The 56741-nt window shown below is 35.3% G+C and carries 47 protein-coding genes (1 of these 47 running past the window's edge); 26 read left to right on the top strand and 21 right to left on the bottom strand.

Annotated elements, in window-relative coordinates; genetic code table 11:
• The 5 genes from ACGH6R_RS07980 to ACGH6R_RS08000 form a co-directional block, all read left to right on the top strand.
• A protein-coding gene (locus ACGH6R_RS07980) for an SUMF1/EgtB/PvdO family nonheme iron enzyme (RefSeq protein WP_411599341.1) crosses the window boundary here: on the top strand, positions 1–1068 show its 3' portion. It extends 540 nt beyond the left edge of the window; the window shows 1068 of its 1608 coding nt (coding positions 541–1608); the start codon falls outside the window, past its left edge; its stop codon occupies positions 1066–1068.
• Positions 1068–1754: a hypothetical protein gene (locus ACGH6R_RS07985; protein WP_267350403.1), complete on the top strand. Its 687-nt coding sequence runs from the start codon at positions 1068–1070 to the stop codon at positions 1752–1754. The genes ACGH6R_RS07980 and ACGH6R_RS07985 overlap by 1 nt, the downstream gene beginning before the upstream one ends.
• On the top strand, positions 1754–2239 hold the full coding sequence (locus ACGH6R_RS07990; RefSeq protein ID WP_411599343.1) for a hypothetical protein: 486 nt from the start codon (positions 1754–1756) through the stop codon (positions 2237–2239). The genes ACGH6R_RS07985 and ACGH6R_RS07990 overlap by 1 nt, the downstream gene beginning before the upstream one ends.
• 65 nt (positions 2240–2304) lie before the next feature.
• Positions 2305–3618, top strand: coding sequence for a vWA domain-containing protein (locus ACGH6R_RS07995; protein WP_411599345.1), 1314 nt, complete (start codon positions 2305–2307; stop codon positions 3616–3618).
• A gap of 104 nt (positions 3619–3722) precedes the next feature.
• Positions 3723–5195: a VWA domain-containing protein gene (locus ACGH6R_RS08000; RefSeq protein ID WP_267379789.1), complete on the top strand. Its 1473-nt coding sequence runs from the start codon at positions 3723–3725 to the stop codon at positions 5193–5195.
• Between the two features lie 103 nt (positions 5196–5298).
• Here the strand turns inward: ACGH6R_RS08000 and gyrB are convergent, their stop codons facing one another.
• The 7 genes from gyrB to ACGH6R_RS08035 form a co-directional block, all read right to left on the bottom strand.
• Positions 5299–7710, bottom strand: coding sequence for a DNA topoisomerase (ATP-hydrolyzing) subunit B (gene gyrB, locus ACGH6R_RS08005; protein WP_220216396.1), 2412 nt, complete (start codon positions 7708–7710; stop codon positions 5299–5301).
• A 43-nt stretch (positions 7711–7753) separates the two neighbouring features.
• A complete protein-coding gene (gene recF, locus ACGH6R_RS08010; RefSeq protein ID WP_411599347.1) occupies positions 7754–8827 on the bottom strand; it encodes a DNA replication/repair protein RecF in 1074 nt (357 codons plus the stop codon).
• A gap of 44 nt (positions 8828–8871) precedes the next feature.
• The gene (dnaN, locus tag ACGH6R_RS08015) at positions 8872–9975 is read right to left on the bottom strand and encodes a DNA polymerase III subunit beta (RefSeq protein WP_267350413.1); all 1104 of its coding nucleotides are present in this window, start codon (positions 9973–9975) and stop codon (positions 8872–8874) included.
• Between the two features lie 16 nt (positions 9976–9991).
• Positions 9992–11350, bottom strand: coding sequence for a chromosomal replication initiator protein DnaA (gene dnaA / locus ACGH6R_RS08020; protein ID WP_267350415.1), 1359 nt, complete (start codon positions 11348–11350; stop codon positions 9992–9994).
• A 151-nt stretch (positions 11351–11501) separates the two neighbouring features.
• Positions 11502–12599, bottom strand: coding sequence for a porin OmpA (ompA, locus tag ACGH6R_RS08025; protein ID WP_411599349.1), 1098 nt, complete (start codon positions 12597–12599; stop codon positions 11502–11504).
• A 191-nt stretch (positions 12600–12790) separates the two neighbouring features.
• A complete protein-coding gene (locus tag ACGH6R_RS08030; protein WP_267350418.1) occupies positions 12791–13699 on the bottom strand; it encodes a recombination-associated protein RdgC in 909 nt (302 codons plus the stop codon).
• A gap of 105 nt (positions 13700–13804) precedes the next feature.
• A complete protein-coding gene (locus ACGH6R_RS08035) occupies positions 13805–14554 on the bottom strand; it encodes a MipA/OmpV family protein (protein WP_411596715.1) in 750 nt (249 codons plus the stop codon).
• 171 nt (positions 14555–14725) lie between these two features.
• Here ACGH6R_RS08035 and ACGH6R_RS08040 point away from each other — a divergent pair, with 171 nt between their 5' ends.
• Genes ACGH6R_RS08040 through ACGH6R_RS08050 form a run of 3 tightly spaced genes read left to right on the top strand, consistent with a single transcriptional unit; the run spans position 14726 to position 18128 of the window.
• On the top strand, positions 14726–16135 hold the full coding sequence (locus tag ACGH6R_RS08040) for an aspartate aminotransferase family protein (RefSeq protein WP_143425959.1): 1410 nt from the start codon (positions 14726–14728) through the stop codon (positions 16133–16135).
• Between the two features lie 47 nt (positions 16136–16182).
• Positions 16183–17259: a GNAT family N-acetyltransferase gene (locus ACGH6R_RS08045; protein WP_411599350.1), complete on the top strand. Its 1077-nt coding sequence runs from the start codon at positions 16183–16185 to the stop codon at positions 17257–17259.
• On the top strand, positions 17256–18128 hold the full coding sequence (locus tag ACGH6R_RS08050) for an arginase family protein (protein ID WP_411599352.1): 873 nt from the start codon (positions 17256–17258) through the stop codon (positions 18126–18128). Before ACGH6R_RS08045 ends, ACGH6R_RS08050 begins: the two co-directional genes overlap by 4 nt.
• Positions 18129–18188: 60 nt before the next feature.
• Here ACGH6R_RS08050 and ACGH6R_RS08055 read toward each other — a convergent pair whose 3' ends face one another.
• From ACGH6R_RS08055 to ACGH6R_RS08070, 4 genes are read right to left on the bottom strand one after another with little or no spacing between them, the layout of a single operon-like run.
• On the bottom strand, positions 18189–18587 hold the full coding sequence (locus ACGH6R_RS08055) for a DMT family transporter (protein ID WP_267350424.1): 399 nt from the start codon (positions 18585–18587) through the stop codon (positions 18189–18191).
• Between the two features lies 1 nt (position 18588).
• Entirely contained in the window at positions 18589–18945 is a 357-nt protein-coding gene (locus tag ACGH6R_RS08060) for an EamA family transporter (RefSeq protein WP_411599355.1), read from the bottom strand.
• Positions 18945–19778, bottom strand: coding sequence for an alpha/beta hydrolase (locus ACGH6R_RS08065; RefSeq protein WP_411599357.1), 834 nt, complete (start codon positions 19776–19778; stop codon positions 18945–18947). Before ACGH6R_RS08065 ends, ACGH6R_RS08060 begins: the two co-directional genes overlap by 1 nt.
• A gap of 12 nt (positions 19779–19790) precedes the next feature.
• The gene (locus ACGH6R_RS08070; protein WP_411599358.1) at positions 19791–20519 is read right to left on the bottom strand and encodes an MtnX-like HAD-IB family phosphatase; all 729 of its coding nucleotides are present in this window, start codon (positions 20517–20519) and stop codon (positions 19791–19793) included.
• A gap of 157 nt (positions 20520–20676) precedes the next feature.
• On the opposite strand from ACGH6R_RS08070, the gene ACGH6R_RS08075 reads away from it, so the two are divergent.
• The 3 genes from ACGH6R_RS08075 (at position 20677) to glnS (ending at position 24590) form a co-directional block, all read left to right on the top strand.
• Positions 20677–21405: a winged helix-turn-helix domain-containing protein gene (locus ACGH6R_RS08075; protein WP_411599360.1), complete on the top strand. Its 729-nt coding sequence runs from the start codon at positions 20677–20679 to the stop codon at positions 21403–21405.
• Entirely contained in the window at positions 21402–22745 is a 1344-nt protein-coding gene (locus ACGH6R_RS08080; protein ID WP_411599361.1) for an ATP-binding protein, read from the top strand. The genes ACGH6R_RS08075 and ACGH6R_RS08080 overlap by 4 nt, the downstream gene beginning before the upstream one ends.
• A 168-nt stretch (positions 22746–22913) precedes the next feature.
• The gene (glnS, locus tag ACGH6R_RS08085; protein ID WP_411599362.1) at positions 22914–24590 is read left to right on the top strand and encodes a glutamine--tRNA ligase; all 1677 of its coding nucleotides are present in this window, start codon (positions 22914–22916) and stop codon (positions 24588–24590) included.
• Between the two features lie 49 nt (positions 24591–24639).
• Here the strand turns inward: glnS and ACGH6R_RS08090 are convergent, their stop codons facing one another.
• Complete coding sequence (locus ACGH6R_RS08090; protein WP_411599363.1) at positions 24640–25158, bottom strand: endonuclease V; 519 nt, start codon at positions 25156–25158, stop codon at positions 24640–24642.
• Positions 25159–25401: 243 nt separating this feature from the next.
• Positions 25402–27813 carry a DUF2339 domain-containing protein gene (locus ACGH6R_RS08095; RefSeq protein WP_411599364.1) on the bottom strand — a complete coding sequence of 804 codons (2412 nt, stop codon included), beginning with the start codon at positions 27811–27813 and terminating at the stop codon, positions 25402–25404.
• A gap of 521 nt (positions 27814–28334) precedes the next feature.
• On the opposite strand from ACGH6R_RS08095, the gene purL reads away from it, so the two are divergent.
• Complete coding sequence (purL, locus tag ACGH6R_RS08100; protein ID WP_411599365.1) at positions 28335–32237, top strand: phosphoribosylformylglycinamidine synthase; 3903 nt, start codon at positions 28335–28337, stop codon at positions 32235–32237.
• 51 nt (positions 32238–32288) lie between these two features.
• Here the strand turns inward: purL and ACGH6R_RS08105 are convergent, their stop codons facing one another.
• Both ACGH6R_RS08105 and aroB read right to left on the bottom strand, forming a co-directional pair.
• On the bottom strand, positions 32289–33374 hold the full coding sequence (locus ACGH6R_RS08105) for a 3-deoxy-7-phosphoheptulonate synthase (protein WP_411599367.1): 1086 nt from the start codon (positions 33372–33374) through the stop codon (positions 32289–32291).
• 471 nt (positions 33375–33845) lie between these two features.
• Positions 33846–34925 carry a 3-dehydroquinate synthase gene (gene aroB, locus ACGH6R_RS08110; protein ID WP_411599368.1) on the bottom strand — a complete coding sequence of 360 codons (1080 nt, stop codon included), beginning with the start codon at positions 34923–34925 and terminating at the stop codon, positions 33846–33848.
• A gap of 120 nt (positions 34926–35045) precedes the next feature.
• Between aroB and ACGH6R_RS08115 the strand changes: the two genes are divergently transcribed.
• Both ACGH6R_RS08115 and glnB read left to right on the top strand, forming a co-directional pair.
• The gene (locus ACGH6R_RS08115; protein WP_411599370.1) at positions 35046–36647 is read left to right on the top strand and encodes an NAD+ synthase; all 1602 of its coding nucleotides are present in this window, start codon (positions 35046–35048) and stop codon (positions 36645–36647) included.
• Positions 36648–36670: 23 nt separating this feature from the next.
• Positions 36671–37009: a nitrogen regulatory protein P-II gene (gene glnB, locus ACGH6R_RS08120; RefSeq protein WP_065558663.1), complete on the top strand. Its 339-nt coding sequence runs from the start codon at positions 36671–36673 to the stop codon at positions 37007–37009.
• 11 nt (positions 37010–37020) lie between these two features.
• Here the strand turns inward: glnB and ACGH6R_RS08125 are convergent, their stop codons facing one another.
• The gene (locus ACGH6R_RS08125; RefSeq protein WP_267350443.1) at positions 37021–37644 is read right to left on the bottom strand and encodes a hypothetical protein; all 624 of its coding nucleotides are present in this window, start codon (positions 37642–37644) and stop codon (positions 37021–37023) included.
• A gap of 342 nt (positions 37645–37986) precedes the next feature.
• On the opposite strand from ACGH6R_RS08125, the gene ACGH6R_RS08130 reads away from it, so the two are divergent.
• Positions 37987–38601 carry a TfoX/Sxy family protein gene (locus tag ACGH6R_RS08130; protein ID WP_267350444.1) on the top strand — a complete coding sequence of 205 codons (615 nt, stop codon included), beginning with the start codon at positions 37987–37989 and terminating at the stop codon, positions 38599–38601.
• A gap of 122 nt (positions 38602–38723) precedes the next feature.
• Here ACGH6R_RS08130 and rhlB read toward each other — a convergent pair whose 3' ends face one another.
• A complete protein-coding gene (rhlB, locus tag ACGH6R_RS08135; RefSeq protein ID WP_267350474.1) occupies positions 38724–39953 on the bottom strand; it encodes an ATP-dependent RNA helicase RhlB in 1230 nt (409 codons plus the stop codon).
• Positions 39954–40107: 154 nt separating this feature from the next.
• On the opposite strand from rhlB, the gene trxA reads away from it, so the two are divergent.
• The 5 genes from trxA (at position 40108) to nrdG (ending at position 46685) form a co-directional block, all read left to right on the top strand.
• Complete coding sequence (gene trxA / locus ACGH6R_RS08140) at positions 40108–40434, top strand: thioredoxin TrxA (protein ID WP_267350445.1); 327 nt, start codon at positions 40108–40110, stop codon at positions 40432–40434.
• Positions 40435–40832: 398 nt separating this feature from the next.
• On the top strand, positions 40833–42095 hold the full coding sequence (gene rho / locus ACGH6R_RS08145) for a transcription termination factor Rho (protein WP_025314498.1): 1263 nt from the start codon (positions 40833–40835) through the stop codon (positions 42093–42095).
• A 178-nt stretch (positions 42096–42273) separates the two neighbouring features.
• Positions 42274–43689, top strand: coding sequence for an NADP-dependent phosphogluconate dehydrogenase (gndA, locus tag ACGH6R_RS08150; RefSeq protein WP_411599371.1), 1416 nt, complete (start codon positions 42274–42276; stop codon positions 43687–43689).
• A 378-nt stretch (positions 43690–44067) separates the two neighbouring features.
• Positions 44068–46203, top strand: a complete 2136-nt coding sequence (gene nrdD / locus ACGH6R_RS08155) for an anaerobic ribonucleoside-triphosphate reductase (protein ID WP_411599372.1) — start codon at positions 44068–44070, stop codon at positions 46201–46203.
• A gap of 17 nt (positions 46204–46220) precedes the next feature.
• Positions 46221–46685 (top strand): anaerobic ribonucleoside-triphosphate reductase-activating protein, encoded by a 465-nt coding sequence (gene nrdG / locus ACGH6R_RS08160; RefSeq protein WP_267350452.1) that lies wholly within the window; start codon positions 46221–46223, stop codon positions 46683–46685.
• Between the two features lie 14 nt (positions 46686–46699).
• Here the strand turns inward: nrdG and can are convergent, their stop codons facing one another.
• The 4 genes from can to ACGH6R_RS08180 form a co-directional block, all read right to left on the bottom strand.
• Positions 46700–47359 (bottom strand): carbonate dehydratase, encoded by a 660-nt coding sequence (can, locus tag ACGH6R_RS08165; RefSeq protein ID WP_065558670.1) that lies wholly within the window; start codon positions 47357–47359, stop codon positions 46700–46702.
• A gap of 80 nt (positions 47360–47439) precedes the next feature.
• Positions 47440–48498 (bottom strand): FAD-binding protein, encoded by a 1059-nt coding sequence (locus ACGH6R_RS08170; RefSeq protein WP_411599374.1) that lies wholly within the window; start codon positions 48496–48498, stop codon positions 47440–47442.
• 378 nt (positions 48499–48876) lie between these two features.
• On the bottom strand, positions 48877–49917 hold the full coding sequence (locus tag ACGH6R_RS08175) for a CobW family GTP-binding protein (protein WP_411599375.1): 1041 nt from the start codon (positions 49915–49917) through the stop codon (positions 48877–48879).
• Between the two features lie 16 nt (positions 49918–49933).
• Positions 49934–50131 carry a YbdD/YjiX family protein gene (locus ACGH6R_RS08180; protein WP_065558673.1) on the bottom strand — a complete coding sequence of 66 codons (198 nt, stop codon included), beginning with the start codon at positions 50129–50131 and terminating at the stop codon, positions 49934–49936.
• Positions 50132–50428: 297 nt separating this feature from the next.
• Between ACGH6R_RS08180 and murA the strand changes: the two genes are divergently transcribed.
• From murA to ACGH6R_RS08210, 6 genes are all read left to right on the top strand, one after another.
• A complete protein-coding gene (gene murA / locus ACGH6R_RS08185; protein WP_267379844.1) occupies positions 50429–51688 on the top strand; it encodes a UDP-N-acetylglucosamine 1-carboxyvinyltransferase in 1260 nt (419 codons plus the stop codon).
• A 50-nt stretch (positions 51689–51738) separates the two neighbouring features.
• Complete coding sequence (locus tag ACGH6R_RS08190) at positions 51739–52314, top strand: DJ-1 family glyoxalase III (protein WP_411599377.1); 576 nt, start codon at positions 51739–51741, stop codon at positions 52312–52314.
• 11 nt (positions 52315–52325) lie between these two features.
• Entirely contained in the window at positions 52326–53231 is a 906-nt protein-coding gene (locus tag ACGH6R_RS08195; RefSeq protein WP_411599378.1) for a cation diffusion facilitator family transporter, read from the top strand.
• An 87-nt stretch (positions 53232–53318) separates the two neighbouring features.
• Entirely contained in the window at positions 53319–54281 is a 963-nt protein-coding gene (gene pfkA, locus ACGH6R_RS08200; RefSeq protein WP_220216427.1) for a 6-phosphofructokinase, read from the top strand.
• Between the two features lie 365 nt (positions 54282–54646).
• Entirely contained in the window at positions 54647–54901 is a 255-nt protein-coding gene (locus ACGH6R_RS08205; RefSeq protein WP_267350462.1) for a GNAT family N-acetyltransferase, read from the top strand.
• A 118-nt stretch (positions 54902–55019) separates the two neighbouring features.
• A complete protein-coding gene (locus ACGH6R_RS08210; protein WP_411599380.1) occupies positions 55020–56093 on the top strand; it encodes an acyltransferase family protein in 1074 nt (357 codons plus the stop codon).
• The last annotated feature ends 648 nt before the right edge of the window (positions 56094–56741 follow it).

A 56741-nucleotide genomic window follows, 5' to 3' on the forward strand; every position in this document is an offset into this window, starting at 1 on the left:
CCAACGAATACCGAATGGGAGTACGCTGCACGGGGTGGCATGAAAGTCACTGAATCTGAATTTCGCGAGACAGTTTTTCCTATTACGAGTGGTTTGGAAAACTATGCATGGTTTTCAGGGGCAAAGTCAGCCAATGGAAAATTACAACTTATTGGTCGGTTAGCTCCTAATCCACTGGATCTTTATGATATTTTAGGTAATGCCAGTGAAATGATGTTTGATTCATTTAGAATGAATAAATTAGATCGTTATCATGGACAACCAGGAGGCATGATTATTCGGGGCGGTAGTTATTTGACTCCTGAATCTTCAATAACAACTGCCTTTCGTAGTGAAAAGCCTTACTATGATAATAAAGGTGCTTATCAAAGCAAAGATGTTGGATTTCGTTTAGTGTATACCACTGAAGTTATGCACTCTAAAGTTTCGATTAAAGAATTAGAAAAACAGTGGAACGAACTTGGTAATGAAGTCGAATCGTCAAATGATAACAATGTGGTGAATGAACTGGAAAAAATTACTAAACAAGTTGAAGATGAAAAAACTAAAAAAGAGTTAAATCAACTTAATCTACTTTTACGAAGTGCGAACCAGTCACGGGATGAGCAGCGAGATCGTTCCATTCAATCTGCCTTACAATTGGGGGCTTTTTTATGTGCGAATGTCTCTGATCTTAATGATAAATATGAATATAATAATAATTTATATAATACAATGATTAATGAAATTTGTGATGCAAGTGACTCAAGTGAGCTAGAGAGTACAGATATGTGTTCTAAAACAAAGTTAAATAATTTAAATCAAGTTGTCATTGATTCAAGAAATGCACGCAATTTTATATTAAAATATTATGCTGATACTATTGTTAGCACTGCATCAAATTACGAAAAAAACACAATTAATGAACAAGCTAAAGCAACACAATTTATTTTACAAAGTAGTGGAAAGGCAAATATGAGCGATTATTTAAAGCTCTATTTAAAACATATCAATCAATACATTGTATCGGGTAAAATAGAACAATCAGTTTGGTTACAAACCTGCAATGAAATTAAAGGAAGGAAATAATGAAAAAAATAGTTGTCATAATAACATTATGTTTATCTGTTGTCTTAACTGGATGTCAATCATCAGGGTGGAGAACTAAAGACGTTGATCCTGCATTAACCAATAGTAATACATCTCAATTTTTTAGTAAATCAGCCTGGCAATCGTGTGTCGTTGGTGCAGGATTTTCTGGTCTTAGCTGTATTTTAGTTGGCGGAAAACCGGGTGTTTGTCTGGCTACAGCAGCGGTAGGGTGTGGTGTATTAATGGGCGCTAATTATTATCTTGATTCTAAGCGTGCTGAGTATGCAGATGAAGAAATGCGCATTGATGCTTATATTTATGACATTCAGCAAAATAATATGGAAGTACAAGCTGTTACTCAAAATGCACAAGCCGTATTGGATAAAAATTTAGCAACTTTGAAAGTGTTAAATAGTCAGATTGAAAATAAAACGTTGAGTAAAAGACAGATTAAAAATGAGTTGAAGCAAATCGATGCAAATATTGCTTACTTAACTGACAAATTAGATCGTATGAAAGGCATTGAAAGTGATTGGGTTATGCTTTCAGCAAGGGAAAAACAATCAGGGATTAATATGTCAAAATTAGATAAACAAATTAATCAGCTTCATAAACAGATAGCATTACTTGAAAAACAAATTAATGTGGTAAGTCAACAACGTTCAGCAGTACAGGTGAGCTAATGATGAAAAAAAGATACCTTATATTATTCAGCCCTATTTTGTTGTTAATGGGCTGTTCAACCACAACCGAACAGTGTGATCCAACGAATACGAATATCGGTTTTTTTGATAAGATAAGTTGTCATTATTCTGGCAACTATCAAGCCCGAATTGATAAAAAACAGCAAATTTTAGAAGATGAAAAAAAGGCAAATCAACAATTTAAAGCGATCTATGCCAATATCGAACGACAGAAAAATGACACTGCCTTAAGTATTAAGCAAAAGCAAGCACAACAACAAAAATTGAAAGATGATTTAACGAGTTTAACCAACGAAATTAAAGAAAAAGCGAAAGATCGCGCAGACTTGCAAGCACAAGTCGATGATATTGAAAAACAACTTAAGCAAGTGAATAATTCAAATTCTTCAGAAATTGAAAAGAAAGTTGAGTTAGATAAATTAAATAAAAAACTTCAACAATTACAGAAAGCTTTGAATATCTAAATTTGCGTATTCATTATACCAATAGTTAGTAAAAGCGATGTTTAACATAAGGAAACAAATTAGCAATGCAACGTATAACCAGAATGTTATTTGATCCAAATGATTTAGATAAAATCACGTTATTTGATCAATATAATTCAGTTTTACAATTGTTAAAGCCTAATGTTAGCGAACGTAGTTTTTCGATTTTAGCAATACCGAGATTGATTGAAGGCGATCATTATCTCGGTTGGTATACGCATCTTGAAGGTCAACCCGTTGCCATTGAAGATATTATTAATGAAGCAGATAAAAAGCAGATTGAAAAAACACTTCAAACACGTTTAAATGATATTGAAAATACTATTAAAATCAAATCATTAACGGAAGATCAACAAACGCTGATTTCGGCTTGGTTACCGAGAATGAGAAGTTTAGGTAATGTGATTTATGTCATTAATAATGAACCTGTGATTGTTCATCATTTTGATGAGCCAATCCTGACTAATGAAGTGGCTCCAGCCTTTCCTGTCAAGACAACAAAATCATTTTGGCGTAGGTGGTGGTTTTTGACCTTAGCACTTGCTTTTGTCGGGTTACTTGGATATCTATATTATTTATATATAAAAGATAAAGCACCCGTACCTATTGCTGAACTATTACCACCAACGACCTCAAACAATCCCACTTCTGAAGTAATTAGCTGTATTTCACAGGAAGAAATCCAAAAAAACGAGCAAACCTCTAAAATGGTGATGATATTTGATAACTCCGCTTCGATGTATTTAACGCTTACTGAACCTCAAGCAGAAATTGAAAAATATTTGTCAAATGGGATTGATCATCTTACTTTCGAAGAAGCCAAACAATACGAAGAAAGAATGACCCGATTACCGAATCGACTATCGAGTAGTAAGCAAGTTGCGTTATCCAGTATTGATAAAATACAACCTAATATCAATATTGCTCTTGTCACGTTAAATAGTTGTCCTGTCGCAAAGGCATCGGCATTTTATCATTTTGAAAATAGAGAAAAATTGAAGAATGAAATTAATCGTTTAACGCCATTAGAATACGATAGTGCTACTCCGTTATATAGTGGTGTAAAGCAAGCCAGTTCAATGCTTGATGGCGTAAATCATGATGATTATATTTTAATTATCAGTGATGGTGACGATAATTGTTCGGAAGATAATATTTGTACCTTAGCCAATGTAATTGCCAACCAACAACCACGTTTAAAAATAAATATAGTGGACATTGTGGGACAGCATAAGATTGATTGTTTAGCGGATAAAACGGGTGGAAAGGTTTATATAGCTAACAATGTCCCCGAGCTTGTTGAACAGATGAATAATGCGGTTTCTGATATGAATATCAGTAAACCTTTGTGTGAATAAGTAGCATTCGAATAGGATATTATTCAGTGATGATCTTTAATATTTGGATGTTCATGTTGAAGCTGAGGTAAAATTAGAATGATCTGTAAGGAAGTTAATTTATCATGCAGCGAATAACACGGCATTGTTTTGATAGCAGTGATTCACAAAAAATCAATTTATTAGAACAATATAATTCATTACTATCGTTATTAAAATCACATCTGACTGAGCGGACTTTTTCTGTCTTCGCCATTCCAAAATTGATAGAAGATGATCATTACATTGCATGGTCTACCAATCTGGAAGGACAACCCATATTATTAAGCGATATTAATAATGAACTATATCGACAAACGGTAACGACAACGTTACAAACACGTATTATAGATATTGAAAATACCGTTAAATTGATGTCGTTAACCCCTGAACAACAAACACTGATTTCATCTTGGATACCAAGAATTAAAAGTTTAGGTAATTCGATTTTTGTCATTAATGATGAACCTGTTATTGTTCATACGTTTGAAGATCCTGTTTTACCGCCTAAAGTATCCGAACCCAAGCTTCCAACCAAATCGGCTTGGCGTTGGTGGTCTATATTCCTTTTAGCATTGCTAATATTGGCATTAATTGGTGGGCTTTGGTATGTCTTTTATCCATTTAATAAAGATAGTGTGGCTGAAACGAGTCATGTTTCAGCACCAGTAATAATACCTGCTGATGAAGAGAAAAAACCTCAATTAGAGCCAGTTGATGTTCCTATCCAACCTGATCCAGAAGTTAAGCCGGATCCCCAACCTGTTGAGCACACAGAAACAGTGGTTGAAGAGAAAAAACCGGAACCTGAAGAAAAGCCTAAACCAAAAGTTAAAAATCCTGCTAATTGTATTACCAAAGAAGAATTGGTCAGTAATCCCAATCCTTCTAAAATGGTGATGGTATTTGATAATTCGTTGTCGATGATAGTGACATTAGCAGAGTCACCCGCTGAGGTTGAACAGTATTTTCAGTATTTGGGTTATGGTTTTCCACGCTATATGTCGGAACAAGACAAGCTAAACTACGAAAAACGTATGACTCGATTACCAAGCCGTTTATCAAGTAGCAAAAAGGTTGCTTTAACTAGCATTGATAAAATACAACAAAATATCAATATTTCACTAGTGACCCTAACGGGCTGTCCATCGGCCGAGGTTTCACCTTTTTATAGTTATAAAAATCGTGGAACATTGAAAAATAAAATTAATAAACTGACGCCAACCGCTGCTGGTGGTGGGGGAACACCACTTTATAATGGATTAGAAAAAGCCAGTAATATGCTTGATGGGGTAAAACGAGATGATTATATTTTAATTATCAGTGACGGTGAAGATACCTGTACTCATAAAAATATCTGTACATTAGCTCATCATATTTCAGTCTCAAAACCTCGTTTAAAAATCAATATTGTCGATATTGCTGGTGAACATAAGATTGATTGTGTTGCAAATGCGACAGGGGGCAAGGTATATATAGCTCAGACACCAAAAGATATGATTAAACAGATGAATAAAGCCGTTTCAGATATGAAAATTAATCGCCCTGTATGCCAATAAAGAATATGACAGATGAATATTCATCGTAGGCTATTTTAGCGGTGAGTATTAATAAAAAAACCAGACTATTTTGAGTCTGGTTTTTGATTCCAATTTGAGCTAATTAAAAATCTAAGTTAGCTGCTTTAAGAGCATTTTCTTCGATAAATAATCGACGAGGTTCAACTTCATCCCCCATTAGTGTGGTAAATAGTTGATCCGCTTCAATAGCATCTTTAATGGTCACTTGTAACATTCGACGACTGGTTGGATCCATTGTGGTTTCCCATAATTGTTCTGGATTCATTTCACCCAACCCTTTATAACGTTGGATAGTCAGACCACGGCGTGATTCTTTAATTAACCAATCAACGGCTTCTTCAAAAGAACTAACCGGTTGTTTTCGTTCTCCTCTTTGGATATAAGCACTCTCTTCTAAGAGTTCTCTTAACTGTTTACCCAAATGACAAATGTTACGATACTCATTACTGTGAATAAATACCTGATCTAATGCATAGTTATTATCTACTCCATGCGTTCTCACTTTGATGACAGGTACATAAAGTTGTGTTTTTTCATTATATTCAGCTGAATAACGGTAACTACTACCATGTTGTTCTTTATTCGATAAATTGTCGACAATGGTTTTTGCCCAATTTTCGACTAATTGCTTATCTTTAAGTATATTTTCATCTAATACATCATGGTAAACCAGCTCAGACAGTAATGCTTTAGGATAACGGCGTTCCATTTTCGCGATGAGCTTTTCAACTTTTTGATACTCAGCAATCAATCTTTCTAAGGCTTCGCCAGCCAGTGCAGGCGCATGATCGTTAACATGCAATGAAGCATCTTCAAGCGCTAATGCTATTTGGAATTGCGTCATCGCTTCATCATCTTTGATGTATTGTTCTTGTTTCCCTTTTTTCACTTTATAGAGTGGTGGTTGCGCAATATAAACATAACCACGTTCGATAATTTCGGGCATTTGACGATAGAAAAAGGTTAATAGCAATGTTCGAATATGTGAGCCGTCGACGTCAGCATCGGTCATGATAATAATGCTGTGATATCGCATTTTATCTGGGTTGTATTCATCACGACCAATTCCACAACCCAATGCTGTAATCAATGTAGCAACTTCTTGTGAAGAAAGCATTTTATCAAAGCGAGCTTTTTCGACATTCAAGATTTTACCTTTGAGCGGTAAAATGGCTTGGTTTTTGCGGTTTCGTCCCTGTTTTGCAGAACCGCCCGCAGAGTCCCCTTCCACTAAGTAAAGTTCAGATAGAGCAGGGTCTTTTTCTTGGCAATCAGCCAGTTTACCCGGCAAGCCACCTAAATCTAATGCACCTTTACGCCGTGTCATTTCACGCGCTTTACGAGCGGCTTCACGTGCTCTTGCTGCATCAATAATTTTACCTACCACGATTTTTGCATCAGATGGGTTTTCAAGCAGATATTCCGCTAATTTTTCACCCATTACCGATTCAACAGCCGATTTTACTTCTGACGAAACTAGCTTATCTTTAGTTTGAGATGAGAATTTTGGATCAGGTACTTTGACCGATACAACCGCGATGAGTCCTTCACGAGCATCATCACCGGTCGCACTAATTTTCGCTTTTTTGCTGTATCCTTCCGCTTCCATATAATTGTTTAGGGTGCGGGTCATTGCTCCACGAAAACCGGCTAAATGGGTACCGCCGTCTCGTTGAGGAATATTATTGGTGAAACAATAAATATTTTCTTGGTAACCGTCATTCCACTGTAAAGCGATTTCAACACCTATACCGTCTTTTTCCGTACTGAAGTAAAAGATTTTTGGATGAATCGGGTTTTTATTTTTATTCAAGTATTCAACAAAAGCTTGTATCCCACCTTCGTAGTGGTAATGTTCGCTTTTACCGGTACGTTCATCAAGCAATCTGATTGAAACACCTGAATTTAAGAATGATAGCTCACGTAAGCGTTTAGCTAAAACTTCATAAACAAATTCAATATTAGTAAAAGTTTCTGGGCTTGGCCAAAAACGCACATAAGTACCCGACTCACTAGTCTCGCCAATGATTTTTAACGGCTCTTGAGGGACACCTAAATGGTAAACTTGTTGGTGAATTTTTCCTTCACGATAAATGACCAATTCTAATTTATCAGATAGGGCATTAACGACGGAAACACCCACACCATGTAAACCACCAGATACTTTATATGAATTATCATCAAATTTTCCGCCAGCATGTAATACCGTCATAATGACTTCAGCTGCTGAAACTCCTTCTTCTTCATGGATACCGGTTGGAATACCACGACCATCATCTCGTACTGAGACTGAATTATCAGGGTGAATGGTCACTTCAATGTGATGACAATAGCCAGCTAATGCTTCGTCAATGGCATTATCAACAACTTCAAAAACCATATGGTGAAGTCCTGTTCCATCATCAGTGTCACCAATATACATACCTGGACGTTTTCGGACAGCATCAAGTCCTTTAAGTACTTTAATGCTAGAAGAATCATAAGAATTTGACATGGATCTCTCGACTTGTTTGATTTATTTATATCATTCTGTATATTTAGGAAATTATACCAGATTTTATGTGAAAAATCTTATCATTTTCGTCAATCATATGGGTTACTTGGTCTTGGCTAACCGCTGTGATAAACACTTGTGAATTCGCCATTTTTAACCGTTTTGCTAATAATGCTCGTTTATGATGATCTAATTCTGACGCAAAATCATCAATTAAATAGACACAAGGTTGTGCGCTTTGTTTTGAATAATATTCACCTTGCGCAAGACGTAGTGCACACATCAATAATTTTAATTGTCCCCGTGATAAGAAATCTTCAACAGGTATATTGTCGATACGCAAACGGATATCGGCTTTATGTGGGCCTAATGAAGTATAGTTGAGTAATCTATCTCGTTCATACTGTTTGTGTAATGTGTCGCTATAATTAATGTTTTGTTCCCACCCTTGATAATATTGACAATTAAGCAGATATTCAGGCAAAAAGTCATGGCAGGTTTGTATGATTTCGGGGAAAATATGCTGTGAATACTCCGAGCGAATTTGACTTATTTTTTCAGCAATGGGAGCCAGCTCTTTATCCCAAGGTAACAGTTGATTATAACTCGTGGATTGTTTTAATAAGGCATTACGTTGCTTAAATAACCGCTTTAAATTGTTCCATAAATGGATAAATTCAGGATAATGATGAAAACACCCCCAATCAATAAAAGCTCGTCGATATTTTGGTCCACCAATAAGTAAATCAAATCCTTCTGGTGTAATTAATTGAATGGGTAAGAGTTTAGCAAGATCGGTTAATCGAAATCCCTCATCACCATCAATTTTAATTCTATTATCATTATTACGTGCTTTGACTAACCCAATGGTTCGGGTTTGTTGATTAGATGATTCAATTTGGCTAAATAACGTTAATTCAGATTGTTCATGCTGAATAATACGATTGGATTGAATATGTCTAAATGCTCGTCCATGACCAAGCATATAGATAGCCTCAAGTAAGCTAGTTTTACCACTACCATTATCGCCAACAATAAAGTTGAAATGGGGGGATAAACACAGCTCGGTATAAGATATATTACGAAAATGATGGATTTTGATCTGTGAAAGAATCATATAAGCTAAGTTATTCCGGCCTAAGCCGGAAAGGTTAAATTTGATTATAAGCGCATTGGCATCACAACATAAATGGCTGACTGATCATTAATGTCTTCAATTTGTACACTTGATGTGGCATCAGTTAAAAGTAGTTGTACACTATCGCACTTCAACGTATTTAATATATCTAATAAATAGGTCACATTAAAGCCAATTTCAAGTTCTGCTGAAGAGTATTTTACATCAACCACTTCTTCTGCTTCTTCTTGTTCTGGGTTATTTGCTGTAATTTTTAATTGGTTGTTGTGAACATGAAGTCGGATACCGCGAAATTTTTCATTGGATAAAATGGCGACACGTGATAACGAATTTCTAAACTCTTCGCACGAAACTTCTAACGGTTTATCGGGATTACGTGGCAATACTCGTTTGTAGTCAGGGAATCTGCCGTCAATCAGTTTTGAGGTGAAGGTAAAATCACCGAGATTAACTCGTAAATTATTATTACCAATTTGTATATTGATAATATCATCATTATCACTCACCAATTTTGCCAGTTCAATAACACCTTTTCTTGGTAAAATTACAGAACAAGACGTTGCAATATTTTGACCAATCGGTTGCGAACAAAGAGCAAGTCGATGTCCATCGGTTGCAACAGATTTTAAAAGTCCATCTTCGATTTCAAATAACATACCATTAAGGTAGTATCTTACATCTTGGTTAGCCATCGAAAACTGGACGGCATCGATAAGACGTTTGATTGTTTTTTGTGGTACAGAAAGTTCGACATCGCTTTGCCAATTTTCTAAGTTAGGAAAATCACTGGCAGGTAGTGTAGATAAGGAAAATTTACTTCGACCAGATTGAATCATCAATCGATTGTCATCAACAGTTATTGAAATCTGAGCATTGTTGGGTAAATTTCGACAAATATCAAGAAACTTTCTCGCTGGGACTGTGGTTGCACCGGGTTCGTTTGCTTCCGTAAGCGGGATATGAGCAATCATCTCTATTTCAAGATCGGTTCCCGTCATGGATAGTGTACTATCACTTACTTGTAACAATAAATTGCCTAAAATTGGTAGCGTCGGGCGACTGCTTAAAGGCGCACTAACAAGTTGCAATGGTTTGATAAGTTTTTCTCGATCAATAATAAATTTCATAATGTTGATTCTTTTATTAAGTTGATAATGTTCGAATTAAATTGGAATAATCCTCTTTAATATCATTGCTTTCTTCTTTTAATTCAGCGATCTTTCTGCATGCATGTAATACAGTCGTATGATCTCTTCCGCCAAAGCCATCACCAATTTCAGGAAGGCTTTTATTTGTTAATTCTTTTGCTAATGCCATGGCAACTTGCCGCGGTCTTGCAACAGAACGGGAACGACGTTTGGAAAGTAGATCTGAGACTTTAATTTTATAATACTCTGCAACCGTTTTTTGGATATTATCAATAGTAATTAATTTTTCTTGTAAGGCAAGTAAATCTTTCAGAGCATCTTTAACAAAATCAATCGTAATGGATTTACCCGTGAAATTTGCATTGGCAATTACCCGATTTAATGCGCCTTCTAGTTCTCGCACATTAGAACGTAATCGTTTAGCAATAAAAAAAGCGACCTCTTCAGGTAATTTTATATTATTTTCTTCGGCTTTTTTCATCAAAATTGCGACTCGTGTTTCAAGTTCTGGTGGTTCAATCGCAATCGTTAAGCCCCAGCCAAAACGTGATTTTAAGCGATCTTCAACGCCATCAATTTCTTTGGGATAACGGTCTGAAGTTAAAATAATTTGTTGGTTACCTTCTAATAATGAATTAAAGGTATGGAAGAATTCTTCTTGTGATCGCTCTTTATTGGCAAAGAATTGGATATCATCAATCAGTAATGCATCAACAGAACGATAGTAAATTTTGAACTCTTCTATCGCATTATTTTGTAGTGCCTTTACCATATCTTGAACAAATCGTTCCGAATGCATATAGACCACTTTGGCATTACTTTTGACTTCCATGATTTGATTGCCTACAGCATGTAATAAATGGGTCTTACCTAAACCTGTTGAACCGTATAAAAATAGTGGGTTATAAGCTTTTCCTGGATTTTGAGCAACCTGTTTGGCAGCAGCTACTGCGAGTTGGTTGGATTTACCTTCAACAAAGCTATTAAATGTATGTTTATGGTTTATTCCCGAGTGATAGGTATGATTATTATTACTTTCTTTGGTTGTTTTCCAAGCCGGCATTACGTCCGTTTTAGGCTGATTATTTTTAGTTTTTTTTTCCATTGACAATGTTGATCCCACCTCAAGGTATAGCTTTAGGGAATCATCATTGAAAAGTGTATTGATCAATTGAGATATGTTGTTAAGGTATTTATTTTTTACCCAATCTAATACAAATCTGTTTGGTGCATAAATATAGAGTTTGTTATCAATCATTTCCGCTTGCAATGGGCGAATCCATAAATTGAATTCCGTTGTAGGAAGTTCTTCTTGTAGTTGAGAAAGACATTCTTGCCAGATAGCGGTAGGCACAAATCACTCCTTTAATTTTTATTATTAACAGCACATCGTTAATTATAAACTTTTTTGTGGATAATTTATAGAGTTTTAATGTTTATTCACTAACTTATTAGCAATAAAAAACCCGGATTAACCGGGTTTTTATTGTTTTGGAAATCGAAAATTAGTGAGTTGTTTCTCTAACTTGTTGAAGGTTAGTTGCTTTCACTTCGATTTGTACACGACGATCTGGTGCTAAACATGCTTTTAATGTAGCGCCACGTTTGCCATTACATTCGCTGCCAGTTACTGGTTGAGATTTACCTACACCACGAGCACTGATGATCTCAGATGGAACACCTTTAGATACTAAGTATTTCATCACAGATTGAGCGCGTTGTTCTGAAAGTTTTTGGTTATAGTTTTCTGAACCGATACGGTCAGTATGACCAATTACTACGATCGCAGTTTGAGTAGGGCTAAGTTTGATAAGATCTTGTAATAATCTATCTAACTCTTCACGACCTTTTTCTTTTAAGTCAGCTTTTGCATAGGCAAATAGAACGTCAGCGTTTAAATCGTAAACTCGTTCAGAAGTTTTAACAACAACTGGAGCTTCAACAGCTGGAGAACCTAAACGGTAAGTGATACCTAAGCTTAAAGTTCCTGCATCTGGAGATGCGTCAGTTTTAGTATGGATGTGGTTAACATATTGATACTCTAAACGAGTAGAGAAGTCTTCTGCAAAACGGTAGTCTAAACCTAATGCATAAACTGGAGAAACGTCAGTTTTTGTTCCGCCTTTGCCATAACTTTCTTTAACGTATCCACCGTTTTTCCATTTAGCGATAGTGATCATTGCACCTGCACGACCATAAACATCTAAATCATCAGAGATGAAAGATAATGGATAGCTTAATTTACCAGTTAAAGAAACACCTTGAGCAGAAACTTTACTATGACCTACGTCATAAGTTTTACCTGCATTGTGGTAAGATCTTTTATATTTAGCAGAACCTAACCAATCATAACCTAATTCGAATGCTAAATATGGGTTAGCTTGGAAGCCAAGGAATGCACCACCAGCAACATTACTTTTGTCAGTTGTGCTGATTTTAACATCACGACTAAATGCACGTACTTTATTTTGATCTAAACTATAAAGTTCTGACCAGCCTAATTTACCACCAACGTAAAAAGTGTTGTCTTCATATGCTGCATTTGCCGCAGTAGCTGTTAAGCTCGCAACTGCGATTGCTAGAGCTAATGTTGTTTTTTTCATTTTGTTGCCTCAACTTGAATGTTGTTATAGACGTTGTTTGCTTTCCTTTTAATTAAATTTTACTTTAAATAAAGGATCGATTACTTATTGTTTTTAATTATGATGCACATAATTTGATTTCAATTATAGCATATATTATACGCAGATCTATAATTAATGACACTTTATGTAAAAAAAGTTTACACAATCTTTTAAGTAATTTTATTGATGACGATATAAAAGTCATTGATTGTTGTTGATAATAAGTTCGCCATGATGAAAAAATCGGCTTCTAATTTTTTATCAAATTCATCAGCGCCAATATCCTCATTCTCATCTAAAACACTCGAATCAAATTTTATTCGCTTCAATGTTAAATCATTATTGACGATAAAATTCACACCTCTTTCGTCGATAATTTTCACTTTTGTTATCCATTTTCCCGAATCAAAATGTATCATCATTTCATCACTGGTGATATCTTGATTTTTGCAGCTAATAATCCCGTTTCCTTCAAGTGGATCTTTTAATTCGGCTTGATCACCTAATATAAAAGGTGCAAAGTTCAGTTTTTCTTTGACCCAAGTTGTCATGATTTGCTCAACTGGTTTTTCAATGGAGAGCGGTGTTAATGCAAGAACTCCCAATTCCTTACGTAGAATAGCCAAAATATCTTCTGCTTGCTTAAAACTGCTGGTATCAAGAATAATACGTTTATTTATGGTGTCTATCCATAACCAGTAATGATTGTATTTACTAAATGCTCTAGGCATAAGGTCGATCATGACTTCATCTTTTAACGTTGCCTTTTCATTTTTAGTTAACTTTCTACTCAGTGCTTGTTCTTGTTTATCAATTTTTTCAAGTAGAGCTTGTTTGATAACAGGAGCCGGTAAAAGTTTTGTTTCTTTTTTTATACGTAATAAAAGGTGACCTTGCATATCAACAATAAAATCATCGTGATAATTATCATTATAAGGTGAAACCCAACCCATTTTCATGGTATCTATATTTCCACATGGGGTAAAAGGTACCGATTTGATAGCTTTTTCAATAGCGTTTTTGTCAAGTAAAGTGTCATTATTAAGTTGGTAAATAATGGCATTTTTAAACCAAAGCATAATTTTGATTTCCTAAATTTATTTTAATGATATCCAAACTGTATCAGGATTAATTTGATTAAATCGTTTATCTATATTGTATGGGGTAAATAAAAAGTATTGAAATTAAAATTTATAAGAGACTCCCATATAAAATGAGGTTACAGTGCTTTTGTTAACCATTGGGCTATTAGCTGCATCACCGGTTAATTTGTCGACATGCATGCCACCGAACAGATTAAGATGTTCGGTTAATGCATATTGTGCACCTATTTCGATATAGGGTGTGAAAGATCCGTTAGCATGATAATAGCGTAAACCAGAACGAGAAGATTCTTTATGTGATATCCCATAGTAATAATTATTGTGTTTGTTATTTGCCCAGTTGATACCTATTGTTGGAACAATAATTAAATTACCTAGCATAAATGGTACGCTGTAATCGGCATTGACTAAGATGCTATTACTTTTATTTAGCATGTCTGCTCCAATGCTGCTTGAAAAACTGCCCCAATTGGTATCAATAGAGTACTCAAATTCTGCTAATAATGTTGCATGACGGCTATCAAGCCGTTTTAATTGGCGATTATTTGAGTCGTGTGGTTTGAATTCATTATCAAGATAACGAGCACCGATAGATAAACTTTGATTATCGTTATTAAAAACATACACACCAGCCGATAGATCATCGATAAAAAATGTATCATTATCGTAATCGATATGGGGAACTGGATAATAACTGGAACTATAACCTTTGTAAGGTGAATTTGACCAACCGCCACCAACACCGATAAAAGTAGGATCTGCTAATGCGGTTTCACCAAATCCTAATGCAGATAACGCTAAAATAGGAATTATGCAGTGTGATTTTTTCATAGGGTTTATATCCATTTGGGTAACAATGCTATCCTCTAGCAGAAAATTATTTCGCTGAGTTTGATACTATCGTCACACAATCTATACAGTAATTGTACATTGTAACAAACAATTTTCTTGAATAATAATGCCACATTTTATCGTGTTTGAATATGGATTAGTGAGATAATTATGAGTAAACCAACTTTAGAAATGATTAATAGTCGTCCTGACGATGCAACATTATTAGCTGATGAAGCTAAATATTGCTCTTTTGGTGATACTGTTCATTATGTTGAACCACCAAAGATTTTTGATGGTTGCGAAGGTAGCTACATGTATGATAAAGAAGGTAAAGCTTTCCTTGATTTACAAATGTGGTATTCAGCATGTAATTTTGGCTATGCTAATGAGCGATTAAACAACGTACTTAAAAAGCAAATTGATACTTTACCACAATGTGCTAGCCAATATTTGCATCCAACCAAAATTGAATTAGCTAAAACCATTGCACAAGGTATGGAACAGCGTTTTGGTTACCAAGGACGAGTTCATTTTAACGTTGGTGGATCACAATGTATTGAAGATTCTTTAAAAGTAGTACGTAATGCTACTGGTGGTAAATCATTAATGTTTGCGTTCCAAGGTGGTTATCATGGTCGTACACTTGGCGCATCTTCAATTACTTCTAGTTATCGTTACCGTCGTCGTTATGGTCATTTCGGTGATCGTGCTATGTTTGTTCCTTTCCCATATCCGTTCCGTCGTCCAAAAGGCATGACCGCAGAAGAGTATGGTGAACACTTAGTTGCTGAGTTTGCACGTCTATTTGAAACAGAATACCACGGTGTATGGGATCCAAAAGTAGGACAAGCTGAATATGCTGCATTTTATGCAGAACCATTACAAGCTACAGGTGGTTATATTGTTCCACCTCGTAACTACTTTAAAGGTTTGAAAAAAGTATTAGATCAATATGGAATTTTATTGGTTGTTGATGAAATCCAAATGGGCTTTTATCGTACTGGTAAACTTTGGTCAATTGAGCATTTTGATGTTAAACCTGATGTGGTTGTTTTTGCCAAAGCGTTAACCAATGGTCTTAATCCACTAGGTGGTTTATGGGCACGTGAAGAGTTGATTAACCCTGAGGTGTTCCCTGTCGGCTCAACGCATTCAACGTTTGCTTCTAATCCATTAGGTACAGCAGTTGGTCTTGAAGTGTTAAAAATGACGTCAGAAACTGATTACGAAACCATGGTTATGGAAAGTGGTGCTTACTTCCTTGAAGGTTTAAAAACACTTGAGAAGAAACATAAAGAGATTGGTGAAGTTGATGGTTTAGGTCTTGCGCTTCGTGCCGAAATCTGTACCGAAGATGGTTTTACCGCTAACAAAGCGTTAGTAGATAAAATGGTGGATATCGGTATGTCAGGTGATCTTGATTGGAAAGGTAATAAAATGGGCTTGGTGCTTGATATCGGTGGTTATTATAAAAACGTGATCACTTTTGCTCCATCGCTACATATTACTCGTCAAGAGATTGATCAAGGTATCGAACTACTTGATCAGTTAATTACCCGAGCGAAAAAAGAACTTTAATTGTTAATTTCTAACCTTCCCGTCAACTCATGTTGGCGGGACTGCACATGATAGCCAATCGTTTAAATATATTTATGAAATACATCAATCAGCTAGAACCAAATGAATTAGTCGACAATTTTTTGACTTATCCACCGCAAGATTTTACGGCGTGGCTGAGTGAAAATGGTGTGCCTGCTTTTGCTGCAAAGTTTGATTTATTAACTACTGCTGATGATGATTTTAAGCATAAGATCCAAAAACTCCCTTTTTTTAAAAAATGGCGACATTGGTTACAGCCGAAAACTTGTTTTATAGGAACAACCGTTTCTGAATATGCTCTATTGACCGATCTGGTAGAAGCAGAACAGTTAGCGGATAACATTAAAACCTCATATACAAAAAAGTCTCCTTTTGTTATTGTCAAAGATTTGCCTTTATCCTCGCCTTTACTTAGCGAACAAGACAATCATTATTCAAACCAGCTTATTTCGGCATTAAAAACAAGAGGATTTATTGAAGTTGAAGGACAAGCATTAGCTTGGTTACCGATTGATTTTAGTGATTTAAATGATGTGTTTTCACGATTTTCGTCCAGCCGTCGCAAGAATTTTAGACGTAAATTAAAAGCTCGCGAAAAATTAGAGATTAAGGTTTTGCATAGTGGTGATGAGTGCTTTTTTGATGATGAGGTGTTAGATCATTATTACCAACTTTACCTCAATGTTTATCAACAGAGCGAGGTTCATTTTGATCTACTGACCAAACCGTTTTTTATTCAATTGCTGCAAAGTAAATCTATCCAAGCACGCATTTTTACCTATTATCACGATAATGAACTTATTGGCTACAATATCTGTTTTGTCGTAAATAATATGTTGGTCGATAAATATATTGGCCTGGTTTATCCTCAAGCTCGTGACTTTAATCTTTATTTTGTTAGTTGGTTTTTTAATCTGGAATATGCTATTGAGCAAGGATTTAGTCACTATATTGCGGGTTGGACAGATCCTGAGGTTAAACGATCGTTAGGTGCGCAATTTACTTTAACCAAACATTTGGTTTACATCCGTAACCCATTATTAAGATTTATTTTAAGCAAATTGATTGGTCATTTTGAAAGTGACAAGGAGAAAGTAGCATGACATATCCTATTATACTCAATTTCGATCAGAGTGTAGGCGAGATTAATAATGCTAAAATAATTAATGTAACTCAGTGGCAAGATACGATTCGCTTTGGTTGCTCTGAAAAAAAATTCTGCCAATTTAAAGCTGAATTGCAACAATCCTTACCTGAACATTATGGTACAGTCTTTATGGGAAGTGGTGATTATCACCATATTTCATTGTTGCTTATTGAACGGTTGGCTAAACACTATTCCGCCGATAATCCAATCCAAGTAATTGTGTTTGATAATCATCCTGATAATATGCGCTATTTATTTGGTATTCATTGTGGTTCATGGGTTAGCTATGTGGCAAGTTTACCTTTTGTCAGTCATGTTCATGTGTTAGGTATCACATCTCATGATATTGGACTTTCCCATTTTTGGGAAAATAGATGGAACCCCCTTTTTCAGAAAAAACTGACGTATTGGAGTTTGGATGTCAATGTGTCGTGGGCAAAAAAAATAGGTTTGGGGCAAGCTTTTCGCCATTTTTCTACTCCAGATGATCTGATTGCTAGTTTCTTATCCGAACAATACCATAGCGCCGAACCTGTGTATTTATCGATAGATAAAGATGTATTAAGTGAAAAGGTCATTCACACTAATTGGGATCAAGGTCAATTACAAACTTATCATCTGCTTGATACCATTACTTCGTTAAAGCAACGTATTGTGGCAAGTGATATCACTGGTGAATTGTCAATATGGCAACCCTCTAATTGGTTCAAACGGTTGCTGAGTTCATTAGATAAACAACCCACAATTGATGCAGACAACTTACACAATTGGCAACAAGCACAACATCAGCTTAATTTAACATTATTAAAAGCTTTATCAGTATAACGACAAGTTTAGAAGCTGTAGCTGATTATTTAAGAAATCAACTACAGTTTGAATTAACTTTTATTGATGATTATCAGCGTTTTGCTTAGCCAATTGGCTTTCCGCTAAAGCTAAAAACAAGATACCTGATACAATAAGAATGGTGCCAATTAACTTATATAATGTGATTGGTTCATGAAACAGCCATATCGAAGCTATCATGACCGTGACAACTTCAAAGTGAGAGGCAGCAAAAGCTGGCCCAACAGGGGCTTTTTTTAATAAAGTCATCCAAGTAAAAAAAGTTAAAACATAACCAGCGATAGAGATGTATATCCATGGATTAGTAAATACCCTGACTAACCAATCAACACTCATTGCTAGTGGTTCGGCATGGATGGCAGTTAATTTAAAGCTACATTGTGCAATAGTATCGAAAAAAAGTAATACCGTAAAACCGATTAAATAGAATCTAGCCATATTAAGACATCCCTACAAAGATTACGCCAGCAGTAATGAGTAACATACCAATGAGTCGGTAAACAGTTAATAGTTCTTTGAAAAGCACTCGACCAACTAACATAATGGTGATGATATTAAATGATGCCAGCAACACCCCTTGAGAAAGCGGAACCAATGTTAAAAATGCTAACCATAATAAAAATTCTGCAACGTAAGAAATTATACCAATCCAGATCCAATGATTTTTAGCCAAATCAACCCAGTAATACCAGCCATCTCGATTATTAGGGGCGGTTGCTGCGTATTTAAAAGCAACTTGCCCTAATGTATCAAAGCAGATATTACTAACCCAAAGTATAATCACTACTAGCGACATTATGAATTGGTTCCTTCTGCTATTTCATTGAAGAATGATGCGCACTCTTTAATGACTTCACGACGTTGGCTATCAATTGTAATTAAATGATAACTATCATTAAGTACCACTAATTTTTTTGATCCCGAAACGTGTTTCTCAACTAATTTAGCGTTGGTTTCAATATCAGCTATGTCATCATGACCGGAATGCATAATCAAACACGGTGAAGTCACCTTAGGTAGTACTTGGCGAACGTGTTTAGCTAACAATTGCATTTCGGCCAGTGCAGGAAAAGGATTTCCAGCAAGTCCGGCAGATGCCGCATCACCACTCAGCATACTTTCCGATACAACGGCTCGGATCCGCTCATCTTTAAGCCCATAAGGTGGCTTTTCGATGAAAGAAACCTTTTGGAAAAGCCCCAGTTTTTTCAAATACACCAGCAAGAAAAAGAATTTTTTAGCCCAAAATGGCATGCTCCAACCATCATAATAAAAAGTTGGTGCTAAAACACCCACACCTTTAATTTGCTCTGGTCTATCTGATGCAAGTTTAAGCGCAAGGAGTGCGCCCATGGATAAACCGGCAACAAAAACATTATCAACATGTTTTGCTAAAAAATCAGCACCATCTTTTACACTTTGATACCAATCTTGCCAAGTGGTTTTACAAAGATCCTCTTCCGTACCACAGTGACCCGCTAATTGTATAGCATAGACGGTAAATCCGGCTTTATGTAAACCATTAGCTAAAATACGCATTTCGTTGGGTGTACCTGTTAAGCCATGTATCAAAAGTACACCATTTTTGTTACCCGGTAAAAAATAAGATAAATCTTCAATTGTACTCATTATTATTCCTAATTATTTTACCATCATGACAGGGATAAGAGCATCTTGAGTCTTTTTCAGTGCTGTCGTGACATCGGCAAAACGTTGAATAGCACAGTGTTCAATCTTGTTGGTTTCACAATATTGAATCAATTTGTCTTTTGCAAATACAAAATCCACATTATGAGATACACAATAATCGGATGTGCCATCACCTACATACAGTATTTGTGGAAAGAATTGTTGTTTTTTAACATGATTACATTTGCAATTTCCACTTTGTTTAATACAGTTTTTATTCGCATAAGGAAATTCAAGACGCCAACTACGCCCATTATCATGCATTAATTTATTGGCATATATCGGGATATGTGTTATACCGTGTCGTTTTAAAACAAATTGAATTGCGTAATCTAACCCATCACTCACAATATGAACTGGGATATTATTCTGTTCAGTATAATCAATGAATGATTTAAACGTTGAATCAATTTCGATTTGTGATAAAACGTGATTGAGTTCATCTAAACTGGCATCCATTAAGGCAATTTGTTTACTCATGCACTCTTGGGAGCCAATTTTACCGTTAACCCATAACTCTTCAAGCTCATCACAACCATCTTGACCAAAATGACTCAGCAATGTATCTGTCACATCTTTGACACTTATGGTGCCATCGAAGTCACACAAAACAATAGGAGTTTGATGTTGTGTATAAGATGGTGTATATAGATGACTAGTAATTGATGAAAAAGTACTCATATTTGAAATAAAAATAGTCTATTTATATATTGGCGCAAATTTTCTCACAGAGACGCTTTGAACATTGTAGGCTCTTTGTATATATTTTGTAACGAAGTTAAAATTGCCTGTATAATAAAGATTCTTTTAGCACAAGTTACGGTAATGAGAACCTAAGATGAGTGAACGTATTTTAATCATTGAAGATGATCAAAGGTTAGCTAATTTAATAAAAGTTTATCTGGTTCGCCAGGGATATCTTGTTGATTGGCATAATAGTGGTGAAGGTGCAGAAGAAAAAATTCAAGAAATAAATCCCGATTTGGTTATTTTAGATGTGATGCTTCCCGAAAAATCTGGTTTTGATATCTGTCGAGATATACGGACATGGTTTACAAACTATATTCTTATCATGACGGCGAGTGAAGATAATATTGACGAAATTGTCGGTTTGGAATTGGGAGCAGATGACTATCTGGCAAAACCAGTCGAGCCAAGGTTATTATTGGCACGCATTCGAGCTTTATTAAGACGAAAGCAAATTGAATTCGATAAAGAAGTAAATAAAGATCCCGTCACGGCAACGAATAATAAAACGTTGATTTTTGATAATCTGATTATCGATGATGAAAATCGAAAAGTATTACTCGAAGGTCAAGAAATCGATCTCACCACAGCAGAGTTCGATCTGCTTTGGTTGTTGGCAAATAATGCAGGTAAAATTTTATCTCGTGATGATATTTTTTCTCAAGTTCGTGGTATAGATTTTGATGGAACGGATCGTTCTATCGATGCTCGTATTTCTCGATTACGACGCAAGTTACTTGATGATCCTGATAACCCTTCACGTATTAAAACGGTTCGTGGGAAAGGTTATCTATTTATGAGAGAAGGGGATAATCATTGAGACAATTATTAGCAAAACCGCTGTTTTTTAATCGTCGGATTGTTTTTTATCTGGTTATCTTACTTTCACTACAATGTATTATTGCCTATGGTGCACTACTCGTTTTTGATTCTTTGCCTTCTTCATTAACGGATATTCCTGATGACCACATTGTCTTTCGTGAATCACAACGAGGTACGGTCAATCTGATTCGAATGCAAATTAATGAGAATAAAGATCGTCCTCTGCAAGAAGTGGTAGATGAACTGCAACCCTATTTTGGGTATCCGATTAAAGTTTTACCGAGTCATACTTCGTTACCCCATTCCATCAATAAAGAGCTAGCAGAACTTGGATTTGCCTATGATGGTGACAAAGAAGTGGTCTATATTGATTTAAAAGAGGGGCATCTTCTTCAGTTAGGCCCTATTATGATGCGGGATATTCTAGAATCAAACACGATGTCTTTAAGTGTTTTTCTCGTTATTTGGGCGCTTTTTAGTGCAATTGTCTTTTTTATTTTAATCTATTTTGCGTTTAGTGCTGTTTGGAAGGATTTGGTTAGCATTAGACAGACAGCCGAACAGCTTGGTCAAGGAAACCTTAAAGCGCGCACTGAAAATGTTAAAGGCTGGTTATTTAAACCGTTAGCAAATGTGTTAAATAATATGGGAACACACATTGAGCATTTAGTTAGCACTAATCAAACCATTTCGCATGCAATGGCGCATGAACTTCGTACGCCACTGGCTCGTATGCGTTTTGAGCTCAGTATGCTTGAAGAATGTGATGATGTACAAGAAAAGTTATTGCTGCAAAAAGGAATGAGCGATGATATTAATGAACTTGAAACGCTCATTAATGCCAGTTTAAGTTACTTTAAAATGCAGCAAAGTAATATTGAGTTAAATTTAACGTCGGTATCACTCAAGCAGTGGGCGGAAAAAGTTTGTCAATCACTCGAATTATTCAAACCTAAAGGATTTGAGTTAGTTTGTCACAGTCAAGACGTAAAAGCGCTTATTGATACTAATCTGGTTGAAACCATTGTTAAGAATTTATTACTTAATGCGTTCAAATATGCAACGCATAAAGCGGTTTTAAATATTACAAAACAGAACAATCGAGTTATTATAGAGATTGATGACGATGGTCCCGGTATCCCGTTTGATGCACGTGAAAAAATTTTTATGCCTTTTGCAAGGCTTGATACCAGTCGAACTCGTTCAACAGGTGGATATGGTCTTGGATTAGCTTATGTAAAATTAATGGCAGAGTTTCATAATGGGAAAGCATTTGTTGTCACTAGCCCTTTAGGCGGTGCAAGATTTGTTGTTTCAATAAAGTCTGGTGAAGAATAATTTTATTGGGAATTCGTTTTTAGAAAACAGAAAAGCATATCAATTCAAATCATGCTGTTTTTTCATTTCAGAAAAACAAAAAATTTGTTATATTCTCAAGTCAAATGAGATAAGTAACCAAACTAATAGTTAAAATTTTGTATTAGTTAACAACAATCAGAGGTTTTTATGAGCGGTTCACTACCGACCGAGACAGAGACACGTCCAACTAACTTTATACGTCAAATTATCGATGCAGATCTTGCAGCAGGAAAATATAAAACGACGCATACACGTTTTCCTCCAGAACCAAATGGTTATTTGCATATTGGTCATGCCAAATCAATTTGCTTAAATTTTGGGATTGCTCAGGATTATCGAGGTAAATGTAATTTACGTTTTGATGATACTAATCCTGTTAAAGAAGATGTCGAATATGTTGAATCGATAAAAGAAGATGTTCGTTGGTTAGGGTTTGAGTGGGATGGTGAAATTTGTTACTCATCTGATTATTTTGACCGATTATATGAATATGCGATTGAGTTAATCAATAAAGGATTAGCCTATGTTGATGAGCTTTCGCCTGATGAAATTCGTGAATATCGTGGCACGTTGAAAGAACCGGGTAAAAATAGTCCTTATCGTGATCGTAGCATTGATGAAAATTTAGCATTATTTATTCAAATGAAAGAAGGTAAATTTGCTGAAGGTAAAGCATGTTTAAGAGCAAAAATTGATATGGCTTCACCTTTCATTGTTATGCGTGACCCGGTGTTATATCGTATTAAATTTGCAGAACATCACCAAACAGGCAATAAATGGTGTATTTATCCAATGTACGATTTTACCCACTGTATATCTGATGCGATTGAAAATATTACTCACTCACTCTGTACGCTTGAATTTCAAGACAATCGTCGTTTATATGACTGGGTATTAGATAACATAACGATTGAAGCTCGCCCACATCAATATGAGTTTTCTCGATTAAATTTAGAGTATGCTATTACCTCTAAACGGAAATTAAATTTACTCGTATCAGAAAAAATTGTTGATGGTTGGAATGATCCTCGTATGCCAACTATTTCGGGTCTCCGTCGTCGAGGTTATACGCCTGCTTCAATTCGAGAGTTTTGCCGTCGAATTGGTGTGACGAAACAAGAAAACACGGTAGAGATGAGTACGCTTGAATTTTGTATCCGTGAAGATCTTAACGAAAACGCGCCGCGAGCGATGGCTGTTCTTGATCCTGTTAAAGTGGTAATTGAAAACTATTCTGAAACAATTGATGAAGTTCTCAACGTGCCTAATCACCCAAATCGTCCTGAACTTGGTCATCGTGAAGTGCCATTCACTCGTGAGCTCTATATCGATCGTGCTGATTTTAGAGAAGAAGCTAACAAAAATTACAAACGCTTAGTATTGGGTAAAGAAGTACGCTTACGAAATGCTTATGTCATTCGTGCTGATCGGGTTGAAAAGGATTCACAAGGCAATATTCAAACGATTTATTGTAGTTATAACCCTGCCACTTTAAATAAAAATCCGGAAGATGGACGTAAAATTAAAGGCGTTATTCATTGGGTTTCAGCCAAATTTGCTAAACCAGCAGAAATTCGTCTTTATGATCGTTTATTTAATACCCCTAATCCTGGGGCAGCAGACGATTTTTTATCAACCATTAACCCAAGCTCTTTAATCGTTAAACAGGGTTTTGTTGAGCCAAGTTTACAAAATGCTGAAGTTGGACATGCTTATCAATTTGAACGTGAAGGATACTTCTGTTTAGATAGTAAATATGCAACCGATGACAATTTAGTATTCAACCGAACGGTTGGGTTAAGAGATAGTTGGAACGAAGCTTAAATTAACCAGATTTGCCGACATCATGTCGGCAAATCACTTTTTAAATGAATTACTCCCCAGTTTTGAATAATTTTGTTTGTTGATCTAAATAACTGAGGATATCTGGCATTCGGTATTTACCTGCCATTGATTGTATATTTTTAGCAGCACTCGTTAGCGTTACCCCAACTGAGGTTACATAAAGCGGATGTTTACTATGACCTCGGACAACTTCCATTAAATATTCACTATTTCCAGCAAAAGGTTTTTTAGCCACGCCGATAATAGGTACTTTTTTATTTAAAGCATTATATAAATGCCCACCCAAACCTATTTTACCCCCATTTAAATGCACATAACCATCAATGACAATTGTTGAAATTTTATTAAGATCAACTTTATTGAGCAGGGATAAAATGCAAGGTAATTCACGTTCATAAAATTGACCAGATTGATAAGGAGCAACATTATCTTGATAGTCAGTGATTATATTTTGAATGTCAGATTTTGAATCGCACCAATGATTAAATAACACCCCCACTGTTTTTGCTCGAGTATCGATATAATAAACATCAATTGCAAGTATCATATTAAATTCCGTTTCGATAAAACTTATTGATCATTAAATCAATATACTGAGATTAATTTAGTAAAACAAGTCAGTATTTTTAATAATTGGAGTGATTAAATTGATTAAATTTTGTTTTTTTAACATTATAAATAACTTAATTTTTATACTTCATTTTATATTCATAATGAGAAATAGCTATGTAAATAGAAATAATAATCTAACATATAGGGTTAGTTAACCCTATGTTAAATATGTAATTTACTATTTATTAGCCTCATTATTTTTAACCTTTATTTTTGGCGGTAATGGTGCTAAATAACCGATGATTAGCATCAGTATTGCTATAGCAATAAATGCAAATGCTTTCAATAATCCCTCAAGTTCAACGCTATCAATCAAAATTAACTTGATTACGACAATAGTTTGGAGTGTTACTCCTGTAAACCATGTAATACGTTGTTGATAACGATGACCAATAGTGACTAAGACAACGGCAACAAGCGTCCATAAAAGTGAAATTGTTGCTTGAATGATTTTGGAATTCCATAATTGATAAAACGACCAAGGTATATCAAGCCATTGACTTAAGCATCTCAAAATCATACTGTTAGTCCATAAACAAGCCATGACAATTAATAGTATGGTAGCAAAATTAGGCAATTTTTGTTTAATGTTAGACAGACTAATTTTCTGATCATCAAATTGTATGAAATAAGCGCTGAATTTTATCCAAATTCGAATCATGAGTAAGGCAAAAATTGCACTCAATTCAAGCGGATTGAATATTGGTATATAAGGCCAATTGATTATTTGACCACTATAAAAGATAAATGTGAATAATTTCACAAATAAAGAAATTATGATAGGGGCTAAACCTATTAACCAATAAGTTTTACTAATCGCAAAATGAGTTAATAATCTTTTTTTAACAAGAAGATAAAATAATAATACAATACCGCTATCCAGGAAGAATAATGTACCGTATTCAATAGTCTCTAAGCCTAGTGGTAATAAACTTAAACAATTCTTAATTTCAAAGAATAACCAATCTAAAGTCATCAAAAACAAACTAATATGCAGGATTAAATAAAAATAATTTTTAGCCTTAATTAATCTGTCTTTGATGATATACAAATAAAAATAGCAACTCAAAAAGGCGACTGCCCAAACCATGTTCCAGTTAGTCGTCAATAAATTCGTATTAAACAAGAACGTTTCATTGATTAATAGTAAAAATAACATGATCGGCCAGAGCAGTAAAACAGCAAATTTGAGCATAGTCCATTTTAGTTTTTGACCGATGTAATACCAGACCCATGTAGCAATTAGGAAAGCTAAGAGTAAAATTGGTAGTTTATGTGTTATTTGGTCAATTCTTATAATACTATATAGAATCCAGATTACCCAAGCGTGGCTAGCCAATACAAAAAAAACGATTTTGAAAATGTTACCCAAATTATTTTGATTACAGTAATAGTGCCAAATAAGAGCATTAATCAGTAAAATCAGGCTAATCAATCCTAAAAAGAGTATATTTTCTGTGACGGTAAAGACTAAATTAGGCAAATTATTACAGAAGTATAGCAAACTAAATGCATTAATGAATGCCCCTAGCATGGCAAATTTGAACTGTCTGTTATTGAGCATTACCCAACTTAATGCAGTGCCTTCAAAAAACCAAATTAATACTGTCCATTCAAGATTAAACCAAAGAGCAATCGCTAATGTAATAAAAGAGAGTCCTATTGCAATACCAAACAATGAACTTGTTCTTGATGTAAATCGATTATAATGTAACGTGATAAAAAATATTGTTAAATAAAATATTCCAAATCCTAACGAAGAAAATGTCGGTCCAAGCGACCATTGTCGCGTAATAGCATATTGCAACATAAAGGCAGTTATAGGGGTGCCAAAAAATAAAATAATATCAATAATATGTGGATGATTTTTTTTATTAGTTTTAGGACCAGCTAATGAGGTAGCTAAAATGCCATAGATTATCATGTTAACGATGATAAAAAACTGGCATTCAGTATAAAACTCGGGGCGAAAATTAATTATTCCCCATAATGAGGTAATTACAAAAGTAAATACAAATCCTATTAAGTTAAGTATTCGCCATGATTGCCAAATACTAATTACTAAAATTGCACTCGAAATGACGGAATAATAACTGAATAATGTAATGTGATTATCTGAATTTGTTGATAACAATATCGGGGCTAGATAGCCACCAATACTGGCAATAATTGCCAAACTCATTGCGCGTTGTAAAACAGCGAATAAAACGCTCACTGAACAGAGGGTGATTAATAAAATAATAGCAACTAAGAATGGAATAAGTGCATAAAGTCTACAGGCTGCAAATATAGTTAAATATAAAATACCTACAGAACCGCCTTGTAATATTAGGGCATATATCCGTTTTTTTGTGCGTAAATACCAACCAAACACAAATAATACTAAACCTAAGATCAGTGCACCAACGATACGAACATTAGGTAAGATTAATTGATTTTCAATACTATACTTAAATAAATATGAAAGACCAAAAAATAGGATAATAATGCCAACTTTAGCTATCAGATTGCCTTGAAAAAGCCAGGTAAAAAACGAATTGAAAACATTGGGGTTTTTGCCTTGTTTGGTTGATTGATTTCTTGATGGCAAGCTTTCCCATTGTTGAGGTTGTGATGTTTGGATTGACGTTACAGGTTGAATATTCGTTAGTTGTAGTTGCGAATCATTGGTGTTTTCTGATTGCTCAACATATTCAGGTTTTTTTTCAGCGATTTTTACATCCTGTTCAATAGTGGCTTTGAGGTTGGAATGAACAAGATCAGATTCTAACGACTTAGTATTGTTTTCTGTTAATTCATAACGTTGAATTTTTTTTTTAGCTCATTAATTTGAGATTGTAAATTTTCTAAGGTTGAATTTAAACACAAACTGATTATTATCACTATTGAGATCAGTACAATGAAAATCAATAGTATTGTAAATGTGGTTATCATATTTCTTATATTTCCGAAATATTATTTTATTAGTTACGGTATATTATATGTAATCGATAACAAATAACAAGGTGAATTACAACACAATAAATGTTTTAAAGATAGCCACATTGTTTACTTTCTTTTATACTATTACTCTATTTTTTACCTATTTTTGGCTTAAAAAGAGTAATTAGCATGAAAATTTTAGCTGGTTCTTCTGCTGTATCTGCATTTCGTATTCATAAACTTCTCTCCGCTTGTTCTGAACAATCTATCCCTATTATGAGTGTTGAAGCACAATATTTGCATTTTATTGATTTGAAAGGTGAATTATCTTCTGCTCAGCAGCTAACACTCGAGAAATTATTACAATACGGCCCTAAATCGGCTCAAATCACTGTTTCGAACAAATCAAACAAAACGCTTTTTTTAGTTATACCAAGAATAGGGACAATTTCACCATGGTCATCAAAAGCCACCGATATAGCGCATAATTGTGGTTTACGACAAATTCAACGCATTGAGCGAGGCATTGCTTATTATATTCAAACGAGTTCACCGTTGACTGATATACAAAAAAATGATTTTTTGGCATTCATTCATGATCGAATGATGGAAACAGTTTTGACTTGTCTGGAACAAGCAGAACAGTTATTTAAAGTCGAACAACCTGTTCCTGTAACTACTATTGATTTGTTAGGTCAGGGGCGTAAGGCATTAGAAGCGGCAAATATTAAATTAGGCTTAGCGTTAGCGTCAGATGAAATGGATTATTTAGTTGAAAACTTCCAAAAACTCAATCGTAATCCAACGGATGTCGAGCTTTATATGTTTGCCCAAGCAAATTCAGAACATTGTCGACACAAAATTTTTAATGCCGATTGGGTTATAGATGGTGAAAAACAGCCTAAATCGCTGTTTAAAATGATTAAAAATACTTATGAAAAGACACCCGATTATGTTTCTTCTGCATATAAAGATAATGCGGCGGTAATGGATGGCTCTCAAGTTGGACGTTTTTTTGCTGATAGTAGTAATCAAACCTACAGTTATCATCAGGAATATGCCGATATTTTGATGAAGGTTGAAACACATAATCATCCCACAGCGATATCACCTTGGCCAGGCGCAGCAACGGGTAGTGGGGGGGAAATTCGTGATGAAGGCGCAACCGGACGAGGCGCAAAACCGAAAGCGGGTTTAGTCGGATTTTCGGTTTCCAATTTGCGTATCCCCCATTTTGAGCAACCGTGGGAACACGATTTTGGTAAACCTGACCGAATTGTCAGTGCGTTAGATATTATGCTCGATGGCCCATTAGGTGGTGCTGCATTTAATAATGAATTTGGTCGCCCTGCGCTATTGGGGTATTTTCGTACCTATGAAGAATACGTTAATAGCCACAATGGTTATGAGCTTCGTGGTTATCATAAACCAATAATGCTTGCTGGAGGCATGGGCAATATTCGTCGAGAACATATTCAAAAAGGTGAGTTTCCTGCTGGTTCTAAGTTAATTGTATTAGGTGGGCCGGCAATGAATATTGGTTTAGGAGGAGGTGCGGCATCATCAATGGCATCGGGACAATCTGATGCAGATTTAGATTTTGCGTCAGTGCAGCGTGATAATCCCGAAATGGAACGTCGTTGTCAGGAAGTCATCGATCGGTGTTGGCAACTTGGCAAAAATAATCCTATTTTATTTATTCACGATGTTGGGGCTGGTGGTCTCTCAAATGCGATGCCAGAGCTGGTCAGTGATGGTGGCTGTGGTGGTCAATTTGAATTACGGAAAATTTTAAGCGATGAACCCGGAATGTCACCGCTAGAGATTTGGTGTAATGAATCACAAGAACGTTATGTTCTCGCCATTCACCCAGATAGTCTTGATGTATTTGATGAACTTTGTCAACGTGAACGCGCACCGTATGCGGTAATTGGTGAAGCTACGTTTGATAAAACGGTGACACTACATGATGAGTATTTTAATAATAATCCGATCGATTTACCTTTAGATGTTTTATTGGGTAAAACACCTAAAATGTTAAGAGAAGTCAAAACACAACAAGCACATGGCGATAATTTTTCAACGACTGATATCAATTTATATGATGCGGTTAAACGGGTTTTACATTTACCGACCGTTGCTGAAAAAACGTTTTTAATTACTATCGGTGATCGCACTGTTACCGGTATGGTTGCACGAGACCAAATGATTGGGCCATGGCAAGTACCGGTCGCTGATTGTGCTGTGACAACGGCGAGTTTAGATAGTTATTATGGTGAAGCCATGTCAATGGGGGAACGGGCACCGGTTGCTTTACTTAACTTTGCTGCCTCGGCAAGACTTGCCGTGGGTGAAGCCATTACCAATATAGCGGCAACTAACATTGGCGATATCAAGCGAATTAAGCTTTCAGCTAACTGGATGGCTGCAGCAGGCCACCCAGGTGAAGATGCTGGACTTTATCATGCCGTAAAAGCAATTGGTGAAGAATTATGCCCAATATTAGGGTTGGCCATTCCAGTTGGTAAAGACTCCATGTCGATGAAAACCACATGGCAACAAAATGGTGAACAACAATCGGTAACCTCACCATTATCGTTAGTCATTTCGGCTTTTGCTCGTGTTGAAGATGTCCGTAAAACAGTAACTCCCCAATTACGAGTTGATGTTGATAATACTTTATTACTTGTTGATCTTTCCAAAGGTCATCAAGCACTGGGTGCGACTGCATTGGCACAGGTTTATCGTCACTTAGGGCAAAAAACAGCTGATGTACATGATGCTAAAGAGCTTTTAGCTTTTTATCAGGCTATCCAAACGCTTATCAATCAAGATGCGTTACTTGCTTACCATGATCGCTCAGATGGCGGATTAATTATCACATTAGCTGAAATGGCTTTTGCCGGTCATTGTGGGATTGATGTTGATATTGCAGCATTAGGTCACGATATGATTGCCACCCTGTTTAATGAAGAACTGGGTGCCGTCATTCAGGTGGCTAACGAGCATCTGGAAAGTGTCATGGCTTGTTTTAATCAATATGGATTGTCACATACCGTTCATATGCTTGGTGAAGCAAAGACGGGGCAACAATTTATTATTCGCAACAACTCAGCTGTAGTTTACAGTGAATCACGTACCACGTTACGAACATGGTGGGCTGAAACCACCTGGCAGATGCAACGTCTACGTGATAATCCACAATGTGCAGATCAAGAACATCAAGCGAAACAAAACGAAAGCGATCCTGGTTTAAATGTAAAACTTACCTTTGATCCTCAGAATGATATTGCTGCTCCTTATATAGTTAAAGGCGTTAAACCAAAAGTCGCCATTTTACGTGAACAGGGTGTTAATTCCCATGTTGAGATGGCTGCTGCATTTGACAGAGCGGGGTTTGATGCCATTGATGTACATATGACGGATTTATTAAAAGGTCGTGTATCATTGAGTCAATTTAGTACATTGGTTGCTTGTGGTGGCTTCTCTTATGGTGATGTTTTAGGTGCAGGTGAAGGTTGGGCGAAATCAATATTGTTTAACGAAAAAGTTCGACAAGAGTTTGAAACATTCTTTCAACGTGATAACACTTTATCATTAGGCGTCTGTAATGGTTGTCAAATGATGTCAAATTTGAAGGATTTGATTCCTGGTGCAGAATTATGGCCTCGTTTTGTTCGTAATGTATCGGAACGTTTTGAAGCTCGCTTTAGCTTGGTACAAATTCAACAAAGCCCTTCTTTACTATTAAGTGATATGGCAGGTTCGCATATGCCAATCGCAGTTTCACATGGTGAAGGACAAGTTGAAACGCGTGATCAAGCGCATCTAAATGCGTTAGAAGCATCAGGTTTAATTGCTGTTCGTTATATCGATCATTTTGGACAAGTGACCGAGCAATATCCGGCTAATCCTAACGGTTCACCAAATGGAATAACTGCTGTCACATCACAAGATGGTCGAGCAACGATTATGATGCCTCACCCTGAACGAGTGTTTCGAACGGTAACCAATTCATGGCATCCCGAAAATTGGGGAGAAGATAGTCCTTGGATGCGTATTTTCCGTAATGCACGTAAGCAACTAGGCTAAAAAAATCGCCGGCAAATTGTCGGCGATAGCATTTTATCTAAACTAACATGATTATGATTGTGGTGTCTGTTTTTGTCGATTAAGTAATGGTTTTCCTAACAGGGTATTCATTTTTCGTAACAGCTTATCGGTTGTTTCCCAATTAATACAAGCATCCGTCACCGATACACCATATTTAAAGTTTTCTTTTGGTTGCTCGGAAGATTGATTGCCTTCGTTTAAATTACTTTCAATCATCACACCAATAATAGCATTATTACCTTGTTCAATTTGGTCAATGATTGAGTTCGCAACAATGGGTTGATTTCGATAATCTTTATTAGAATTAGCATGGCTGCAATCAATCATAAGATTAGGTAGTAAGCCTGCTTTTTGCATTTGGATCTCACAGAGTGCAACATTTTCAGCATCAAAATTAGGTGCTTTACCACCTCGTAAAATGACATGTCCATTTGGATTGCCCAGTGTTTGAAGTACGGTAACTTGTCCTTGCTGATTAATCCCGACAAAACGGTGTGCCATTGAAGCCGATTTCATCGCATTTATAGCGACATCTAAGCTACCATCAGTCCCATTTTTAAAACCAACAGGCATTGAAAGACCCGATGCCATTTCACGATGAGTTTGTGATTCTGTTGTTCTTGCCCCAATTGCAGCCCAACTAATTAAATCACCAATATATTGCGGTGTGTTGGGATCGAGAGCTTCGGTCGCGATTGGTAACCCAATTTTGACAATATCAAGTAATAATTTACGTGCTTTTTTTAGACCAAATTCAATATCAAACGAACTATCCATATGCGGATCATTGATCATACCTTTCCAACCAACAGTGGTTCGCGGTTTTTCAAAATAGACACGCATAACAATAAATAGATTATCTTTAACTTCGTCAGCTAGTTTTTTTAACTTATGTGCATATTCAATGGCAGCATCAGTATCATGAATAGAGCAAGGGCCGCATACAATTAATAAGCGGTGATCTCGGCGTTCTAAAATATCAACTATGGTTTGACGTGATGATGCAATTTGCGTTTCTAACTCAGGTGATAAAGGGTAAAGCGCTTTTATTTCTTCAGGGGTAATTAACATGTGCTCATCTCGAATTCGGACATTATTGAGTGTATCTTTTAACATTTTGCATTCCTTATGAGAGTCATTTAAATATTTTATATGTAAAATATTTATTACATAAACGGACAATATGTAAACACAAAAATACAATGTAGTAAACTAAATTTTTTAAATCTTAAATAATAAAGATTGTTTTATGTGTTGTATCTATAAATTATCTGTTTTTTATAGATTACAATGAATAGATGGATAATGTTATTTTAACTGTAATTAATTTTTTACAACCTATATAGATTAATCGATATAGGTGTAATGACACAGGCTTTAAAACCTGCTGTTAATGTTTTGAATAATTGCAGGAGGGGAGTGATATTTCATTTATATTAATAAATTTTAAGGAGGAAACATATTCCGCAATAAATCTCATGTTTATACATAAACGCTAATAAAACCTGATAGTGACTTAACCACTTAATATTATTCGTGCATGGATTAATAACGATAAAAACGTTGCTATTAGTTAATTAGTTCAATTTATGTTCGCGTTATCGATTGTATGACTACATTTTTATCAATTCCATCAATCACTTCAGCATGACCAATCTGGGTTGGAATCACTAATCTCAGTTTGCCTGATAAGACTTTTTTGTCACGGAGCATGTGTGGTATATAAGATTCAATCGACATTTGTGTTGGTCTAACAACGGGTAGTTTGGCTTTTATAAGTAAATTTTTAATGCGATCGACTTCCGTCACTGAAAGTTTACCCAATATGGATGCAGTATGCGCAGCCATGACCATTCCCACACTGACTGCTTCACCATGTAGCCAATTGCCATAGCCAAGTTCGGCTTCGATCGCATGTCCATAAGTATGACCAAGGTTAAGTATTGCTCGCATATCTTGCTCGGTTTCATCTGCGGCTACCACTTGGGCTTTAAGCTCACAGCAACGATAAATACAGTAACTTAGCGCATTTACATCTAAATTGAGTAAATCATTAATATGCAGCTCTAACCAATTAAAAAAATCACTATCTAAAATAATGCCATACTTAATCACTTCTGCTAAACCTGCCGAAAGTTCACGCTGTGGTAGCGTTTTTAGACAATGAAGATCAATGACAACTGCTTGCGGCTGATAAAATGCGCCAATCATATTTTTGCCCAATGGGTGATTAATCGCGGTTTTACCCCCTACCGATGAATCAACTTGGGAAAGTAACGTCGTGGGTACTTGGATGAATTTAATACCACGTTGATAAGCTGAAGCTGCAAATCCTGCTACATCACCAATTACGCCACCACCTAATGCAATCAGGATTGAATTACGGGTATGGTTATTGGCAAGTAACGCCGTTAACATCTTGTTCCATGTTTCCATCGTTTTGTACTGTTCACCGTCAGGAACAATAACACAATCCGTTTCAATGCCATGCGTCTCAAGCATGTCAATTAGATTTTGCAAATAAAGTGGTGCAATGGTTTCATTTGTTGCAATCATTACCCGTTGACCTGCTTGAAGTTTAAAATGTTCAAATTCATTAAGAAGGTTTTCACCAATAGTGATGGGATAGCTACGTTTTGCTAGTGCCACATTTAGAATTTTTTGCATAATTATTTCCAAACAAGTTCAAGTCGAGTTAATGTTGCATGTTAGCGATAAAAATGTGGCAGTGCAACATAGAATCATTTAAACTTATCGGCAATTTTGTTTTATGAAATTAAATTTTATATGGCTATATCTATTGTTTTAGCACAAAAAAATTGGCGTGTGGGTGATATAGAAGGCAATACTGAGCAGATTATTGAACTGATCAAGCGCCATTCATGCTACGACCTGATTATATTCTCTGAACTGGCTTTATGTGGTTATCCACCAGAGGATCTTATTTTCCGCTCCGATTTTAAAGCTCGTTGCCAAAAAGCGTTATTGTCTATTCAAGATGCAAGCAAGCAGTGTGCTGTTATAGTCGGTCATCCATCTTGGCAAAATGGAGAAATCTATAATTCACTTTCATTTTTTTCTGAAGGAAAACAGTTGGCTTGTTATCATAAGCAACTATTGCCAAACTATGATGTCTTTGATGAAAAGCGCTATTTTACAGCCGGAAATCAAAGCGGTGTTGTCTCTTTCAAAGGAAAGAAAATAGGTTTATTGATTTGCGAAGATCTTTGGCAAAATGATCCTATCGATCAGCTTAGTGAACAAAAAGTTGATTTGGTGATCACAATAAATGCTTCTCCTTATGATTATCAAAAACAGAAAAATCGTCAAGCATTGATCCAAGATCATGCTACACGAACACAACTACCGATTGTTTATGTTAATCAAATTGGAGGGCAAGATGAGTTAATCTTTGACGGCGGTTCGTTTGTTTGCAATGAAAAAGGTGAGATTGTTTGTCAACTTAATCATTTTGAAGAACAAATTACTCATTTTGAATTTGGTCTCGATCATCCAGCATTGGAAATTCGTCAGAATCATGATTTAGCTTCTGTTTATGATGCGTTAGTGCTTGCGACACGTGATTATATTACGAAAAATGGTTTTCAAGGCGCAGTATTAGGGCTTTCAGGAGGGATTGATTCTGCTTTAACACTCGCCATTGCGGTTGATGCGCTAGGTAAAGATAAAGTACAAGCGGTAATGATGCCGTTTCGATATACCGCTGATATCAGTATCGCTGACGCTAAAGAAGAAGCCGAAATTTTAGGTGTAGAATTTGATATTGTATCAATAGAACCAATGTTTGATGCATTTATGTCGTCTTTAAGTCCAATGTTTGCCGGTACACAAAAAGATACTACTGAAGAGAATTTACAAGCCCGTTGTCGGGGTGTCATTTTAATGGCACTTTCTAATAAACGTCGCAGACTGGTGTTAACAACGGGTAATAAAAGTGAAATGTCGGTCGGTTATGCCACGCTTTATGGGGACATGGCAGGCGGATTTGATGTACTTAAAGATGTACCTAAAACCTTGGTTTTTGCATTATCCAAATATCGAAATACACGATCTTATGTTATTCCAGAACGCGTCATTACGCGTCCGCCTTCTGCCGAACTTGCACCTGATCAGAAAGATGAAGATAGTTTACCTCCTTATGATATTTTAGACGGTATTTTAAAAGGCTATGTTGAGCAGGATCTTTCCGTTGCAGAACTGGTTGAGCAAGGCTATGATGAATCAACAGTAAGACGAGTCATAAAATTAGTTGATATTAATGAATATAAACGACGCCAATCAGCAGTAGGACCTAAAATTACGGCACGTAACTTTGGTAAAGGCAGACGCTATCCGATTACTTCTGCTTTTGGATTTAAGAATTGGTAATATCGAATAAAAGGCAAATAGAGATGAAAAAAATTGAAGCGATTATCAAACCCTTTAAATTAGATGACATTCGAGAGGCGCTTGCTGATCAAGGTATTACTGGTATGACGGTGACCGAAGTTAAAGGTTTTGGTCGCCAAAAAGGACATACCGAGCTTTATCGTGGTGCTGAATATATGGTGGATTTTTTACCCAAAGTAAAAATTGAACTGATAGTTCCTGATGATATTTTGGAAATGTGTATTGAAACAATTATGAAAACCGCACAAACAGGAAAAATTGGGGATGGTAAGATTTTTGTGTATAACGTTGAACAAGTAATACGTATTCGAACGGGTGAAATGGACGAGTTAGCAATTTAATTCATCAAATGTTACTGGATATCAGGGCGTTCTCGCCTAAGCAGTTCAGATGTGACGGCGCCTTGAATCGAACACATAAGTAAAGTCATACTGCCGTTTTTCTCAAGTAATAGCAATTTTTCAATCGTATTTGGTGCAGGAATCGTTTTCACACCAACAACAGTACCTGTATTAGTATGCCAAACTTGATTATCATCATTGAGGCTCCGAATTTTAGGATTGGCAATATAAAGCTGGTTATCTTCCATGTTTTTCCAGTTGAGATAATTTAATGTATTTTTGATCTGATTAATATCATTATCAATGATGAACCCCCAAAAATAATATTTGCCAATTTTACCTAAATCCATTGCACTGTCATAGTAACCTTTTATGGTTAAATTTTTGTATTTGATAGGCAGCGAAAAATACATAAAATTTTTACCCGTATCAAATCGATTAGTGACAGGAATATAAGCCAGATTACCGTCAAAAATTTGGACATTGGTAAAACGTTTTAACTCATCTTTATTGCTATAAACAGTATTGAAAAAATTTGGATTACACAGGACGAACGAATCTATTAGTGGTTGTCGATCAGCAGATGCCACAAACGAAAAAAATAGAGAAAATAAACCAAAAATTTTTTTAATCATGATAATGGATAAAGACAAAATGAATTTAATAAAATCTACTGGAACAGATTGTATAATTATTAAGTCAGAATAACAATCTTTAAGCTACTTTTCTTTTGGAATTCTGGGGCGAAATACACCTAAAATTTACAATTGCAACACTTTTTTTGATATTTGTCAGTAATAACAATAAATCTTTCGATAATTAATAACTTTTGTCTAATTATGGAAGACAGATCGCAATATTGATTAATGGATACGAAAATTAGTTGGAGTATTGAGTAAAATACGATAGTTTTGATTTGATAATTAAGTTGGTTAAGTGATTTAGTACAGAATTAAGTAAAAAAATAGAAATAAAATATGAGTTCAACCTTTGCAAATCAAATATTAACAAAATTCTCTGGCTTTAGTGGCATTTCAATTAAAACCTTTTTTGGTGGGTTCAGCATTAGTAGCGATACAACAATGTTTGGATGGATAAGTCAAACGGATTTTTATTTAAGAGGACATACATCATACCGTTCATTCTTTATTGAACAAGGTATGCAACCGCTAACGTTATCATCAGGTGTTTTAACCAAATTACTTGATTATTATAAAGTTAAGGATGAGTGGCTCAATGATCTGCCAAAACTACATTCATTGGCTAAAATGGCAATTGAATATGCTAAACAAGAAAAACATGAAAAAAACGAAATAAAAACGAATCGAATAAAAGAGCTACCCAATATGACATTGTCATTAGAACGATTATTGTGTAGTGTTGGAATTAAAGATGTCGAGACTTATCGTAAAATAGGTTATTTAGAAACCTATCATAAAATTAAGTCTAAAAAAGCTGAAATCTCTAAAAATATTCTTTTTGTCTTATATGGTTCATTGCATCGATGCCATGTTGCATCATTATCAAAAACGACTAAAAATGCAATAGAGACTGCATATCAAGCTTTTTTAAAGCAACGAAAAAAAGACTAACATTTCAATCGTCATTTTTGGGTGTTAATTGCACAAATAAAATAATCACTATAGTTATCTAAAAAGCATTACTGTTTAATGATAATTTTAGATAACTATATTTATGATGATCAAAAGATCAGTTATGACGATGATCTTCTTCTGGGTGGACGTCTAAACGCTTTTGGCGCTGGTAAGTCCGTCAACAAGGCCGAAGGATCATATTGACTAACAGGGATTGCATGCGCAATGGCTTTTTCAATGGCTGGCAAATTTTGTGAGTATCGTTCACAAGCTAAAGAAATTGAATTACCTTCAGCGCCTGCTCGTCCAGTACGACCGATTCGGTGACGGTAATCATCGCAATCATCAGGGAGATCATAGTTAAAAACATGTGTTACATTCGGGATATGTAATCCCCGTGCTGCAACATCTGTTGCAACGAGAATATCAATATCACCTCGCGTGAATTGTTCCAAAATAGATAAACGTTTTTTCTGAGCAATATCACCCGTTAATAACCCAACTCGATGACCATCAGCAACTAAATGACGCCAGATTTTTTCACATGCAATTTTAGTATTCGCAAATATGATACAACGCTCAGGCCATTCTTCTTCAATAAGTGTTTGCAATAAAGCTAATTTATCTTCATTGGAAGGGAAAAATAGTTCTTCTTTAATACGATGTCCGATTTTCTGTTCTGGTTCTACTTCAACATATTGAGGATTATTCATATGCTCAAAAGCAAGTTCACGCACATTGTGTGTCAACGTTGCAGAAAATAACATCGTTAAGCGTTTTTCAGGTGGTGTCATATGTTTAAAAATCCAACGTACATCTCGAATAAAACCGAGATCAAACATACGATCTGCTTCGTCTAGAACCACAACTTGAATTGATTCTAAATTGATATATTTTTGTTTAGCATAATCAATTAAGCGACCTGTTGTTGCAATTAAAATATCTACACCTGCGGATAACATTTTTAATTGTTTATCATAGCCATCACCACCATAGGCTAATCCTAATTTTAGCCCGGTTTCTTTAGATAATAACTCTGCATCATGATAAATTTGCACAACTAATTCACGCGTTGGGGCAATAATGATAGCCCTAGGTTGATTCGCTTTATGATCTGGCAAGGGTTGATGATTCAACAAGTAGTTAAATGTTGATGCCAAAAACGCCATTGTTTTGCCTGTTCCAGTTTGTCCTTGACCGGCGATATCAATTCCTTTTGTTGTAAAGGGTAAAGCTTGTTCTTGAATTGGAGTACAATAAACAAACCCTTTTTTCTCAAGTGCTTTAATCACTAATGGATGAAGCGGAAATTGATTAAATGTTGTTTTTGTTAGATAAGATTGAATCATTGTGGTTTTAAGTTTAATTATCGGAATAGTGGGATTATAACATATTAAACTTACGGTCATCACTAATAATTATACCCTATTATAATAATTACTAGCGAAGAAAACGAAAATATCCTAATATAAAACCATGTAATTCTATATTTGGAGAAAATAAATGAGCAATAATATTGTTTCTCTTTCTGAAACTACTTTTGATAATACAATCAAAGAAGCAACAAAACCTGTATTGGTTGATTTTTGGGCTGAATGGTGTGGGCCGTGTAAAATGTTAGCCCCAATTTTAGAAGAAGTTGCCCAAGAATATAGTGATAAAATTGTGATTGCAAAATTAGATGTGCAAGAAAACCCAAATATTGCACCGAAATTTGGTATTAGAGGCATCCCAACACTATTGATTTTTAAAAATGGTCAAGTGGTTGCAACTCAAGTTGGTGTATTGTCTAAAGCTCAACTTAAAAGTTTCATTGATGAACAACTTTAATGTTGTTTTAGATTTTTCGAATAAATTAATTTTAGTACCTAAAGCATAAAAAGAGTAATTAAATTGCGTATTACTCTTTTACTCTTTTACTCATTTACTTATTGTAATAATAATATTTACAAATTTATTAAAACAAACTGAATTTATTATAGACATATTACTGTTTTTAGTGTAAATTGCTAGCTCTTACGAAGACCCCTTTCTACAATTCATTGTTTTTCTTGATAAAGTGGTGAAAATTCTATATTCAGATATTAAATTATCATTAAAAGCTTCATAACAGATTGAATTTGTGTATTGTCAGAGAGAGAATTTTTTTTATAAGTAAATGAAACGAATATACAAAAATAACATTAATTGCAAACATATCAATTTTATCCTCAAGAATTTTTAAAATTATGAATTTAACTGAATTAAAAAACACATCTGTTTCCGAGCTAGTAGCGCTTGGTGAAAAAACAATGGGGCTAGAAAATCTTGCCCGTCTTAGAAAACAAGACATTATCTTTGCAATCCTTAAACAACATGCCAAAAGCGGTGAAGATATTTTTGGTGATGGTGTGCTTGAAATTTTGCAAGATGGATTCGGATTTTTACGCTCAGCTGATAGCTCTTATTTAGCTGGACCTGATGATATATATGTCTCACCAAGTCAAATTAGACGATTCAATTTAAGGACTGGTGATACCATAGCAGGTAAAATCAGACCGCCTAAGGAAGGCGAGCGTTATTTTGCTTTGTTAAAAGTGAATGAAGTCAATCACGACAAGCCTGAAGATGCCCGCAATAAAATTCTTTTCGAAAACTTAACTCCACTTCATCCTAATTCTCGTTTACGTATGGAACGTGGGAATGGATCAACTGAAGATATCACCGCCAGAGTACTTGATTTAGCTTCGCCAATTGGTAAAGGTCAACGTGGTTTAATCGTTGCTCCGCCGAAAGCGGGTAAAACAATGTTGTTGCAAAATATTGCTCAAAGTTTAGCGGTTAATCATCCTGAATGTGAACTGGTCGTATTGATGATTGATGAACGTCCAGAAGAAGTTACCGAAATGCAACGTTTAGTTAAAGGTGAAGTGGTAGCATCAACCTTTGACGAACCAGCAGCAAGACATGTTCAAGTTGCTGAAATGGTTATTGAGCGAGCAAAACGCTTAGTTGAACATAAAAAAGATGTCATTATTTTGTTAGACTCTATTACGCGTTTAGCTCGAGCTTATAACACAGTGGTTCCGTCATCGGGTAAAGTATTAACCGGTGGTGTAGATGCCAATGCGTTACATCGTCCAAAACGCTTTTTTGGTGCTGCTCGTAATGTCGAAGAGGGTGGGAGTTTAACGATTATTGCAACGGCGTTGATTGACACGGGGTCAAAAATGGACGAAGTCATTTACGAAGAGTTTAAAGGTACGGGTAATATGGAAGTGCATTTATCTCGTAAAATTGCTGAGCGTCGTGTATTCCCGGCTATTGATTTTAACCGTTCAGGTACGCGTAAAGAAGATTTAATGACTTCACCAGATGAACTACAAAAAATGTGGATCTTACGCAAGATTCTTAACCCTATGGGTGAAATCGATGCAATGGAGTTTTTAATTGATAAACTTGCCATGACTAAAACGAATGACGAGTTTTTTGAAATGATGAAACGCTCATGATTTTTAGGGTAGAGATGTTAAATCAGTAAAGTTATAAAAATGCCGTATTCTATGCTGATACGGCATTTTTTGTGGCAAATATAGCATAATTTTATTTTATAAAACTTATTTAAAGTTTTGGATGTTGTTAAAAACCTTATTAGAAAGGTTGTATAAGATTAAATAAAGGAGCCAAATCATGTCTAAACAACAAATCGGTGTTATTGGAATGGCGGTCATGGGGCGTAACCTTGCGCTCAATATTGAAAGTCGTGGGTTTTCTGTTGCTATTTACAACCGTTCTAAAGATAAAACAGAGCAAGTTGTCGCTGAGCATTCCGATAAACAATTGGTTCCTTACTTTACGATTGAAGATTTTGTTAATTCTTTGGAAAAACCACGTCGTATATTAATTATGGTTCAAGCTGGTAAAGGAACTGATGCGGTGATTGATGAGTTACGTCCTTTACTCGATAAAGGCGATATAATCATTGATGGTGGTAATGCTTATTTTGAAGATACGATTCGCCGTAATAAAACACTCTTTGAAGAAGGATTTAACTTTATTGGTGCAGGTGTTTCCGGTGGTGAAGAAGGTGCACTAAAAGGCCCTTCGATTATGCCAGGCGGTCAAAAAGAAGCATACGAATTAGTTGCCCCAATCTTGGAAAAAATTGCCGCTAAAGTAAATGGCGAGCCTTGTGTCACCTATATCGGACCAGATGGGGCAGGTCATTACGTCAAAATGGCTCATAACGGTATTGAATATGGCGACATGCAATTAATTGCTGAAAGTTATTCTTTATTAAAACACGCAGTAGGTTTAAATAATGACGAGCTTGCTCAAGTTTTTACTGAATGGAACAAAGGTGAATTAGATAGTTATCTCATCGAAATTACGGCTGATATCTTTAAACATAAAGATAAAGACGGTAATTATTTAGTGGATGTGATTCTTGATGCAGCGGGTAATAAAGGAACGGGTAAATGGACTAGTCAAAGTGCTTTAGATTTAGGTGAACCCTTATCATTAATTACTGAGTCAGTATTTGCACGCTACCTTTCAGCAATTAAAGAGCAACGTGTTGTGGCATCTAAAGTTTTAAGCGGACCGAAGCAGGTTGCTTATTCGGGAGATAAACAAGCGTTAATTGAAAAAATCCGTAAAGCACTTTATATGGGTAAAATTATCTCTTATGCTCAAGGTTTCGCTCAATTAAAAGCCGCTTCTCATCAATATCAATGGAACTTGAATTATGGTGAAATTGCGAAAATCTTTAGAGCAGGTTGTATTATTCGTGCTCAGTTCTTACAAAAAATCACTGATGCCTATGCGGCGAATAACGAAATTGATAATTTATTACTCGCTCCATACTTCACGCAAACCGTCGAAGCTTACCAACAATCACTGCGTGATGTTGTGTCTTTAGCTATACAACAAGGTATTGCTGTACCGACATTATCTGCCGCTATTGCATATTATGATAGCTATCGTTCAGCGGTATTACCGGCTAATCTCATTCAAGCACAACGTGATTATTTTGGTGCTCATACTTATAAGCGTATCGACAAAGAAGGTGTTTTCCACACTGATTGGTTGAATAATGAGTCATAAAATATAAAAAATCACTCCAGTTTGACAAAATAAAGTGCAAGTGAGTCTTGCACTTTTTCTTTGCGCTTGAAATTTCTTTGCAAAACAACCTTTCTTATCTTTAGGCTTTACATATCAAAAGACTTGTCGTACTTGGCTTGAAGCGTGTCAAGTAATTTAATTTAGTAAATTATCTAGAAAAACACAATATATGGTGTATAATCTCAATATATCTACTATATATAGTATTATTTAAGCTATGTGAAAATCTCTGTCTATCTCAAAAAACACTTAATATTCTTACGAGAAACGAATAATTCTTAATAATTACAATGAATATTAATATGTGAACTAAACCTTGCCCCAGCGCTAATTATTAATGAATATTGAGGAGTATATATGCCTGTAGTTATCAAACGCGATGGTTGTCAAACTGCATTCAATGAGACTCGAATTAAAGATGCTATAGTTAAAGCTGCGGTTGCAGCGAATGTTAATGACCCGGATTATTGTGCTGACGTTGCTCGTATGGTGACCAACCAGATGAGCGAACGCGAAAGCGTTGATATCAACGAAATTCAAAATGCTGTTGAAAATCAATTAATGTCAGGTCCTTATAAAAAATTAGCGAGAACTTATATCGAATATCGTCACGACCGTGATCGTGCTCGGGAAGAACGTAGTCGTTTAAATCAAGATATTCGTGGGCTAATTGAACAAAGTAATGTGGCTATTTTGAACGAAAATGCCAATAAAGATAGTAAAGTGATTCCAACTCAGCGTGATTTACTGGCAGGCATTGTGGCAAAGCATTATGCCAAACAGTATTTGTTACCAAAAGATGTTTCTCGTGCTCATGATATTGGTGAAATCCATTATCATGATTTAGATTATGCGCCTTTCTTTCCAATGTTTAACTGCATGTTAATTGATTTAGATGGAATGTTAACCAATGGTTTTAAAATGGGTAACGCTGAAATTGAACCACCAAAATCTATTGCAACTGCAACTGCGGTCACCGCACAAATAATTGCTCAAGTTGCAAGTCATATCTATGGTGGAACAACAATCAATCGCATTGATGAAATATTAGCGAAATTTGTAACCATCAGTTATCAAAAACATAAACAGATTGCTGAAGAATGGCATATTCCTAATCCTGAAGCTTATGCAGAAAGTCGAACACAAAAAGAGTGTTATGATGCGTTTCAATCGCTTGAATATGAAGTCAACACCTTACACACCGCTAATGGTCAAACCCCTTTTGTAACGTTTGGCTTTGGTTTAGGTACCAGTTGGGAATCACGTTTAATTCAAGAATCCATTTTAAAAGTACGAATTAAAGGTTTAGGTAAAAATCACAAAACCGCTGTTTTCCCTAAACTTGTTTTTGCTATTAAAGATGGCATTAATCGTCAGCCTGAAGACAAAAATTACGATATTAAACAACTTGCATTAGAGTGTGCAAGTAAACGCATGTACCCTGATATTTTAAACTACGATAAAGTTGTTGAAGTGACTGGTTCATTCAAAACACCTATGGGATGTCGAAGCTTTTTAGGGGTTTATGAAGAAGACGGTGAACAACTTCATGACGGACGTAATAATTTAGGAGTGATTAGTTTAAACTTGCCACGTATTGCCATTGAAGCAAAAGGTAATGAAGCAAGCTTTTGGGAACTTTTAGATAAGCGTTTAACGCTTTGTAAAAAAGCCCTGATGACACGTATTGCCCGTCTGGATGGTGTTAAAGCACGTGTTGCGCCAATTTTATATATGGAAGGGGCATGTGGCGTAAGGCTAAAAGAAGACGATAGTGTATCTGAAATTTTCAAAAATGGTCGAGCTTCAATTTCGCTTGGTTATATTGGACTTCATGAAACTTTAAATGCGTTATATGGCAATCAAACACATCCTTTTGATAGCGAAATTTTACGAGAAAAAGGCGTAGCTATTGTTGAACATTTACGTAAAGCGGTTGAGCAATGGAAAGAGGAAACTGGTTACGGATTTAGTTTGTACAGTACACCAAGTGAAAACTTATGTGACCGTTTTTGCCGTCTTGATACAGCTGAATTTGGTGTTATACCAGGAGTGACAGATAAAGGTTACTATACCAATAGTTTCCATTTAGACGTTGAAAAAAAGGTCAATCCGTACGAAAAAATTGAGTTTGAAAAAGCATATCCTGCGGTGGCAAATGGTGGGTTTATCTGTTACGGTGAATATCCAAATATGATTAACAATGTTAAAGCGTTAGAAGATGTTTGGGATTATAGCTATTCTCGAGTACCTTACTATGGTACTAATACGCCTATTGATGAATGCTATGAATGTGGTTATACCGGTGAATTTTCATGTACCAGCAAAGGGTTTGTTTGCCCAAGTTGTGGTAATCATGATTCGGCTAAAGTCTCAGTAACTCGCCGTGTTTGTGGGTATTTAGGTAGTCCCGATGCACGTCCATTCAATGCAGGTAAACAAGAAGAAGTTAAACGTCGTGTTAAACATTTGGATAATGGGCAAATTGGTTAAAAAATTATTACCTATTTATGAACTATCATCGTTACTATCCTGTTGATGTTGTAAATGGTGAAGGTACTCGATGTACGCTTTTTGTTGCTGGCTGCGTTCATCAATGTCGTGGCTGCTACAATAAAAGTACATGGTCATTAGATTCGGGTTTACCATTTACACAGTCAATAGAAGATCAAATCATCAAAGATTTACAAGATACAGAAATAAAACGTCAAGGATTATCGCTTTCTGGCGGTGATCCTTTGCATCCTCAAAATGTGCCTACAATTTTAAAATTGGTCAAACGTGTAAAAACAGAATGTGATAACAAAGATATTTGGCTTTGGACAGGCTATAAACTTGATGAGTTAACACCCGAACAACAGGCTGTTATCCCGTATATTGATGTCTTAATTGATGGCAAATTTGTTCAAGAACAAGCCGATCCAAAGTTATTATGGCGAGGGAGCAGTAATCAAATTATCTACCGCTTCAAATAAATTTTAGCCAATAATTATTGATCTTTGTGTAAATTTAAAAGATAAGAAATCGCTTCCCGATAATTAATCTCAAGATTTTCGCTACTTGATGAAGTAATATGCAAATCGGTAATCTTACCATTATCAATGCCATACACCCAACCATGCAAATTGACTTTTTGACCGCGTTGCCATGCTGACTGAATAATGGTTGAATGACCTAAATTATAAACCTGTTCAATAACATTTAATTCGCATAATATATCCATGCGAAGTTCTGGCGCAAATTTACCAAGTAGTGAACTATTTCGAAACCATAGGTCACGAATATGTAACAACCAATTATTGATTAAACCGAGATCTGGATTTTCGACTGCAGCTCGAATGCCCCCACAGTCTAAATGACCACAAACGATAATATCTTCAATTTTTAGCACATCAACAGCATATTGCACGACCGATAAACAGTTAAGATCTGTGTGGATTACTTGATTACCGACATTTCTATGGACAAACATCTCTCCTGGTTTGAGTTTGATCAGTTTTTCTGCTGGAACACGGCTATCCGAACAGCCGATCCATAAAAATTTAGGGTTTTGTTTAACTGCAAGTTGTTTAAAAAATTCAGGGTCTTCCTGCTCAATCTTTTCTGACCATTCGTGATTAAAACGAATTAAATCGTTTACGTCAAACATAATAATTATTTCCTAATTTATTTCATCGATATGATTAAACTAATTTATTATTTAATTAACAGTATGCAGTCTAATATAATTTATTCCATATTTATATGCTGAATTTTACTTTTCATGATTAATTTACGCCAAAAAGGGGTAGTTAATATTTTGGCTTTGACTATTTTACTGTATAGCTTTAATCGTAACGGCAAAGTTTTAAAATAATATCGTTTATTTGGATCGGGATCAGTGCTATTTAAGATCTTACTTAAAATCTCGGCGCTATCAAGCGCATAACTAATGCCCTCTAAAGAACTGGCACTAATAAATCCTGCTGCTTCACCGATTAAAAAAATGTTCTCGTTTCCTGTATAAAAATCACGAAAGCGGTTTGGATAAATCACTAAGCATTTTTCTGTCTTATGGGGTTCTCCGAAAATAAATCCTTGCTGAGTTAATTTTTTTTTCAGATTTTCAAAATGTTGATTGGCTGTTTTTTTAGGAAATGCGCCACCAAAAATAAATGACCCGTCTTTTGAAATGCTCCAAGCATAACAATTGGTTGATTGATTATCAAAAATACAAGAATAAAAAGGATGGGGATGCTTTTCTGCAAACCATTGTTGTATAGCAACATACTGTCTTATTGAATGGGAAGGATAGCGCATTCGTCTGACTAGTGAATTTGCGCCATCTGCGCCAACAACATAACGAGTTGTGATTTTTTGCTCTATGTTATTTTCATCAATATAAGTAATTTGATAACCTTCTATAATACGCATTATTTCTTTGCATAATGTATTGTGATGCACTTCAACAGAGGGTGGAATCAGTGATTTCAACCATAAATCGAATTTATGCCGATCGAAACTAACATAAGTACGTTGATAATTACGAATAAGATTAGTCTGTAGATCATAAGTTTTTACGCTGAAAATTTGCGGATCAGACAAAATATCAGTAGGCAAATTCAGTTTTTGCCGAATAAATGATTTTTGTGCATCATTAGCGAGTAATCCACCACAAGGTTTATGAAAACCTGTATCACCGGATTGATGTTTTTTATCAAATGCAATAATTTTAAATGATGGGCTAAGTAAACGTGCTAAGGTACTGCCTGCAGGTCCAAGACCTACAATTGCGATATCATAATCCATACTATTAAGTCAGTTATCCTATAAATAATAAATTGGGTCTATGTTATCATATTTGGATTTAATATTACTATTATGTATGCGGTTTAGGATATGTGATTTGTCTTCAAATGATCGGTAAATAGACCTTTTTGTAAAAAAGCTAGTTCAGTTCAGCTAATCTAAAAATTTATGTTGAAAGCAAGTTATATTTTTTTGCTTTGATTAGAGGGAACAAATGAATTAAAAAAGTCTCCGATTAATTGAAAAAATGGATTTTTATTACATAAAAGTCAATAAAATTTAACCGTTATTAAATGGCAATACAGAAGAGTGAATACCATATAATTTTTTAATAACGGAATAAATTGATATAATAACCTATTGAATGCAAGTTAACGATTATATTTCCATGGTTTTTAAAAATGCCTGATTCAACTCGTCAAAAGGTAAGGGGCGACTGATAACGATTAACTTCGACACTTTCTCTTGTTCATTTTGCCAAGGCGAACCATAATCAAATCCGACTACTTTATGAACGCCTTGCACTATTAAACGTTGAGCATTCCCTTTGATAGCCAATACACCTTTATAACGCAACATGTCATTACCATATTGCTCAACAAGTTGTTCCATAAATGAACCTATCTTTTTTAAATTAAGTTGTTTTGCTTCGAAAAGATAGGAACAGATTTCATCATTTTTAAGTGAATGAGATTTTTTTAACGGAATGAGTTTAAAGCCTGATTGGTGTTTTGGGCTTGTGTCAATGACAAACAAGCCTCGATTAATGGTGAGTTCATCACTCAAATCGAATGCGTGAATATCTAGCCATGCTGATTTTGGAAGTTGACCATTAACCGCTTCAATTATCATTGCCTTATGATTAATATGGTGAAGTCGGTTTATAACGTGATTTTTTTGTTCTTCATCAACACAATCTGTTTTTGTTAAAATAATGCGATCTGCAAAACCGATCTGTGAAAGGGCGACTCGATGCTCATCAAGATGTGTTAGTATGTGTTTAGCATCGACTAAAGTGACTATTGCATCTAATTGAATCGTTTCCCGAATCAATTCATCAATAAAAAATGTTTGTATGATTGGCGCAGGATCAGCAAGGCCTGTCGTTTCAATAATAATACGATCGAACTGTAATTCACCTGCGATGCGTTTAGCGTGCAGTTGATGTAGTGCCTCAGTTAGTTCGCCTTGAATGGTACAACAAATACAACCATTAGTAATTTCGACAATTTGAATATCCGTGCTGACATTAAGCAAATTACTGTCAATATTTACCGGTCCGTATTCATTTTCGATAATAATTGTTTTTTCGTTGCGGTTATTTTCTAATAAATAATTAATTAGTGTTGTTTTTCCTGCACCAAGAAAACCTGTTAATATCGTGACAGGAAGTAAAGAAGAATTAATTTGCTCAGTCATGACATATTCTTAATTGTTAACAACATTTAAACCCACCTTTGCCTGAATAACGTGCTTCTTGGCGCTCTTTAAAAAACTCTTCATAAGTCATTGGCGTTTGTTCTGGATGGGTCAACTTCATATGTTGAACATAAGTATCATAATCGGGAATACCAACCATTAACTTAGCGGCTTGTCCAAGGTACTTACCAGCTTTTGCGAGTGAATCAAACATGTGTTTTCTCTTAAATAAAATTGTTTTTTGTTAAGTAATAATATCACGCTAAACATGACAAATTTAATGGTGATTACTCTAAATAACAGTACTTAACTATAAGGTGCTTGTTTATTTGAGTCAATCATTGTTTAGCAGGGATTTTATCAATTCATAAACAATATGGGAAAGTTTTTAACAAATCCCTTTTGAAAATAATGATAAGGTTGGTTTTTTTGGATATCTTATAAAATTCATTTATCTATTAGCAAATAACTTTTATAATATTTGCCAATTTATCAAACATAAGAGTTAACAATGGAAAAGTTTCACGTTACAGGTCCAACCTCACTTAATGGCGAAGTCGTTATTTCTGGCGCTAAAAATGCAGCGCTTCCAATTTTATTTGCAGCGATTTTAGCTGAAAAACCAGTTGAACTTCAAAATGTGCCTAAATTGAAAGATATTGATACGACTTTAGAATTATTAAGTCAGTTAGGTGTCAAATGTCAACGTAATGGTTCGATTCATCTTGATGCGCGTCATCTCGATAACTATTGTGCTCCTTATGAACTTGTTAAAACAATGCGTGCATCAATTTGGGCTTTAGGACCGTTGGTTGCGCGCTTTGGACAAGGGCAAGTTTCGTTACCGGGTGGTTGTGCTATTGGCGCCAGACCTGTTGATTTACATATCACTGGCCTACAACAATTAGGCGCAACAATTACCTTAGATGAGGGCTACGTTAAGGCTTCGGTTGAAGGACGATTAAAAGGTGCTCATATTGTAATGGATAAAGTAAGTGTTGGTGCTACCGTCACTATTATGTCTGCTGCCACCTTAGCAGAGGGTAAAACGATTATTGAAAATGCAGCTTGTGAACCAGAAATAGTTGATACAGCCAAATTTTTAAATATGTTAGGGGCAAAAATTACGGGTGCAGGAACTGTTCGTATCGAGATTGAAGGTGTTGAGCGTTTAGGCGGTGGCGTACACGAGATTGTTTCAGACCGAATTGAAACTGGTACTTTCCTTGTTGCAGCGGCAATATCCAAAGGTAAAATTACATGTCGTAAAACCGATCCAACGCTACTTGATGCCGTCATTGCTAAGTTGAAAGAAGCTGGTGCAAAAATTGAAACCGGCAAAGATTGGATATGTTTGGATATGGAAGGTAAACGTGCTAAGGCGGTCAATATACATACCGCACCACATCCTGGCTTTCCAACAGATATGCAAGCTCAATTTTCTCTATTAAATATGGTTGCACAAGGAACGGGAATTATTAAAGAAACGATTTTCGAAAATCGATTTATGCATGTACCTGAGCTTGTGCGTATGGGTGCCAGAGCTGAAATTGAAGGTAATACATTAATTACGCACGGTGTTGAAAAACTAAGTGGAACGCAAGTCATGGCAACTGATTTACGCGCTTCAGCAAGTTTAGTTCTTGCGGGCTGTATCGCTGAAGGTTCAACTATTGTTGATCGTATTTACCATATCGACCGTGGTTATGATAATATAGAAGATAAATTGAGAAAATTAGGCGCTAAAATTGAAAGGATTAAAGTAAATTAATCCTATCAAGTCTTTGTGATAACGGTTGATATGTTAAAAGGAGAACAATAATGACTAAACAAGCATTAGTATTCTTATCTGAAGGTTGTGAAGAAACTGAGGCCGTTACCACTATTGACTTATTGACCCGTGCAGGTATAAAAGTTATTACTGCAAGTATTTCTCATTCACGTGAAGTTGCGTGTTCTCGTGGGGTAACTATCCTTGCACAAAAAGTATTTTCCGAAATTAAACACACTGATTTTGATGTGGTTATCTTGCCGGGTGGTTTAAAAGGTGCGGAAAATTTTCGTGATTGTCCTGAATTAATCGAAAAATTAAAACAAACACATCAATCAGGTAATATTGTTGCGGCCATTTGTGCATCTCCTGCAATGGTTTTACAATATCATCATTTATTCCCTCATGCTTATATGACTGGTTATCCAACAACTAAAGATGCATTTAAACATTGGAAAGCCGAAAGAGTATACTTTGACGAACAATATAAAATCATTACTAGCCAAGGTCCTGCGACTTCAATTGATTTTGCTTTAAAAATTATTGATGCTTTATTAGGTAAAAAGAAAGCGGCTGAAGTTGCTGAACAGTTAGTACTACCATTAGGAATTGAATCCTATCAATAAATAGGTATCAAATGTCAAATTCACATTTGTACGAAAAATTAGTTAAAAAAGCGACATTAAGTGCCGTCTTAATTTCTATTTTTTTAATTACTATCAAATTAATTACGTGTTGGTTTACGGGGTCAATTAGTTTATTTGCTTCACTGCTTGATTCAAGTATAGATTTAATCGCATCCGGTCTAAATTTCTTTCTTGTGAGATATGCATTAAAACCTGCTGATGATGATCATACTTTTGGTCATGGTAAAGCAGAATCACTTGCTGCTTTAGCACAAAGTACGTTTATTATTGGATCAGCGACAATTTTGCTTCTTTCCAGCATTAAATCAATCGTTCATCCTACAGCACTTGAGGTTCCATTATTTGGTATCATAGTGTCTGTCATTTCGACAGTCATTACTTGTGTCTTAGTGTTATATCAACGATATGTGATAAAAATTACGCAAAGCAAAGCAGTGAAAGCAGACATGCTACATTACTCTTCGGATATGTTTATGAATGTCGCAGTAGTAATCGCACTCTGTTTAAGTTGGTATGGCATTACTTATGCAGATGCTGTATTTGCTTTTTTTATCGCTTTATTCATTTGCTATAATGCTTATCATATTGCCTACAACGCTATTCAAGATCTGCTTGATCGCGCATTGCCTGATAGTGACAACCAAAAAATAGCAGAAATTGTGGCATCATTTCCACAAGTACATGGTTTTCATGATTTAAAAACCAGACAAGCTGGACCTGTAAAATTTATTCAATTACACATTGAACTTGATGATAACATGCCATTAGTAAAAGCGCATGCCATAACCGATGCGGTTGAAAAACATCTTGCTAATGAATTTGCGCCTGCCACAGTCATTATTCATCAAGATCCTATATCGGTTGTTCCTGCTGAAAAAATGAGTGATAAATTATAACCAAAAATAGCTTTTATATTCTATTGTTAGATATCTGTTAAAACTCTATAATAGTTAAAAGTTAATTATTATTTGGAGTTATGTTGTATGATAAAAAAAATTGGTATCTTAACCAGTGGTGGTGATGCACCAGGGATGAATGCTGCGATTCGTGGTGTGGTTAGAACGGCATTAACGGAAGGATTGGATGTTTTTGGTATTCATGATGGTTATTTAGGGCTTTGTGAAGATCGAATTACTCAATTAGATCGTGCTAGTGTGTCAGATATTATTACACGAGGCGGTACATTTTTAGGTTCAGCGAGATTTCCTGAATTTAAAGATAAAGAGGTGAGAAAAAAAGCAATAGCGAATCTGCAAAAACACCAAATCGATGCATTAGTAGTCATTGGCGGTGACGGTTCTTATATGGGAGCAATGCGATTAACTGAAGAAGGATTCCCTTGTATTGGTTTACCCGGCACAATTGATAATGACATTCGTGGCACGGATTATACAATTGGCTATTTTACTGCACTTAGCACCGCCGTCGAAGCTATCGATAGATTGCGTGATACTTGTTCTTCTCATCATCGTATTTCAGTGATTGAGATTATGGGACGTGATTGTGGTGATTTAACTTTAAATGCAGCTGTGGCTGGCGGTTGTGAATTCATGATTATCCCTGAAGTTTCTTATACTAAAGAAGACTTAATTGAAGAAATTAAACTCGGTTTTGCTAAGGGTAAAAAACATGCTATTGTAACTGTTACTGAGCATATGTGTGATGTTAATCAGCTTGCAGCTGATATTGAAGCTGCTGTACATCATGAAACTCGAGCTACTGTGCTTGGTCATGTTCAACGAGGTGGTTCACCGGTTCCTTACGATCGTATTTTAGGTTCTCGTATGGGGGCTTTCGCTGTCGAGTTGTTGCTACAAGGTCATGCTGGACGCTGTGTAGGTGTACAAAATGGTAAATTAGTTCATCACGACATCATAGAAGCAATTAATACAATGAAACGTCCGTTTGATATGGAATTATATAATGTTGCTAAACGTCTATTTTAGAATGTACAGTAATCTTTAAAAATATCAACAAATGGTAAATCAAATGAAGGTGAATAATTGAATATAATGGGAATATTACGTTTATATCAAAAGTTCACCTATGAAATATAAAATGATGTGTTAATGGATCATGTTAATACCGTTCTACTTTTTAAATTTATGAGATTAAAAAATTCAATATAACTTCTACAAAGTTAATATTATCCATAAATAATCGATAAAAATCATGTTAACGAAGGGGCGTTAACTCCAAAAAGAATAACTGCAAAATATAAATAAAATTCCTTAATATAAATAAGTTGGTAACATCATAAACAAATAATTTTACACTCTATACTTATTATCCCAAATGTAAGGAGAAGCGTATGTCACTTATCTATAAAGAAGACCCAGAAAGATTTTATATTCTTGATAATGATAAAGAAATAGCAGAAATGACATTTTCTCGTATTGGTCAAGACAAAGCGACAATTAATCACACTTTTGTGGATTCAAGTTATCGTGGTCATGGTTTGGCTGATAAATTACTCGATCTTACTGTCAAAAAATTAACTGAAGAACATCGAGAAATCATTCCTATCTGTTCGTTTGCTGCAAAGAAATTAAATAGAGAACATTAATACAATCTAACATTTCTTTGATAACTGTTTATCTTCGTTTTTATAAATACTTATTATTGTCGTTTAATTATATGATACAGTATAGAGAATTATATATTTTCTATCATTACTATTAAAAATGACAACTGTAAAAGCTCAAAAAATTCACTCCATCCACGTATTACGTGGCGTTGCAATTATGATGATTGTCTTCAGTCATTGCTTAGGTGTATTTATCAATAATAAAACCTTAATTGAAAATAGTTATCTTTACTCGTTTTTAAATTTATTTGCGTTTAATTTCACAACTTTTTTTGTGTTAATTGCAGGATTTCTGTTTCAACATTTAACTTACAAATATAATACAAAAACATATTATTTATCCAAATTTAAAACGGTTGTCTGTCCTTATATCTCTGTATCTATATTTTGTTTTCTTTTTTTTCATTATCAACAATTATCACAATTGCCGTTTTTTTCTGTTACGCAAACGAGTGTTATGAGTCAGATTTCTATCATGATGCTAACCGGTTCGCAGTTATTACCGCTCTGGTTCATCCCAATGATTATCATTATTTATATCATGGCGCCTCTGTTTTATAAGTTATCACAAAAGAATTTGATTGTTGCCGGTCTGATATGTATGTTTTGGGTTGTTATGTTCACAAAACCTGACTTTACTAAACCCCTACTAAATTTATTACATTATGGTCCTGTCTATTTAATCGGAATGATGACTAGACAACATTATGAAATAATCATCAAAGCAATTAAAAATAACTTATATCTGATTATGGCTTTTTTAGGGTTGTGCTTTTTTGTCACTTTTGTTGGGCGTTATGTTGATAATCTTGGTGTCGAAAAACTTTGGCTTGATACGTTGCAAAAAATTATCCTATTTATGTTAGCACTCTATTTTTTAGATAGATTGAATCATAAAACGAATGACGGGATGGTTTATAAATTTTTCTCATTTATGGCTAATATAAGTTTTCCAATTTATTTTATTCATCAAATAATCATTATTGAGCTTTTAAAATTAATTCAAGTTTCACAACTGGGCAGTATTCTTAAAACAGAAAATGGTGAATTAGCTGCAATTGTTGCAGTTTGTTTATTAATATTCACATTGGCGTTCAGTGTGCTGGTTGCTTGTATAATAAAATTTATATTAAAAGATAAATCAGTTTATGTCATAGGTAGTATTCGCTAACGTTAACTTTAATTAAGCTTGCATACAAAAATTATGGGTATAAAAAAATAAAAATGATTACCACAACAGTTTTTTTAAATAATAAGCATTAAGTAAAGTAATTATTGTTGCTATGGTAAGATGAATGAATAGAAATGTAATGATAATTATCTAGCAAATTGTTTTTGCAAGACCTTATCAGTTTGGTTTGTTTTATGTCAAAAATTTATCGTTAATAGCTTTGAATAAATATGAAACAAACGCACAAAAATTTGAAATAATTGCTTGCATGATTTTTTTAAGGCTCTATAATGCGCATCCACTGACACGGCGTCAGCGAAAGCAGGCGGTAAAAGAGGTTAGTGAGCAGGATCAAAAATTTTGAAAAAAGATCTTGACGAATAAAAAGGTGTAGCGTAGTATACGCAGCCCTTGAGACAGTAAAAGCGAAAGCAAAAAAATACTGTCAGCTCTTTAAAAAAAAGAAACAGACAATCTGTGTGGGCACTTGCGAGACGAAAGAATAAAGTCTACGGACTCAAAAATTAAGTCTTGATAAGTGACACTGAAGATTCATTTGAATATGTCAGAGACAGTTATTGAGCATCAAACTTTAAATTGAAGAGTTTGATCATGGCTCAGATTGAACGCTGGCGGCAGGCTTAACAC

It is taken from the genome of Gilliamella sp. CG13 (assembly GCF_046635805.1).
GTDB lineage: Bacteria > Pseudomonadota > Gammaproteobacteria > Enterobacterales > Orbaceae > Gilliamella > Gilliamella apicola_I.

What these genes read in the sequence shown, in the direction of transcription:
- dnaN (WP_267350413.1), bottom strand. Translation starts at nt 9,975, where the DNA reads ATGAAATTTATTATTGATCGAGAAAAACTTATCAAACCATTGCAACTT.
- ACGH6R_RS08050 (WP_411599352.1), top strand. Translation starts at nt 17,256, where the DNA reads ATGACATATCCTATTATACTCAATTTCGATCAGAGTGTAGGCGAGATT.
- purL (WP_411599365.1), top strand. Translation starts at nt 28,335, where the DNA reads ATGAAAATTTTAGCTGGTTCTTCTGCTGTATCTGCATTTCGTATTCAT.
- ACGH6R_RS08175 (WP_411599375.1), bottom strand. Translation starts at nt 49,917, where the DNA reads ATGACTGAGCAAATTAATTCTTCTTTACTTCCTGTCACGATATTAACA.
- glnB (WP_065558663.1), top strand. Translation starts at nt 36,671, where the DNA reads ATGAAAAAAATTGAAGCGATTATCAAACCCTTTAAATTAGATGACATT.
- ACGH6R_RS08180 (WP_065558673.1), bottom strand. Translation starts at nt 50,131, where the DNA reads ATGTTTGATTCACTCGCAAAAGCTGGTAAGTACCTTGGACAAGCCGCT.
- glnS (WP_411599362.1), top strand. Translation starts at nt 22,914, where the DNA reads ATGAGCGGTTCACTACCGACCGAGACAGAGACACGTCCAACTAACTTT.
- ACGH6R_RS08170 (WP_411599374.1), bottom strand. Translation starts at nt 48,498, where the DNA reads ATGGATTATGATATCGCAATTGTAGGTCTTGGACCTGCAGGCAGTACC.
- ACGH6R_RS07985 (WP_267350403.1), top strand. Translation starts at nt 1,068, where the DNA reads ATGAAAAAAATAGTTGTCATAATAACATTATGTTTATCTGTTGTCTTA.
- ACGH6R_RS07990 (WP_411599343.1), top strand. Translation starts at nt 1,754, where the DNA reads ATGATGAAAAAAAGATACCTTATATTATTCAGCCCTATTTTGTTGTTA.
- ACGH6R_RS08210 (WP_411599380.1), top strand. Translation starts at nt 55,020, where the DNA reads ATGACAACTGTAAAAGCTCAAAAAATTCACTCCATCCACGTATTACGT.
- pfkA (WP_220216427.1), top strand. Translation starts at nt 53,319, where the DNA reads ATGATAAAAAAAATTGGTATCTTAACCAGTGGTGGTGATGCACCAGGG.
- ACGH6R_RS08065 (WP_411599357.1), bottom strand. Translation starts at nt 19,778, where the DNA reads ATGAGTACAATTGAAGATTTATCTTATTTTTTACCGGGTAACAAAAAT.
- ACGH6R_RS08030 (WP_267350418.1), bottom strand. Translation starts at nt 13,699, where the DNA reads ATGCTTTGGTTTAAAAATGCCATTATTTACCAACTTAATAATGACACT.
- aroB (WP_411599368.1), bottom strand. Translation starts at nt 34,925, where the DNA reads ATGCAAAAAATTCTAAATGTGGCACTAGCAAAACGTAGCTATCCCATC.
- can (WP_065558670.1), bottom strand. Translation starts at nt 47,359, where the DNA reads ATGTTTGACGTAAACGATTTAATTCGTTTTAATCACGAATGGTCAGAA.
- ompA (WP_411599349.1), bottom strand. Translation starts at nt 12,599, where the DNA reads ATGAAAAAAACAACATTAGCTCTAGCAATCGCAGTTGCGAGCTTAACA.
- ACGH6R_RS08055 (WP_267350424.1), bottom strand. Translation starts at nt 18,587, where the DNA reads ATGGCTAGATTCTATTTAATCGGTTTTACGGTATTACTTTTTTTCGAT.
- gyrB (WP_220216396.1), bottom strand. Translation starts at nt 7,710, where the DNA reads ATGTCAAATTCTTATGATTCTTCTAGCATTAAAGTACTTAAAGGACTT.
- ACGH6R_RS08070 (WP_411599358.1), bottom strand. Translation starts at nt 20,519, where the DNA reads ATGAGTACTTTTTCATCAATTACTAGTCATCTATATACACCATCTTAT.
- gndA (WP_411599371.1), top strand. Translation starts at nt 42,274, where the DNA reads ATGTCTAAACAACAAATCGGTGTTATTGGAATGGCGGTCATGGGGCGT.
- ACGH6R_RS08090 (WP_411599363.1), bottom strand. Translation starts at nt 25,158, where the DNA reads ATGATACTTGCAATTGATGTTTATTATATCGATACTCGAGCAAAAACA.
- recF (WP_411599347.1), bottom strand. Translation starts at nt 8,827, where the DNA reads ATGATTCTTTCACAGATCAAAATCCATCATTTTCGTAATATATCTTAT.
- ACGH6R_RS07995 (WP_411599345.1), top strand. Translation starts at nt 2,305, where the DNA reads ATGCAACGTATAACCAGAATGTTATTTGATCCAAATGATTTAGATAAA.
- ACGH6R_RS08060 (WP_411599355.1), bottom strand. Translation starts at nt 18,945, where the DNA reads ATGTCGCTAGTAGTGATTATACTTTGGGTTAGTAATATCTGCTTTGAT.
- ACGH6R_RS08040 (WP_143425959.1), top strand. Translation starts at nt 14,726, where the DNA reads ATGAGTAAACCAACTTTAGAAATGATTAATAGTCGTCCTGACGATGCA.
- nrdD (WP_411599372.1), top strand. Translation starts at nt 44,068, where the DNA reads ATGCCTGTAGTTATCAAACGCGATGGTTGTCAAACTGCATTCAATGAG.
- ACGH6R_RS08105 (WP_411599367.1), bottom strand. Translation starts at nt 33,374, where the DNA reads ATGTTAAAAGATACACTCAATAATGTCCGAATTCGAGATGAGCACATG.
- murA (WP_267379844.1), top strand. Translation starts at nt 50,429, where the DNA reads ATGGAAAAGTTTCACGTTACAGGTCCAACCTCACTTAATGGCGAAGTC.
- ACGH6R_RS08115 (WP_411599370.1), top strand. Translation starts at nt 35,046, where the DNA reads ATGGCTATATCTATTGTTTTAGCACAAAAAAATTGGCGTGTGGGTGAT.
- ACGH6R_RS08130 (WP_267350444.1), top strand. Translation starts at nt 37,987, where the DNA reads ATGAGTTCAACCTTTGCAAATCAAATATTAACAAAATTCTCTGGCTTT.
- ACGH6R_RS08190 (WP_411599377.1), top strand. Translation starts at nt 51,739, where the DNA reads ATGACTAAACAAGCATTAGTATTCTTATCTGAAGGTTGTGAAGAAACT.
- ACGH6R_RS08125 (WP_267350443.1), bottom strand. Translation starts at nt 37,644, where the DNA reads ATGATTAAAAAAATTTTTGGTTTATTTTCTCTATTTTTTTCGTTTGTG.
- trxA (WP_267350445.1), top strand. Translation starts at nt 40,108, where the DNA reads ATGAGCAATAATATTGTTTCTCTTTCTGAAACTACTTTTGATAATACA.
- ACGH6R_RS08075 (WP_411599360.1), top strand. Translation starts at nt 20,677, where the DNA reads ATGAGTGAACGTATTTTAATCATTGAAGATGATCAAAGGTTAGCTAAT.
- rho (WP_025314498.1), top strand. Translation starts at nt 40,833, where the DNA reads ATGAATTTAACTGAATTAAAAAACACATCTGTTTCCGAGCTAGTAGCG.
- nrdG (WP_267350452.1), top strand. Translation starts at nt 46,221, where the DNA reads ATGAACTATCATCGTTACTATCCTGTTGATGTTGTAAATGGTGAAGGT.
- rhlB (WP_267350474.1), bottom strand. Translation starts at nt 39,953, where the DNA reads ATGATTCAATCTTATCTAACAAAAACAACATTTAATCAATTTCCGCTT.
- ACGH6R_RS08035 (WP_411596715.1), bottom strand. Translation starts at nt 14,554, where the DNA reads ATGAAAAAATCACACTGCATAATTCCTATTTTAGCGTTATCTGCATTA.
- ACGH6R_RS08195 (WP_411599378.1), top strand. Translation starts at nt 52,326, where the DNA reads ATGTCAAATTCACATTTGTACGAAAAATTAGTTAAAAAAGCGACATTA.
- ACGH6R_RS08000 (WP_267379789.1), top strand. Translation starts at nt 3,723, where the DNA reads ATGCAGCGAATAACACGGCATTGTTTTGATAGCAGTGATTCACAAAAA.
- ACGH6R_RS08205 (WP_267350462.1), top strand. Translation starts at nt 54,647, where the DNA reads ATGTCACTTATCTATAAAGAAGACCCAGAAAGATTTTATATTCTTGAT.
- ACGH6R_RS08045 (WP_411599350.1), top strand. Translation starts at nt 16,183, where the DNA reads ATGATAGCCAATCGTTTAAATATATTTATGAAATACATCAATCAGCTA.